The 55,819-nt window shown below is 61.4% G+C and carries 54 protein-coding genes and 1 pseudogene (1 of these 55 cut by a window edge); 27 read left to right on the top strand and 28 right to left on the bottom strand.

From position 1 onward, the window contains the following. Positions 1-638, top strand: a 638-nt coding sequence (locus UB23_RS25575; protein WP_045062035.1) for an MFS transporter, incomplete at its 5' end; no start/stop codon positions are given. Here UB23_RS25575 and UB23_RS25580 read toward each other — a convergent pair. The 5 genes from UB23_RS25580 to UB23_RS25600 all read right to left on the bottom strand — a co-directional run bounded on the left by UB23_RS25580 (position 635) and on the right by UB23_RS25600 (position 5,523). After that, positions 635-2,836, bottom strand: coding sequence for a xanthine dehydrogenase family protein molybdopterin-binding subunit (locus UB23_RS25580; RefSeq protein WP_045062036.1), 2,202 nt, complete (start codon positions 2,834-2,836; stop codon positions 635-637). The genes UB23_RS25575 and UB23_RS25580 overlap by 4 nt on opposite strands. Next, a complete protein-coding gene (locus UB23_RS25585; RefSeq protein ID WP_045062037.1) occupies positions 2,836-3,822 on the bottom strand; it encodes an FAD binding domain-containing protein in 987 nt (328 codons plus the stop codon). Before UB23_RS25585 ends, UB23_RS25580 begins: the two co-directional genes overlap by 1 nt. Beyond that, on the bottom strand, positions 3,819-4,352 hold the full coding sequence (locus tag UB23_RS25590) for a (2Fe-2S)-binding protein (RefSeq protein WP_045062038.1): 534 nt from the start codon (positions 4,350-4,352) through the stop codon (positions 3,819-3,821). Before UB23_RS25590 ends, UB23_RS25585 begins: the two co-directional genes overlap by 4 nt. A 106-nt stretch (positions 4,353-4,458) precedes the next feature. After that, positions 4,459-5,010 (bottom strand): DJ-1 family glyoxalase III, encoded by a 552-nt coding sequence (locus tag UB23_RS25595; RefSeq protein WP_045062039.1) that lies wholly within the window; start codon positions 5,008-5,010, stop codon positions 4,459-4,461. A gap of 66 nt (positions 5,011-5,076) precedes the next feature. Beyond that, positions 5,077-5,523 carry a DUF4879 domain-containing protein gene (locus UB23_RS25600; protein ID WP_045062099.1) on the bottom strand — a complete coding sequence of 149 codons (447 nt, stop codon included), beginning with the start codon at positions 5,521-5,523 and terminating at the stop codon, positions 5,077-5,079. Positions 5,524-5,745: 222 nt separating this feature from the next. Between UB23_RS25600 and UB23_RS25605 the strand changes: the two genes are divergently transcribed. Continuing rightward, the gene (locus tag UB23_RS25605; protein WP_045062040.1) at positions 5,746-7,041 is read left to right on the top strand and encodes an NCS2 family permease; all 1,296 of its coding nucleotides are present in this window, start codon (positions 5,746-5,748) and stop codon (positions 7,039-7,041) included. Further along, positions 7,038-8,117: a tRNA (uridine(54)-C5)-methyltransferase TrmA gene (gene trmA / locus UB23_RS25610; RefSeq protein WP_045062041.1), complete on the top strand. Its 1,080-nt coding sequence runs from the start codon at positions 7,038-7,040 to the stop codon at positions 8,115-8,117. Before UB23_RS25605 ends, trmA begins: the two co-directional genes overlap by 4 nt. A gap of 54 nt (positions 8,118-8,171) precedes the next feature. On the opposite strand, the gene UB23_RS25615 is transcribed toward trmA, so the two are convergent. Both UB23_RS25615 and UB23_RS30425 read right to left on the bottom strand, forming a co-directional pair. Then, a complete protein-coding gene (locus UB23_RS25615; RefSeq protein ID WP_045062042.1) occupies positions 8,172-8,618 on the bottom strand; it encodes a DUF2442 domain-containing protein in 447 nt (148 codons plus the stop codon). 2 nt (positions 8,619-8,620) lie between these two features. Continuing rightward, positions 8,621-8,728: pseudogene (locus UB23_RS30425) on the bottom strand (DUF4160 domain-containing protein); the annotation flags it as partial. A 218-nt stretch (positions 8,729-8,946) separates the two neighbouring features. Between UB23_RS30425 and UB23_RS25620 the strand changes: the two are divergent. From UB23_RS25620 to UB23_RS25630, 3 genes are all read left to right on the top strand, one after another. Then, positions 8,947-9,858, top strand: a complete 912-nt coding sequence (locus tag UB23_RS25620) for a LysR family transcriptional regulator (protein ID WP_045062043.1) — start codon at positions 8,947-8,949, stop codon at positions 9,856-9,858. A 133-nt stretch (positions 9,859-9,991) separates the two neighbouring features. Next, positions 9,992-10,432: a type II 3-dehydroquinate dehydratase gene (gene aroQ, locus UB23_RS25625; protein ID WP_045062044.1), complete on the top strand. Its 441-nt coding sequence runs from the start codon at positions 9,992-9,994 to the stop codon at positions 10,430-10,432. Between the two features lie 5 nt (positions 10,433-10,437). Further along, on the top strand, positions 10,438-11,292 hold the full coding sequence (locus UB23_RS25630; protein ID WP_045062045.1) for a shikimate dehydrogenase: 855 nt from the start codon (positions 10,438-10,440) through the stop codon (positions 11,290-11,292). A gap of 49 nt (positions 11,293-11,341) precedes the next feature. On the opposite strand, the gene UB23_RS25635 is transcribed toward UB23_RS25630, so the two are convergent. Continuing rightward, positions 11,342-12,019: a TetR/AcrR family transcriptional regulator gene (locus tag UB23_RS25635; RefSeq protein WP_045062046.1), complete on the bottom strand. Its 678-nt coding sequence runs from the start codon at positions 12,017-12,019 to the stop codon at positions 11,342-11,344. A gap of 101 nt (positions 12,020-12,120) precedes the next feature. Beyond that, positions 12,121-14,022, bottom strand: a complete 1,902-nt coding sequence (quiC, locus tag UB23_RS25640) for a 3-dehydroshikimate dehydratase QuiC (protein WP_045062047.1) — start codon at positions 14,020-14,022, stop codon at positions 12,121-12,123. Between the two features lie 418 nt (positions 14,023-14,440). Here quiC and UB23_RS25645 point away from each other — a divergent pair, with 418 nt between their 5' ends. Continuing rightward, a complete protein-coding gene (locus tag UB23_RS25645; protein ID WP_236695888.1) occupies positions 14,441-15,742 on the top strand; it encodes an MFS transporter in 1,302 nt (433 codons plus the stop codon). 42 nt (positions 15,743-15,784) lie between these two features. On the opposite strand, the gene UB23_RS25650 is transcribed toward UB23_RS25645, so the two are convergent. Together UB23_RS25650 and UB23_RS25655 are read right to left on the bottom strand one after the other, a co-directional pair. Beyond that, positions 15,785-16,669 carry a DMT family transporter gene (locus tag UB23_RS25650; protein ID WP_045062049.1) on the bottom strand — a complete coding sequence of 295 codons (885 nt, stop codon included), beginning with the start codon at positions 16,667-16,669 and terminating at the stop codon, positions 15,785-15,787. Positions 16,670-16,810: 141 nt separating this feature from the next. Then, on the bottom strand, positions 16,811-17,590 hold the full coding sequence (locus UB23_RS25655) for an IclR family transcriptional regulator (RefSeq protein WP_045062050.1): 780 nt from the start codon (positions 17,588-17,590) through the stop codon (positions 16,811-16,813). Positions 17,591-17,761: 171 nt separating this feature from the next. Here UB23_RS25655 and ypfJ point away from each other — a divergent pair, with 171 nt between their 5' ends. Both ypfJ and UB23_RS25665 read left to right on the top strand, forming a co-directional pair. Then, the gene (ypfJ, locus tag UB23_RS25660; RefSeq protein WP_045062051.1) at positions 17,762-18,655 is read left to right on the top strand and encodes a KPN_02809 family neutral zinc metallopeptidase; all 894 of its coding nucleotides are present in this window, start codon (positions 17,762-17,764) and stop codon (positions 18,653-18,655) included. Beyond that, positions 18,656-19,615, top strand: coding sequence for a lipoprotein (locus tag UB23_RS25665; protein WP_045062052.1), 960 nt, complete (start codon positions 18,656-18,658; stop codon positions 19,613-19,615). It abuts the gene before it with no gap. A 123-nt stretch (positions 19,616-19,738) separates the two neighbouring features. Here UB23_RS25665 and UB23_RS25670 read toward each other — a convergent pair whose 3' ends face one another. The 3 genes from UB23_RS25670 to UB23_RS25680 all read right to left on the bottom strand — a co-directional run bounded on the left by UB23_RS25670 (position 19,739) and on the right by UB23_RS25680 (position 21,874). Continuing rightward, positions 19,739-20,332, bottom strand: coding sequence for an HAD family hydrolase (locus tag UB23_RS25670; protein WP_045062053.1), 594 nt, complete (start codon positions 20,330-20,332; stop codon positions 19,739-19,741). Continuing rightward, a complete protein-coding gene (gene tesB, locus UB23_RS25675) occupies positions 20,329-21,198 on the bottom strand; it encodes an acyl-CoA thioesterase II (RefSeq protein WP_045062054.1) in 870 nt (289 codons plus the stop codon). Before tesB ends, UB23_RS25670 begins: the two co-directional genes overlap by 4 nt. Before the next feature lie 106 nt (positions 21,199-21,304). Beyond that, positions 21,305-21,874, bottom strand: a complete 570-nt coding sequence (locus tag UB23_RS25680) for a GNAT family N-acetyltransferase (RefSeq protein WP_045062055.1) — start codon at positions 21,872-21,874, stop codon at positions 21,305-21,307. Between the two features lie 83 nt (positions 21,875-21,957). On the opposite strand from UB23_RS25680, the gene UB23_RS25685 reads away from it, so the two are divergent. Both UB23_RS25685 and UB23_RS25690 read left to right on the top strand, forming a co-directional pair. Continuing rightward, positions 21,958-22,878 (top strand): histone deacetylase family protein, encoded by a 921-nt coding sequence (locus UB23_RS25685; RefSeq protein ID WP_045062056.1) that lies wholly within the window; start codon positions 21,958-21,960, stop codon positions 22,876-22,878. Positions 22,879-23,102: 224 nt separating this feature from the next. Beyond that, positions 23,103-24,344, top strand: coding sequence for a TIGR03862 family flavoprotein (locus tag UB23_RS25690; RefSeq protein ID WP_177328598.1), 1,242 nt, complete (start codon positions 23,103-23,105; stop codon positions 24,342-24,344). A gap of 61 nt (positions 24,345-24,405) precedes the next feature. Here UB23_RS25690 and UB23_RS25695 read toward each other — a convergent pair whose 3' ends face one another. The 5 genes from UB23_RS25695 to UB23_RS25715 all read right to left on the bottom strand — a co-directional run bounded on the left by UB23_RS25695 (position 24,406) and on the right by UB23_RS25715 (position 28,883). Then, complete coding sequence (locus tag UB23_RS25695) at positions 24,406-25,740, bottom strand: DEAD/DEAH box helicase (protein WP_045062058.1); 1,335 nt, start codon at positions 25,738-25,740, stop codon at positions 24,406-24,408. A gap of 65 nt (positions 25,741-25,805) precedes the next feature. After that, on the bottom strand, positions 25,806-26,732 hold the full coding sequence (gene yedA, locus UB23_RS25700; RefSeq protein WP_045062059.1) for a drug/metabolite exporter YedA: 927 nt from the start codon (positions 26,730-26,732) through the stop codon (positions 25,806-25,808). Positions 26,733-26,834: 102 nt separating this feature from the next. Beyond that, entirely contained in the window at positions 26,835-27,446 is a 612-nt protein-coding gene (locus UB23_RS25705; RefSeq protein WP_045062060.1) for a 3'-5' exonuclease, read from the bottom strand. 22 nt (positions 27,447-27,468) lie between these two features. Next, positions 27,469-27,948, bottom strand: coding sequence for a LabA-like NYN domain-containing protein (locus tag UB23_RS25710; RefSeq protein WP_007946629.1), 480 nt, complete (start codon positions 27,946-27,948; stop codon positions 27,469-27,471). 188 nt (positions 27,949-28,136) lie between these two features. Beyond that, complete coding sequence (locus UB23_RS25715; RefSeq protein WP_045062100.1) at positions 28,137-28,883, bottom strand: DUF2076 domain-containing protein; 747 nt, start codon at positions 28,881-28,883, stop codon at positions 28,137-28,139. Positions 28,884-29,061: 178 nt separating this feature from the next. Here UB23_RS25715 and UB23_RS25720 point away from each other — a divergent pair, with 178 nt between their 5' ends. The 3 genes from UB23_RS25720 (at position 29,062) to UB23_RS25730 (ending at position 32,159) form a co-directional block, all read left to right on the top strand. Then, positions 29,062-29,736: a YciC family protein gene (locus UB23_RS25720; RefSeq protein WP_045062101.1), complete on the top strand. Its 675-nt coding sequence runs from the start codon at positions 29,062-29,064 to the stop codon at positions 29,734-29,736. A gap of 78 nt (positions 29,737-29,814) precedes the next feature. Then, positions 29,815-30,891 (top strand): endonuclease/exonuclease/phosphatase family protein, encoded by a 1,077-nt coding sequence (locus UB23_RS25725; RefSeq protein WP_045062061.1) that lies wholly within the window; start codon positions 29,815-29,817, stop codon positions 30,889-30,891. Positions 30,892-31,244: 353 nt separating this feature from the next. Further along, positions 31,245-32,159: a LysR substrate-binding domain-containing protein gene (locus UB23_RS25730; RefSeq protein WP_045062102.1), complete on the top strand. Its 915-nt coding sequence runs from the start codon at positions 31,245-31,247 to the stop codon at positions 32,157-32,159. A gap of 77 nt (positions 32,160-32,236) precedes the next feature. Here the strand turns inward: UB23_RS25730 and hrpB are convergent, their stop codons facing one another. Beyond that, positions 32,237-34,756: an ATP-dependent helicase HrpB gene (hrpB, locus tag UB23_RS25735; protein ID WP_045062062.1), complete on the bottom strand. Its 2,520-nt coding sequence runs from the start codon at positions 34,754-34,756 to the stop codon at positions 32,237-32,239. Positions 34,757-34,866: 110 nt separating this feature from the next. On the opposite strand from hrpB, the gene UB23_RS25740 reads away from it, so the two are divergent. Then, positions 34,867-35,286, top strand: coding sequence for a hypothetical protein (locus tag UB23_RS25740; protein ID WP_045062063.1), 420 nt, complete (start codon positions 34,867-34,869; stop codon positions 35,284-35,286). 26 nt (positions 35,287-35,312) lie between these two features. Next, positions 35,313-36,218 carry a cation diffusion facilitator family transporter gene (locus UB23_RS25745; protein WP_045062064.1) on the top strand — a complete coding sequence of 302 codons (906 nt, stop codon included), beginning with the start codon at positions 35,313-35,315 and terminating at the stop codon, positions 36,216-36,218. Here UB23_RS25745 and UB23_RS25750 read toward each other — a convergent pair. Further along, positions 36,203-37,264 (bottom strand): DUF6515 family protein, encoded by a 1,062-nt coding sequence (locus UB23_RS25750; protein ID WP_045062065.1) that lies wholly within the window; start codon positions 37,262-37,264, stop codon positions 36,203-36,205. The two genes, UB23_RS25745 and UB23_RS25750, sit on opposite strands and share 16 nt — an antisense overlap. Before the next feature lie 415 nt (positions 37,265-37,679). Here UB23_RS25750 and UB23_RS25760 point away from each other — a divergent pair, with 415 nt between their 5' ends. Together UB23_RS25760 and UB23_RS25765 are read left to right on the top strand one after the other, a co-directional pair. Further along, positions 37,680-38,159 (top strand): Lrp/AsnC family transcriptional regulator, encoded by a 480-nt coding sequence (locus UB23_RS25760; protein WP_045062103.1) that lies wholly within the window; start codon positions 37,680-37,682, stop codon positions 38,157-38,159. A 216-nt stretch (positions 38,160-38,375) separates the two neighbouring features. Continuing rightward, positions 38,376-38,585 (top strand): DUF2788 domain-containing protein, encoded by a 210-nt coding sequence (locus tag UB23_RS25765; RefSeq protein ID WP_045062067.1) that lies wholly within the window; start codon positions 38,376-38,378, stop codon positions 38,583-38,585. On the opposite strand, the gene UB23_RS25770 is transcribed toward UB23_RS25765, so the two are convergent. From UB23_RS25770 to UB23_RS25785, 4 genes are all read right to left on the bottom strand, one after another. Further along, a complete protein-coding gene (locus UB23_RS25770) occupies positions 38,580-39,221 on the bottom strand; it encodes a pseudouridine synthase (RefSeq protein WP_045062068.1) in 642 nt (213 codons plus the stop codon). The genes UB23_RS25765 and UB23_RS25770 overlap by 6 nt on opposite strands. 71 nt (positions 39,222-39,292) lie before the next feature. Then, positions 39,293-40,792, bottom strand: coding sequence for an AMP nucleosidase (gene amn / locus UB23_RS25775; protein ID WP_177328595.1), 1,500 nt, complete (start codon positions 40,790-40,792; stop codon positions 39,293-39,295). Between the two features lie 131 nt (positions 40,793-40,923). Beyond that, positions 40,924-42,573 (bottom strand): acyl-CoA dehydrogenase family protein, encoded by a 1,650-nt coding sequence (locus tag UB23_RS25780; protein ID WP_045062069.1) that lies wholly within the window; start codon positions 42,571-42,573, stop codon positions 40,924-40,926. A gap of 75 nt (positions 42,574-42,648) precedes the next feature. Next, the gene (locus UB23_RS25785; protein WP_045062070.1) at positions 42,649-45,027 is read right to left on the bottom strand and encodes a hybrid sensor histidine kinase/response regulator; all 2,379 of its coding nucleotides are present in this window, start codon (positions 45,025-45,027) and stop codon (positions 42,649-42,651) included. A 283-nt stretch (positions 45,028-45,310) separates the two neighbouring features. Between UB23_RS25785 and UB23_RS25790 the strand changes: the two genes are divergently transcribed. From UB23_RS25790 to UB23_RS25805, 4 genes are all read left to right on the top strand, one after another. Further along, positions 45,311-46,108: a hydroxymethylpyrimidine/phosphomethylpyrimidine kinase gene (locus UB23_RS25790; protein ID WP_045062071.1), complete on the top strand. Its 798-nt coding sequence runs from the start codon at positions 45,311-45,313 to the stop codon at positions 46,106-46,108. A 32-nt stretch (positions 46,109-46,140) separates the two neighbouring features. Beyond that, positions 46,141-46,764 (top strand): thiamine phosphate synthase, encoded by a 624-nt coding sequence (gene thiE, locus UB23_RS25795; RefSeq protein WP_045062072.1) that lies wholly within the window; start codon positions 46,141-46,143, stop codon positions 46,762-46,764. Positions 46,765-46,795: 31 nt separating this feature from the next. Next, on the top strand, positions 46,796-48,079 hold the full coding sequence (hemL, locus tag UB23_RS25800) for a glutamate-1-semialdehyde 2,1-aminomutase (protein ID WP_045062073.1): 1,284 nt from the start codon (positions 46,796-46,798) through the stop codon (positions 48,077-48,079). A gap of 224 nt (positions 48,080-48,303) precedes the next feature. Continuing rightward, positions 48,304-48,852: a tetratricopeptide repeat protein gene (locus UB23_RS25805; RefSeq protein ID WP_045062074.1), complete on the top strand. Its 549-nt coding sequence runs from the start codon at positions 48,304-48,306 to the stop codon at positions 48,850-48,852. 67 nt (positions 48,853-48,919) lie between these two features. Here the strand turns inward: UB23_RS25805 and UB23_RS25810 are convergent, their stop codons facing one another. Continuing rightward, on the bottom strand, positions 48,920-49,249 hold the full coding sequence (locus UB23_RS25810) for a DUF1820 family protein (RefSeq protein WP_045062075.1): 330 nt from the start codon (positions 49,247-49,249) through the stop codon (positions 48,920-48,922). A 135-nt stretch (positions 49,250-49,384) separates the two neighbouring features. Between UB23_RS25810 and miaB the strand changes: the two genes are divergently transcribed. The 5 genes from miaB to lnt all read left to right on the top strand — a co-directional run bounded on the left by miaB (position 49,385) and on the right by lnt (position 54,810). Further along, positions 49,385-50,713, top strand: a complete 1,329-nt coding sequence (gene miaB / locus UB23_RS25815; protein WP_177328596.1) for a tRNA (N6-isopentenyl adenosine(37)-C2)-methylthiotransferase MiaB — start codon at positions 49,385-49,387, stop codon at positions 50,711-50,713. A 228-nt stretch (positions 50,714-50,941) separates the two neighbouring features. Further along, entirely contained in the window at positions 50,942-51,946 is a 1,005-nt protein-coding gene (locus UB23_RS25820; protein WP_045062077.1) for a PhoH family protein, read from the top strand. Beyond that, complete coding sequence (ybeY, locus tag UB23_RS25825) at positions 51,939-52,433, top strand: rRNA maturation RNase YbeY (protein ID WP_045062078.1); 495 nt, start codon at positions 51,939-51,941, stop codon at positions 52,431-52,433. Before UB23_RS25820 ends, ybeY begins: the two co-directional genes overlap by 8 nt. A 5-nt stretch (positions 52,434-52,438) precedes the next feature. Beyond that, a complete protein-coding gene (locus UB23_RS25830) occupies positions 52,439-53,278 on the top strand; it encodes an HlyC/CorC family transporter (RefSeq protein WP_045062079.1) in 840 nt (279 codons plus the stop codon). An 8-nt stretch (positions 53,279-53,286) separates the two neighbouring features. Then, positions 53,287-54,810, top strand: coding sequence for an apolipoprotein N-acyltransferase (lnt, locus tag UB23_RS25835; protein ID WP_045062080.1), 1,524 nt, complete (start codon positions 53,287-53,289; stop codon positions 54,808-54,810). Between the two features lie 85 nt (positions 54,811-54,895). On the opposite strand, the gene UB23_RS25840 is transcribed toward lnt, so the two are convergent. Together UB23_RS25840 and UB23_RS25845 are read right to left on the bottom strand one after the other, a co-directional pair. Continuing rightward, positions 54,896-55,657 (bottom strand): YdcF family protein, encoded by a 762-nt coding sequence (locus UB23_RS25840; protein ID WP_045062081.1) that lies wholly within the window; start codon positions 55,655-55,657, stop codon positions 54,896-54,898. A gap of 106 nt (positions 55,658-55,763) precedes the next feature. Next, positions 55,764-55,819, bottom strand: partial view of a hypothetical protein gene (locus tag UB23_RS25845; protein ID WP_045062082.1) — the 3' portion only. The gene runs 265 nt beyond the window's last position; only the last 56 of its 321 coding nucleotides appear in the window; its start codon lies off the right edge, out of view — the gene reads right to left on this strand; its stop codon occupies positions 55,764-55,766.

Here is a 55,819-nt window from a genome sequence, read left to right on the forward strand (position 1 = left end):
AGATGTGTATAAGAGACAGGTTATTGGCGGGTATTCGTTTCATTCGCAGTCGACCGGACATCCTCGGGGCGATTTCCCTGGATCTGTTTGCCGTGCTGCTTGGAGGTGCGACCGCCCTGCTACCGGTATTTGCCAAGGACATCCTGCTGACCGGGCCCTGGGGCCTGGGCCTGTTGCGCTCTGCGCCGGCGGTGGGCGCGCTGCTGATGTCGCTGTGGCTCGCACGGTTTTCCGTGGATCGCCAGGTTGGCCGGGTGATGTTCACGGCGGTGGGCGTGTTTGGCGTCGCCACCATAGCCTTCGGCCTGTCGACCTCATTCTGGTTTTCCCTGGCTGTACTGGTGGTGCTCGGCGCAGCGGACATGATCAGCATGGTCATCCGCGCTTCCTTCGTACAGCTTGAAACCCCTGACGAAATGCGCGGCCGGGTGAGCGCCGTGAACGGGTTGTTCATCGGCGCTTCGAATCAGTTGGGCGAGTTCGAATCCGGCCTCACAGCTCACTGGTTCGGCACCGTTCCCGCCGTGGTCATGGGCGGAATCGGTACGCTGGTGGTGACCGGGGTCTGGATCAAACTGTTCCCGACCCTGGCCCACCGCGACCGCATGCATGTACCGGCGCAAGAGGCCAGGGTTTAGAGCAGCTTGTCGAGGGTGATGGGGAAGTCGCGCACCCTTTTGCCCGTGGCATGGTAAATCGCGTTGGCCACCGCTGCCGCGACACCCACGATGCCGATTTCCCCCACGCCCTTGGAACCCAGGGCATTGACGATCTCGTCGTGCTCTTCGACGAACAGTACGTCGATGTCACCGATGTCGGCATTCACCGGAATGTGGTATTCGGCGAGGCTGTGGTTCATGTGCCGACCCAGTGCATGATCAGTCTGGGTTTCCTCGTGCAGCGCCATGCCGATCCCCCAGACCACGCCGCCGAGGATCTGGCTGCGGGCCATTTTCGGGTTCACCACCCGGCCGGCGGCGATGGCACTGACCACGCGATTGACCTTCACGGTGCCCAGGTCTTCATCGACCAATACTTCGACGAACACCGCCGAATGCGTGGCCGTGGCGTACGCTTCGCGCTTCTTGTCGGGCTCGGCATCCACCTGGACCTCCAGGGTCGCTTCGCCGCTGCTGCGCACCAGCTCGGCCAGGGAGGTGCGCGACTCCCCATAGCGCAACTGCCCGGCTTCGAACACGGCCTGTTCAGAAGTGACGGCGGCGAATGCCGGATGGGTCTGCCGGGCAACTGCCAGCAGTTTTTCCTGCAGTGCCGCGCACGCCTGCTGAACCGCTGTGCCGACCGAGGAAACGGTAAAGGAGCCGCCCTGCAGTGGCGCGGTGGGCAGTGAAGAGTCACCGAGCACAAAGGTGACGTCCTGCACCGCAACACCTGAGGCCTGGGCGGCGATCTGAGTCATGACGGTGTAGGTCCCGGTGCCGATGTCAGTGGTTGCGCTGCTGACGGTCAGCTTGCCGTTGTGGTCGATACTGGCCTTGGCGCTGGCTTTCTGTTGCATGGCTTCCCAGACACCCCCGGCCATGCCCCAGCCGACCAACTGCCGATCGTGACGCATGCTGCGCGGTTCGGGGTTGCGCTGGTTCCAGCCGAAGCGTTCGGCACCCTGCTCGTAGCAGGCACGCAGCTCCTTGCTCGAGTACGGCTTATCTTCGTTCTGGTTGCGCTCTGCATAGTTGATCAACCGCAGCTGCACCGGGTCGATCGCCAGGGCGCAGGCCAGCTCGTCCATGGCGCACTCCAGGCCGATCAGGCCGAGTGCCGCGCCTGGGGCGCGCATGTCCAGCGGCGTGAAGACATCCAGTGGCACCAGCTTGTAAGTCAGCTGCACGTTGTCGCAGTGATAAAGCATGCCGCTCCACTCCACCACGTGCTCGGTGAAGTCTTCAAAGCGCGAGGTCTGGCCGATTGCAGTGTGCCCCACGGCCAACAAACGGCCGTTAGCCGCAGCACCCAGTTGCAGGCGCTGCAAGGTGCGAGGCCGGTAGCCAAAGGTGAACATCTGCTGGCGAGTCAGGGTCACGCGTACCGAACGCTTGAGTTTGAGCGCGGCCATCACAGCGAGTGGCAATTGGTATTGCGGACGCAAGCCCGAACCAAAGGCACCACCGACAAAGGCGGCGAAAATCCGCACCTGCTCTTTTTCCAGGCCAAAGACTTTTTGCACATAGGACTGACAGTTCTGCGGCCCCTGGGTCTTGTCGTGAATGTGCAGGGTGCCATCGGCCTGATAGAGCACGGTACTGGCGTGCGGCTCCATCGGGTTGTGATGCTCTATCGGCGTGCTGTAGTGCAGGTCGAGACTCAGAGCCGCACCAGCGAACTCCGCCTGGAAATTCCCGCGGGGCTTGGGCAACTCGGCGGGCGCAGGATGAGCTTCACCCTGCATCGACAGGAGATCGGTTTGATGGCCCGCGCTTTCATATTCGATCCGCACCAGCGAACCGGCATGTCGCGCCAGTTCCAGATTGTCGGCTATCACCAGCGCGAGCGGCTGACCGCTGTAGAGGATTTGATCGTTGTAGAGTGGACGAAAAGGTGAGCCTTCGGCGGAGTCCGCGTCCTCATAATCCTTGTCATAGCTGGCTATGTGGGGGCGGTTCGTATGATCGATCACGGCAACGACGCCGGGCAATGCCAGGGCTGCCGAGGCATCAATCGTCAGCACGCGCCCGCAAGCGACAGGGCTCGAGACCACGCTCCCATGCAGCAGGCCCTGCTCGGGAAACTCCCCGGCATACCGTGCCTGGCCGGTGACCTTGAGGTGGCCATCGACCCGGTCCAGCGGCTGGCCCATCGGTTGAGTGAAAGTATTCATCAAGCTTGCCCTCCCAGCGCGGCGTCGCTCAGCGCACGGACAATCGCCCGGCGCGCCAGTTTGACTTTGAAAGCGTTGTGCTCAAGCGGTTCGGCGTTTCGCAGCAGCGTATCGGCGGCAGCGGTGAAGGTTTCGCGGCTGACGGTCTTGCCCACCAGGGCGTTTTCCACCGACTTGTCGCGCCACGGCTTGTGCGCCACGCCGCCCAGCACCAGGCGTGCCTGACGAATGACCGGCCCGTCCAGCTCCAGCGCAGCGGCCACCGAAACCAGGGCAAAAGCATAGGAGGCGCGGTCGCGAATCTTGAGGTAATGGCTGCAGTCGGCGAATCCGGTGGCAGGCAGTTCAATGCTCGTGATCAATTCATCGTCGGCCAGTTGATTGTCGCGCTCGGGCGCATCGCCTGGCAGGCGGTGGAAGTCGGCAAATTCGATCGTGCGCGGCCCGCCACGACCCTGCACATGCACCACGGCTTCCAGTGCCGCCAATGCCACGCACATATCCGACGGGTGAGTAGCGACGCACTGGGCGCTGGCACCGAAGATCGCATGGATACGGTTCAACCCGTCCCGCGCCGGACAGCCGCTGCCGGGTTCGCGCTTGTTGCACGGCACGCTGGCATCGTAGAAGTAATAACAGCGCGTGCGCTGCAGCAAGTTGCCACCCGTGCTGGCCATGTTGCGCAACTGCGGCGATGCCCCGGCCAGTATCGCCTGGGACAACAGAGGGTAACGTTGTTCGATCAACGGGTGCCAGGCCAGGTCGGCATTGCTGACCAGCGCGCCAATCATCAGCCCGCCTCCAGCCGTTTCGCGCACTTCGCGCAGTGGCAGGCCGGTGATGTCGATCAGGTGCTCGGGACGAGTGACGTCTTCCTTCATCAGGTCCAGCAGGTTGGTGCCGCCGGCAATGAAGCGGGATGCGGGACCGGCGAGATGCACCGCGTCCTGCACCGATTCAGGCTTGCTGTACTGGAAGGGATTCATTGGCCACCCCCTTGCCCGGCGTTGGCGCGGCAGACAGGAAGCGCCTCTTCGATGGCATCGCGAATATTACTGTAGGCGCCGCAGCGGCACAGGTTGCCGCTCATCAACTCCTTGATGTCTGCCTGGCTGTTGGCCCGTCCTTCGTTGGCCAGCCCGACGGCAGAGCAGATCTGCCCTGGCGTGCAATACCCGCACTGGAAGGCATCGTGCTTGATGAACGCCTGTTGCATCGGATGCAGCTGTTCACCCTCGGCAAGGCCTTCGATAGTGGTCAACTCGGCACCGTCGCACATCACCGCCAACGTCAGGCAGGCATTCACCCGCTTGCCGTTGAGCAATACGGTGCAGGCACCGCATTGGCCGTGGTCACAGCCTTTTTTCGTGCCGATCAGGTCCAGTTGTTCCCGCAGCAGGTCCAGCAAGGTGGTCCAGGGCAGGACCTCAAGCTGACGCGCCTGGCCATTGAGCGTCAAACCCAGTGGATGGCGGGCATATGACGCTGGCGTGGCGTCGTCATTGGTTGCGCTCATATACACCTCACGATTGGTCGTCTAGTCGCGGCGTTTTGGCAAACCGCCGTCATAAGGGGTACGACTTCGCGTGGCGAACAGCGTTCAAGGGGATTGATCTGCGGTGTCAAACCAGCAATTCTGCCGCCACCGCCGTGCGTGTCGCCTTGCCACAGAGCTGTTCCACCAGGGCCAGGGCAAATGCCAGCGCCGCGCCCGACCCTTGGGCGGTGATGCAGTTACCGTCGACCACCACCGGCTGATCGACAAAATTGCAGCCCGACAATTGATGGCTGGCTGAGGGCAGGCAGGTCATACGGCGCTGTCGCAACACCCCCGCATTTTGCAGCGCCAGCGCCGGAGACTCGGCAATAGCGGCGAACAGGCGACCGGCGGCCGCCTGATCCTTGATCAGTTGTTGCAGGGGCTGATGGGCTGCCAGATGCTGCGCGCCCACCGCGCCGCCGGGCAGTGCGATGAGGTCGAAGGGCTGCGCGAGCAAATCCACCAGCATGGCATCGGCGGTCAAGCGGGTACCACGGGCACAGGTCAGCATGCGCCGGCCCTCGATACTGGCCACCACCACTTCCACCTTGGCGCGGCGCAGCACATCGACCAACGTCACTGCTTGCAGATCATCGATGCCCTCGGCGAGGGTAATCAGGGTTCTAAAGGTCATGGGCGACATCCACTGAAAGATCTTTAGAGCGTAGTCAGCTTTCGCGCCTGCTGTCTGGGCGGGCGGTTACTTGATGTAAAGCTGCGTCGCCAGGGTATTGCCCGGCGCGTTGATTGAGGTGTTGCTGAAGGTGAACGTTCCCTCCTGCTTGCCCGCCAGATCGAAGACGTAGAGGTAGCCTACGGTTTTCCTGCCGACGGTGCATTCTGTCAGGTTGCCGTTATCAAAGGCGCAGACCGGCGTACGGGTACCGTTGAGATCAAACCCGTCCAGACCGACCCGCGCCGCGCGTCCGTAGCCGACTTCCAGCACATACACCTTGATGCTCGGCCCGCTGTGATTACAGCGGGTCTGTTCCTGGCCGGGTGCAATGTCTTCAAAGCCACAGGCCGGCGACTCGACCTTGACCACCTTGACCAGGCTCAGCGCCGGCGCCGAAGCAGCCCACACCGCCTGCCCCCCCGCCAAAGAGGCGATGACCATCGCGAATACCCCCGCCAGACGCCTGTTCATGCAAGTCCCATTGTCCCGAATGCCGGCGCGCAGTATGGCGCACTTGGCCTGAACGTAAAACATCGACGACGATCGCAGCCATAAGCAGCCACAGCCCCACACTGCTGGTATGATGCGCGGCTTTTTCCGACCCACAGAAAATTAACGGGCCCCTTTCACGGTCTGTGCTTTGCTGTTGAGGTCGATACATTCACGGCGCCCGGCGCGCCACGGGGAGCAGACATGCTGGAAAGGCTGTTTCAACTCAAGGCACACAACACCAACGTGCGGACCGAGATTCTTGCGGGTATCACGACCTTCCTGGCCATGGCCTACATCCTGTTCGTCAACCCGAGCATTCTCGGCGAGACCGGCATGGACAAGGGCGCGGTGTTCGTCGCGACCTGCCTGGCAGCAGCCATCGGCTCCACCGTGATGGGCCTGATCGCCAACTATCCGATCGCGCTGGCACCGGGCATGGGCCTGAATGCCTTCTTCACCTATACCGTCGTGCTGCACATGGGCCACACCTGGCAAGTGGCGTTGGGCGCGGTATTCATCTCGGCGGTGCTGTTCTTCCTGCTGTCGATCTTCCGGATCCGCGAATGGATCATCAACAGCATCCCGTTGCCACTGCGTTCAGCCATTGCCGCCGGCATCGGCCTGTTCCTGGCGTTGATTGCCCTGCATAACGCCGGCATCGTGGTCAGTAACCCGGCGACCATGGTCGGCCTTGGCGACCTGAAGCAGCCGGCACCGATTCTCGCGACCCTGGGCTTTGCCCTGATCGTCGCCCTCGAAGCCCTGAAAATCCGTGGCGCGGTGCTGATCGGCATCCTGGTGGTCACCATCGCCTCCATCGCCTTGGGGTTCACGCCCTTTGGTGGCGTGATGTCGATGCCGCCATCCCTGGCGCCAACCTTCCTGCAACTGGATATCAAGGGCGCACTGGACATCGGTCTGGTCAGCGTTATTTTCGCCTTCCTGTTCGTCGATCTATTCGACAACTCCGGCACCCTGATCGGCGTCGCCAAGCGCGCCGGCCTGATGGGCAAGGACGGCCACATGCCGAAGATGGGCCGTGCGCTCATCGCCGACAGCACCGCGGCCATGGCCGGTTCGCTGCTGGGCACCTCGACGACCACCAGCTACATCGAATCCGCAGCCGGTGTGAGTGCTGGTGGCCGTACTGGCCTGACGGCCGTGGTGGTGGCGATCCTGTTCCTGCTGGCGCTGTTCTTCTCGCCACTGGCCGCCAGCGTTCCGGCGTTCGCAACCGCTCCGGCACTGCTGTTCGTCGCAGTGCTGATGACATCCGGCCTGGCCGAAATAGACTGGGACGACATCACCGTAGCGGCACCGGTCGTGGTGACCACCCTGGCCATGCCGTTCACTTATTCCATCGCCAACGGCATCGCCTTCGGTTTCATCTCCTGGACCGCGATCAAGTTGCTGTCCGGCCGCGCCCGTGAGCTCAATCCGGCGCTGGTGATTCTGTCGATTCTGTTCGTGATCAAGTTGGGTTGGTTCAACGCATGACTTTTGATTCCCAGGCCTACGCTGCTCAGCTCGAAGACAAGGTCACACGCCTGCGTGACCTGCTGGCCCCGTTCGATGCACCTGAACCGACCGTGTTCGACTCGCCGCTGCAGAACTTCCGGCTGCGTGCCGAGTTTCGCTTGTGGCGCGAAGCCGGCGAACGTCATTACGCCATGTTTTCCCCGGAAGACAAACGCACGCCGATCCTGATCGAAGCCTTTCCGATCGCCAGCCTGCGCATCAATCAACTGATGCCGCAACTTAAAGCCGCCTGGCAAGCCAGCGCGCCCTTGAGTAACAAGTTGTTCCAGGTGGAGTTTTTGACCACCCTGGCCGGCGACGCGATGATCACTCTGTGTTACCACCGTCCGCTGGACGAGCACTGGCAAGCCGCCGCGTCGAAATTGGCAGCTGACCTGAATGTGAGTGTGATTGGCCGCTCAAAGGGTAAGCGCGAAGTCATCGGTCGCGATTACGTGGTGGAAAAGCTCGAAGTGGGCGGCCGCACCTTCAGCTACCGCCAGCCCGAAGGCGCATTCACCCAGCCCAACGGCACCGTGAACCAGAAGATGCTCAACTGGGCGTATGAATCCCTGGGCGATCGCCCGGACGATTTGCTCGAACTGTATTGCGGCAACGGCAACTTCACCCTGCCCCTCGCGACCCGCGTGCGCAAGGCACTGGCGACCGAAATCAGCAAGTCTTCAGTCAATGCGGCACTGAGCAATCTCAGCGAAAACGCGGTGGATAACGTCACCCTGGTGCGCCTGTCTGCCGAAGAACTGACCGAAGCCTTGAACGAAGTGCGGCCATTCCGTCGCCTGCAAGGCATCGACCTCAAGAGTTACGAATTTGGCAGTGTCTTCGTCGACCCGCCGCGCGCCGGCATGGACCCGGACACCTGCGAACTGACTCGGCGTTTCGACAACATTCTGTACATTTCCTGCAACCCGGAAACCCTGGCAGCCAACATCGCCCAGTTGCACGACACGCACCGCATCACCCGTTGCGCAATGTTCGACCAGTTCCCATGGACCCATCACATGGAATCCGGCGTCATGCTGACCCGGCGCTGAGTTCAACAGCCAACATCAAACAAGCCGTCGTCCTGACGGCTTTTTTGTGCGCGCCTAAAGCACCGCATCCACTTTGCGCGGGCGCCCGCCTTTCTTGCCATTGGCCCGAGCTGCAGCAGACTTCGCGGCGCTGCTTTGCCGGCCATTGCGCGAAGCGGCGACGGAAGCGGCCATGGCCATCAACGGTTTGCTGGCAGAGATCATCCCGGCAATCGACACCTGCAGGTCCTTGCCCTCATGACACAGGGCGGTCCCCGAAAACCCGACAGTCAAAGCTGAAAAGTCCTCGGCGCAGAAATCATCGAACTCAGCGTAGAGCTTCACGGGCAGCAACACGCCGCTACCGTCTTCGAAACTCACGGTCAGACGCGATGCCTCGTGGGTGACCGCAATTGCCTGAAGGCCGTTTTGTTGCCTCAACTGCCCACGCTCGATCGCCTCGTCCAGTGCTGCCTCGGTCACTGGCTGATCCACCAGTGTTTTTGCTTTTATCGTTTTCAAAGTTCGATCTCCACGCTCCAGATCCCGGCATTCACATGTGCATGCGGAGGGCAGTGTTCATCGCGCAGCATAATCACCAGTGAAAGTCCCTTGTAGCGACATACATTCATACTAACCCATCCGTTAGGTTATTGGATCAATATCCTGATCCTATCCTCGTAAAATTCGACGATCGGCGCGGCGAGCCGAATCGAAATCCTACCCCTCAGGCTAGCGCCTGAGCTCGCCGCAAGCCTGGGGAAAGGCACGCTAATAAGTAAGCAATCCTTTCACCTCCCAGCATGATCGGTACAGAATCAGCTTCACTTGATCCACGGTGTAATTAACCATGCAGCGACTCTTTGACGATCTCCAGTTGGGCAGCATTGAGCTGTTTTGCCTGGCTGCCGAGGCTGGCAGTTTTACCGCGGCGGCGCTGGTGGCGGGGGTGACGCCGGCGGCGGTGAGTCGCTCGGTGTCGCGCATGGAAGAGCGCCTTGGGGTGCGGTTGTTCGCGCGTACCACTCGTAGCGTCAAGCTCACCGACAGCGGCCGGCGCTACTACGAAGAATGTCGCCAGGCGCTGGCACAGCTTGTTGAGGCGCAGCGCGAGGTCATGGGCCAGCAGCAGCAACCTTCAGGCACGTTGCGCATCAGCATTCCCACCACGTATGGCCATCACCGCATCCTGCCGCTACTGCCAGCCTTCAGGGCGCGCTTTCCCGATGTGAAGGTGCAAGTGCACATCAGTAACCGCAATATCGATTTCGTAGGAGAAGGTTATGACATGGCGATTCGCGTGCGGGCCATCCCGGACTCCGGCCTGATCGCCCGACCACTTGAAGATGCCGCCCTGGTGATGATTGCCAGCCCCGACTACCTCAAGCAGGCGGGCGTGCCGCAGACCCTGGACGACCTGTCACGGCACGAATGCATTCAGTACGAATTACCCAGCAGCGGCCGGCGCATTGCCTGGTTGTTCAATGACGGTGGCACGCCTGTCGAGCTTCTGGCCCAAGGCAATCTCAGTTGCTCCGACGACGTGCTGGGCGGCGTGACCCTGGCAAAACACGGCGCGGGGTTGTTTCAGACTTATCGCTTTATCGTTGAAAAGGAGTTGGCCGACGGCTCGCTGGTGGAAGTGCTCAAACCCTACGGTGGACGTTCAAGGCCGTTTACCCTGCTCTATCCCCAGAGCCGCCATGTACCACTGCGGCTGCGGGCGTTCATCGATTTCCTGGTGGAGCAGCTGCCGCGATGAAAAGTCGTCCGATCACCGCACACAAATGCTAACGGGCGCACCTCGTCAATTGACCAAATTAACCATCTAGTACATTTTATCTCCACAGGCTGAGACCATCGGCCAACGCCAACAATAATAAGTGGAGATACCCATGGACCCTATCGTCCTGGTGCTTAACGGCCCAAACCTGAATCTGCTAGGCACCCGCGAACCGGCCACCTATGGCCATGAGACCCTGGCGGACATTTCCGCGCTGTGCGGTCGCGCCGCAGAAGAATTCGGACTGCGAGTGGAATTCCGCCAGACCAATCATGAAGGTGAACTGCTGGACTGGATTCACGCCGCCCGCGGGCGCTGCGCAGGCATCGTGATCAATCCAGCAGCCTGGACCCATACCTCGGTCGCGATCCGTGATGCCCTGGTAGCCAGTGAATTGCCAGTGATCGAGGTTCATCTGTCCAACGTTCATGCCCGTGAACCCTTTCGTCACCACTCGTTCGTCTCTGCGGTGGCCATGGCGGTGATGGCCGGTTTCGGCAGCCATGGTTATCGCCTGGCACTGGAGCACTTTCGCCAGCAGTTGAAAGGGTGAGCACCATGGACCCGCATAACGTGGTACTGGCCGGCCTGATCGGCGCTGGCATCCAGGCGTCGCGCACTCCGGCGCTGCACGAACAGGAGGGCGATGCCCAGGGCTTGCGCTACCTCTATCGCCTGATCGATCTCGACCAGTTGCAACTCGACAGCGGCGCCCTGCCCGACCTGCTGCTGGCCGCCGAGCGCATGAACTTCACGGGGCTGAACATTACCTTCCCCTGCAAGCAAACCATCATTCCCCTGCTTGACGAACTGTCGCCGGAAGCCCGGGGAATTGGCGCGGTAAACACCGTAGTGCTGAAGGAAGGTAAACGCATCGGCCATAACACCGACTGCCTGGGATTTGCCGAAGGTTTTCGCCGCGGCTTGCCGGACGTTGGCGTGGCACGCGTGGTGCAGATGGGTGCTGGCGGAGCCGGTGCGGCGGTGGCCCACGCGCTGCTGAGCGAAGGCGCACAGCTGCTGAGCATTTTTGATGTGGAGATCCGTCGCGCCCAAGCGCTGGCAGATAATCTCAACCAGCATTTCGGTGCTGGCCGCGCGGTTGCCGGGCAAGATTTACCTGGCGCCCTCGCCTTGGCCGACGGCCTGGTGAACACCACGCCCATGGGCATGAAAAAACTGCCGGGCACGCCGGTGCCGGTGGAATTGCTGCGCCGGGAATTGTGGGTGGCGGAGATCGTCTACTTCCCGCTGGAGACTGAACTGCTGCGCCAGGCCCGCGCCCTGGGATGCCGGACCCTGGACGGCGGCAACATGGCGGTGTTTCAGGCGGTGAAGGCGTTTGAGCTGTTCAGTGGCGTGGCGCCCGATGCGCAGCGGATGCTGGCGCATTTCCAGGGGATGGTCGGGTAAACACAGGAAGAACAGATCGCAGCGTTCGGCAGAGGCTGCGATCCTGGGTTCATGCCTTGAGGTAGCGCAGGACCGACTCGCAGATCATTTCCCGATGGCGCTGCTTGATGCCTTCATCCGGCAGGTCGATCTGGAAAATCTCGCCGAAAGTATGGCGGTTCGACACTCGGTAGAAGCAGAACGAACTCATCAGCAGATGCACGTCCAGCGGGTCGAGACCCGCACGGAACACGCCCTCCTCGGCACCACGGCGCAGAATGACGCCCAGTGAATCGAGCACCGTGTTGTTCATGGTCTTGATCGCATCGGAGCGCTTCACGTATTCGGCGTTGTGAATGTTCTCGATGCTCACGATGCGCACGAAATCGACGTTGCGGTCATGGTGGTCGAACGTGAACTCCACCAGGCGCCGGATCGCTTCCACCGGGGGCAGTTCGGTCAGGTGCAGGCGGTTTTCAGTGCTGCGGATGTCGCCGTACAACTTTTCCAGCACCTCGACGTAGAGCTGTTCCTTACTCCCGAAGTAGTAATAGATCATGCGCTTGGAGGTGTGGATGCGCTCGGCGATCGCATCGACCCGCGCGCCGGAAAGCCCCTGCTGCACGAACTCGACAATGGCCTCTTGAAGAATGTTCTCGCGGGTCTTTTCCGGGTTGTTCTTTCGGCTCTTGCGCGGCTCGGCAAGGGATTTGTCAGGCGCTGCGGAGAGTTCTGAAGTTATTGTCATCGCGGGCTCACGGCCATCACTGCACAGGCGGCGATTATGGGCCGCGCCGCACGGCGAAGGAAGCCGCACGGCATGGGTTTGCACTGGGGCTTACCAATTTCCTACAACTTTGCCTGACGCACGGCCCCGCTGCGCGACTTGGCCATGGCAGCCAAACGCACGGCGACGTTGGCCGCGCCGTATCCGGCATAGCCGTTCTTGCGCTGGATGATCTCGAAGAAAAATCGCCCTTCAAACGGCTCGGTGTACACGTGAAACAGCTCGCCACCCTGGGCATCACGGTCGTACAGCACGTTGAAGTACGCCAGTTCGCTGAGGAATTCGTCGTCGAAATCGAAGCGCGCAGCCAGGTCATCGTAATAGTTGAGCGGAATATCCAGCAGCGGCACCCCGGCCTCTTTCGCACGACTGACCTCAGCAAAAATATCATCGCAGTCAAACGCGATGTGATGCACACCGGAACCGCGATAACTCGACAAAGCGTGGGAGATCGCGGTGTTGCGGTTCTCGGAGATATTGAGCGGCAGACGGATCGAGCTGTCGCGGCTGCGCAATGCCCGGCTTTTCACCAGGCCATAAGGATCGGGCAGCACCACTTCGTCGTCCGCTTCAAAATCCAGCAGGCTCTTGTAGAACAGCACCCAGCTGTCGAGGCTGTCAGCCGGCAGCGCCATGGCCATATGGTCGATACGCTTGAGCCCGCCGCTCGCCTGGGCGACCGGTTGCAGGTGGAAGTCGGTGCCATAGACGTCGGCATGCTGGTCGACCAGATAGATCAGGCTGCCATCCGGCGCGCGCACTGCGGCCAGTTCAAGCTCGTTGGGGCCTACCAGCCCACGATAGGGCTGGCCCTTGTAGGCGACCGCGCGAGCCAGGGCACTGCCGCTGTCTTTCACCCGCACGGCGGTGGCGCACAGCGAAGGGCCGTGGGCTTCGAAAAAACTGTGGGCGAAGGAGTAAGGCTCGGAGTTGAGGATCAGGTTGATGTCGCCTTGACGCAACAGGCTCACGCTCTTGGAGCGATGCTGCCCGGCCTTGACGAAGCCCAGCCGCTCCAGCCAATGGGAAAGCTTGGCGCCAAGGCTTTCGTCCACCGCGAATTCGAGAAATTCGATGCCGTTGTACTCGCTGGCCTTGGGCGTTTCGAACAAAATTTCAGGGCTGGCCACCGGCTTGGCCTCCTGCGCGAGGCGCTCGCGGGTTTTCTCTTCAAGATACAGCAGCGAGCGCAGGCCATCGGCGGCGTTGGCCCGAGGTGGCGCGGCGCGGAAGCCGTCGTTGAAAATTTCCAGCGAAAGTGGCCCGGTGTAACCGCTCTTGATGATCGGTGCGAGGAAGCCGGGAAGATCGAATTCACCCTGGCCTGGGAAGCAACGGAAGTGCCGGCTCCATTCCAGCACATCCATGGCCAGGATCGGCGCGTCGGCCATCTGCACAAAGAAGATCTTGTCGCCGGGAATCTGCGCGATCGCCGCAGGATCACCCTTGAGTGACAAGGTGTGGAAGCTGTCAAGCAGCACGCCGAGACTCGGATGATCGGCCTGACGCACAATGTTCCAGACCTGCTGCCAGGTGTTGACGTGCCGTCCCCAGGCGAGCGCTTCGTAGCCGATGCGCAGGCCTCGGGCACCTGCGCGCTCGGCCAGCAGGCGCAAGTCGTCGACCAGAATCTGTTCATCACCCAGGGAGTCGGCCGAGGCGTTGCTGCACACCAGCACCAGGTCGGTACCCAGTTCCTGCATCAGGTCGAACTTGCGCTCGGCACGCTCCAGGTTACGCGGCAGGCGGTCGCGGCGGCATCCTTCGAAGTCGCGAAAAGGCTGGAACAGTGTGATGGCGATGCCGAGATCGGCACACATCTGTTTAATTTCCCGCGGACTGCCGTCGTAGTAGAGAAGGTCGTTCTCGAAAATCTCCACCCCGTCAAAGCCGGCGGCGGCAATGGCTTCGAGTTTTTCCGGCAGGGTACCGCTCAAGGACACGGTGGCAATGGAACGCTGCATCTTTCGACTCCCGGTGGTGGAGATCTTATTGGGGGTATTGCATGCTCCCAGCGTAGGAGCTGTCGAGTGAAACGAGGCTGCGATCTTTTGATCTGGCGATCAAAACAAAGTCAAAAGATCGCAGCCTCGTTTCACTCGGCAGCTCCTACAGGGAGACCGTACATTTCTGTTGAGGGGAATTATTAGGCTGGCAGTCTCGCACAGCAATTCAAAGTGTACTATCCGGTTAGTTTTATGTGCGATTATCGAACAAAATGCCGCTTGGCGAATTGACGATTTTTCGTCCACTGCCCAACATCGACTCCACATTGGGTGCGGTCACAGGTCGGCCCGATGAACATAGATTCAAAACACCACATAAAAATAATCGGTGGCTTAAATGACTCCTTCTCAAAGCTCTTCCGTGGAGCGTTCCTCCATGATTCCTGCCACCGGTGGCATTGGCGACAAGGTTCGAGGCGCCATGGCAGTCGGCAAGACCCGCTGGGGCATGCTGGCACTGGTGTTTTTCGCTACAACGCTGAACTATATCGACCGCGCCGCACTGGGCGTCATGCAGCCGATCCTGGCCAAGGAGATGAGCTGGACGGCGATGGATTACGCCAACATCAACTTCTGGTTCCAGGTCGGCTACGCCATCGGCTTTGTCCTGCAGGGCCGGTTGATTGATCGGGTCGGCGTAAAACGGGTGTTCTTCTGCGCCGTCCTGTTGTGGAGCCTGGCGACCGGCGCGCATGGCCTGGCCACTTCGGCGGTCGGCTTCATGGTCTGCAGGTTCATCCTCGGGCTAACCGAAGCCGCCAACTATCCGGCCTGCGTCAAGACCACCCGGCTGTGGTTTCCCGCCGGCGAACGCGCCGTGGCCACCGGGATCTTCAATGCCGGGACCAACGTCGGCGCGATGTTCACCCCTATGCTGCTGCCGCTGATTCTGCACGTGTGGGGCTGGCAGGCCGCATTCCTGTGCATGTCGGCACTGGGCGGGATCTGGTTGTTGTTCTGGGGTTTGAAGTACTTCAACCCGGAAGATCATCCAGGCGTCAGACAATCGGAACTGGACTACATCCAGCAGGAGGTCGAGCCGGAACAAACCCGCGTGCCCTTCTCGAAAATCCTGCGCATGCGCGGCACATGGGCCTTCGCCCTCGCTTACTCGATGACTGCGCCGGTGTTCTGGTTCTACCTGTACTGGCTGCCACCGTTCCTTAACCAGCAATACAACCTGGGGATCAACGTGACCCAGATGGGCATCCCGCTGATCATCATCTATGTGACGGCTGACTTCGGTAGCGTCGGCGGCGGGATCCTGTCTTCGTTCCTGATTGGCCGCGGGATCAATCCGATCAAGGCGCGACTGATGTCCATGTTCCTGTTTGCCTGCTGCATCGTCGGCGTGGTCATGGCGGCAGGTTCCAGCAGTTTGTGGGTTGCCGTAGCCGCGATCTCGCTGGCCATCGGCGCGCACCAGGCCTGGACGGCGAATATCTGGAGCCTGGTGATGGACTACACGCCCAAGCACATGATGAGTACCGTGTTCGGTTTCGGCGGCATGTGCGCCGCGATTGGCGGGATGTTCATGACCCAGCTGGTTGGCCATATCCTGACCATCACCAACAACAACTACACCGTACTGTTCACCATGATTCCGGCGATGTACTTCATCGCGCTGATCTGGATGTACTTCATGGCGCCGCGCAAGATCCCTTCCGTTATCGACTGAAATCTCCCGCGGCAGGCCTGATTCCAGGCCTGCCCACGCTCTCTAGCGGCGACTCTGTTGCCACACCGCTGCCAACCCGCTGCAACAGATCACCGCAATCCCGATGATCGTGGTCAGGGTCGGTGTGTGGGAGAACAGCAGCCAGCCCAGCAACCCGGCGAAGACGATCTGGCAATAACCGAAAGGCGCCAGCAACGCCGGGGCCGCGTAGCGGAATGCCTGGGTCAGGAACAAGTGCGCGGTCATCCCGCAAGCCCCCAGCGCCACCATGAGCAACCCGTGACCCAGGGTCGGTACCTGCCAGAAAAACGGTACCAGCGCGCTCATCACCAGGGTGTTGCACAAACCGGCGAAGAAGTTGCTGGTGGTCGGGCTGTCGATCTCGCTGAGCTTGCGGGTCAACAACTGGTAAAAACAGAAAAACAGCGCCGAGCACAAGGGCAGCAGCACCGCCGGCGTGAACAGCTCACCACCCGGGTGAACGATGATCAACACGCCGATGAATCCGCAGATCACCGCGATCCACTGGCCGCGGGTCACGTGCTCGCGCAGCAGTGGCACCGACAGTGCCGTGACCAGCACCGGGGCCAGAAAGTTGACTGCCGTAGCTTCCGCCAGGGGGATGTACTGCAGGCCGGTGGTAAAAAACAGACTGGTGCCGAGCAGGCACAAGGCCCTGACCAGCTGCAGCAGCGGGCGTTTGGTACGCAGCACGCGCAAGCCCGACTGCGGCAGGAAGATCCCCGCCATCAACAAGGTGTGCACCATATAACGGGCCCACACCACCATGACGATTGGATAGAAACCCGACAGGTATTTTGACAACGCGTCGTGACTGGAAAACAGGAAGGTCGCGACAACGATCAGCAAGATGCCCTTGAAGGGTTGGTTGACGCCGGAGAGCGGAGTGCTGATACGTGACGTCAAGGCGATGCTCTCTGAAAGGAATAACAAGCCAATGGATCAATATTCTAGAACCTTGTTCCATTTTTTCAAACTAACAGGCCGAGAAAGCGTGCGAACAGCGTACAGTTTTTCCATTACGGCCATTGCGCTCGCCTGGAACAATCAACCGTTGAAAAACTCCGACGCCTGGCTGGCCGCCGACAGCTCTTCGGTGAACTGCAACAGCAGCGGCGCCAGATCGTGCAACCGCGCACCTGGCAACCGAGCGCTGGGGCCGGCAAGACTCAGCACGCCTATCACCCGCGCATCCAGCGGATGGCGCACCACTGCGGCAATGGCCGAGGTCCCCACCCCCGAACTCTCCTCTACCCAGGCATAACCCTGTTCGCGTCCCTGGCGCAGACGCTCCAGCAGTTCAATGTTCGAACGCGGCGCGTTCGGCCCGGGTGCTGGCAATGTGTCGCCGCCCTGGCGCTCGACCAGCGCCAGGGCTTCGGCATCGGACAGGCTCGCCAGCCACGCATGCCCCGAGGCGGTATAGAACAGTGGGGCATCGCGCCCCATGTCGGGGTCATAACGCAAGCCGGAACGAGCGCCCTGGGATTTGGCGATCCAGGTCAGTCGCTCCCCCGAGATCACACCCAGGCGAACCAGTTCGCCCGTTTCCTCGGCCAGTCGATCGAGTACCGGCTGGACGATATCGCCGCCGCTGCGAGACAGGTAGCGAAAGCCCATGGCGACCAGCCTGGTCGATAAGTGATAGCGCAGGTTATCCGGATTCTGCCGCACATAACCCAGGCGGATCAGCTCGGTCAGCAAACGGTGGGTGGCACTCTTGGGAATTCCCAGCTGTTCGGCCAATACCTGCATCGGTACGCCCTTGGGTTCACCGGTAAGGGTTTCCAGCACGCTGAAAACGCGTTCGATCTGACTGCCGGCCATGAGAGGTTCCACGAGAAAGGTTTTATCGATTCTAAAAGACAATGCTGCGAATGCGAAATCTGGAACCGGTTCTGCCCGGAGCTGTCAGACGACCGGACTGGCGCGGCTCCTGCACACCAGCAACACTCATCACCACGCATCTTCATCAGATTAAGGAAAGAGGGCTCACCCATGCTATGGAAAAAAGGCCGGCGCAGCGACAATGTGGTCGACGCCCGTGGAGATGACGTGGGCGGTGGTGGCGGTGGGATGCGCTTCGGTGGCGGCAAAGGGCTGAGCCTGACGGCGATCATCCTGATTGTCGGCATAGGCTGGATCACCGGCCAGGACCCACTGCAGATTCTCGGGCAATTGACCGGGCAGATGAGCGAACAGTCGGCACCCGCCACCAACCAGAGCCGCAAGGCGCCACCGGCCAATGACGAAGGCGCCGAATTTGTACGCTCGATTCTCGGCGATACCGAAGACACCTGGGGCCAGATTTTTCAGCAGGCCGGCCGGCAGTACAAGGATCCGACCCTGGTGATGTTCAGCGGCAGGGTCAACTCTGCCTGCGGGATGGCCACCTCGGCCACCGGGCCGTTCTATTGCCCGGCGGATCAGAAGGTCTACCTGGACACCAGCTTCTTCCAGGAAATGTCGCAGCGTTTTTCCGCAGCCGGTGACTTTGCGCAGGCCTATGTGATCGCTCACGAAGTTGGCCACCATGTGCAGACCCTGCTCGGCGTCTCGGCAAAAATACAGGCTGCTCGCCAGCAAGGGCGGCAAATGGAAGGCGATGGCGGTTTGCTGGTACGCCAGGAACTTCAGGCCGATTGCCTGGCCGGCGTGTGGGCCAATAATGCCCAGCAAAGGCTGAACTGGCTCGAACCCGGCGACATCGAAGAAGCCTTGAATGCGGCCAACGCCATTGGCGACGACCGCCTGCAACAGCGCGGCCAGGGTCGCGTGGTTCCGGACTCGTTCACCCATGGCACTTCGGCGCAACGGGTACGCTGGTTCAAAACCGGGTTCGCCCAGGGCCAGATCAGCCAGTGCGACACCTTCGCCGCGAAAAACCTGTAGATGAACAAGTGGTGGCTGGTCCTGTTGATCACCTGCACCAGTTCCCAGGCTGCCGACCACGGTGTGCGAGACATCAGCCCCGGTCGCCTGTTGTTGAAGGAAGGCGAAATGGCAGTCGGTATCGGCCCGGCACCGGCGACCATCGAGCGCGTGCTGATCATCGTCCATGGCCGGCTACGCAACGCCGAAACTTACCGCAAAACCGCTGAACACGCGGCCGAGCAAGCGGGACAGGCGTCGACCACGTTGGTGATCGCCCCGCAATTTCTCAATGAATCCGACGTCGCGCTACATCCATTGGCCGACACGGTTTTGCGTTGGCAAGGCAATGAATGGATGGCCGGTGGATTGTCCACGGCGCCTTTTGCCCTCAGTTCGTACGGGGCAATGGACCAGATCATTGGCCGGTTCGCTGACCGGCAACAGTTTCCGGCGCTCAAGGAAGTGGTGATCGCCGGACACTCTGGCGGGGCTCAGGTGGTCCAGCGTTATGCGCTGCTGGGTCATGATCAGCCGGAACTCGACGCCGCCGGAGTTCGGGTGCGTTATGTGATTGCCAACCCGTCTTCCTACGCCTATTTCGATGAACGTCGTCCGGTGGCGTTCAGCCACGCCGGCTGTGCGGATTACAATCGCTGGAAATACGGGCTGGCGGATCTGCCCGCGTATGCCGAGGGCCAGACGCCCGCGACGCTAAAGGCCAGTTACGTCAAACGCGATGTCATTTACTTGCTGGGCCAGCAGGATATCGATCCGAATCATCCAGCCCTGGATAAAAGCTGCGAAGCCAAAGCCCAGGGTGCGAATCGTTTGGCGCGCGGGCGCAGTTATTTTGAGTATTTGAAGCGCGACCATCCCCAGGGTTTGAATCAGCAACTGATCGAAGTGCCCGGCGTCGGGCATGATGGGGATGGGATGTTTACCTCGCCTGAGGGGCGCAAAGCGCTCTTTGGTCAGTAGCATTTGCAGTGCGGCGAATGCAGCCATCGCGGGCAAGCGTTGCTCCCACAGATTTCGCGTATCCCCCTTTCAATGGCGGCACCGCTCACTCTGTGGGAGCAAGGCTTGCCCGCGATGGGCACCTCAAGCCGAAAGCATTTCGCGCAACGCCACACAATCCACCGCATGCCAATCGGTCAACTCCGGCCACGGATTATCCGGCAAGTTCACCAGCACCGTGCGCGCTCCGGCCGCTCTCCCACAATCCAGGTCAAACCGGTAATCGCCAACCATCACCATCTCGCTTGTCGGGACCTTCCACGCATCGGCTAATTTGAGCAGGCCTCCTGGATGAGGTTTCGGCGGCGCTTCGTCGCGCCCCAGCACATCCTCGACCGCAAAGCAGTCGGCCAGGCCGATCGCCTCCAGCGTGACGTGCGCCAGCTCGCGGGCATTGCGCGTCAGGATACCCAGGCGATAGCCGCGTCCGGCCAACTCGCGCACCAGTTCCACGGCACCCGGTGCCGGTTTCGAACCCAGGGCCAGGTCGCGCTCGTGCTCCAGCAACCACGCGTGCTTGGCGGCGGCTTCCTGCGCCGGCAGCGCCGCGAGATGAGTCAGGATGTCGTCCTCGGCGGGGATGGCCAATGCCACGCGGATAGCCGCGAAGTCATGCACGGCCACCGTCAGGGTGCCGTCCATGTCGAACACCCAGTGCCGCACCGCCGCCAGGCTCATGCCCAGTCCTTGCGGTGACGGATCAGGCCTTCCTGGGTCACCGAGGCCACCAGTTGCCCGGCGCGATTGAACACGCTGCCCCGGGAGAAACCGCGGGAATTGCCCGCCCAAGGGCTGTCCATCGCGTACAGCAGCCAGTCATCGGCACGCAGATCGGCGTGGAACCACAGCGCGTGATCAAGGCTGGCCACCTGCATGTCCTGATGCCACACCGACTTGCCATGGGGCTGCGTCGAGGTGGTCAACAAGCCGAAATCCGAGGCGTAGGCCATCAGATATTTATGCAGCGCCGGGGTGTCGGCCAAGGCGCCGTCGGCGCGAAACCAGACGTACTTGACGGGATCTGAGGGTTGCGGGTTGTAGGGGTCTTCCTCGGTCACCGGACGAAATTCGATGGGCTTGGGGCACAGCAGCTTTTCGCGCATGTGTTCCGGAATCAGGTGAGCACGCTGCTGGGTGAGTTCGAGCTCCGACGGCAGGTTTTCCGGGCCGACCACCACCGGCATCTGTGCCTGGTGCTCGAAGCCCTTTTCGTCGTACTGGAACGAGGCGCTGCAGGTGAAAATCGGGTTGCCCTTCTGGATTGCCGTCACCCGGCGGGTGCTGAAACTGCCGCCATCACGCACTCGATCGACCTGATACACCACCGGCAGCGCAGAGTCCCCCGGACGCAGGAAGTAACCGTGCATCGAGTGCACATGGCGCGCCTCTTCCACTGTCTGACTGGCTGCCGAAAGGGACTGCCCGATGACCTGGCCGCCGAACAACTGGCGAAAACCCAAATCCTGGCTGCGGCCGCGAAACAGGTTTTCTTCGATTGATTCCAGGGTCAACAGGTCGACCAGATCATCCAACACTTGGCTCATTCAGACTCTCCTAACACAACACAATGCCGCGCAGTCTTGGCTGCGACGAACAATTCAATTTCTGGCCAGCGCCATCATGGGAGCCATTGTAAACGTCCGCGCCGGCTTAGCCATGCAGGGTTTGCAGCCATTGTTCACGGCTGATGCGATACAACACATGGTGCTCCAGTGGATGTCCGGCGGCGAGCTTGGGATGATCGAAGTCATCGGCTGAATCATGGTGCATTCCGATGGCTTGCATGACTTTCTCCGACGGCAGATTGGCTTGCGCGGTAAACGCCACCACCTCGTTCAGCCCGAGGCGGTCAAAGCCGCAGCGCAGAGCGGTCCAGGCCGCTTCGCTGGCGTAACCCAGCCCCCAATGTTCACGCGCCAGCCGCCAGCCTATCTCGACCGCCGGGGTAAATGGCGCATCGAAACCCACCACGCCCAGGCCGGTAAAGCCGATAAACGCACCGGTGTCCTTGCGCTCCAGCGCCCACAGGCCGAACCCGTGCTCGGCAAAGTGGCCACGAATGCGCCCGATCAGCGACGCACTTTCCAGACGGCTCAACGGCGCCGGAAAATAGCGCATCACCTGCGGATCGGCGCACATGGCCGCAAACTCAGGCAAATCCGCATCGCTCCATTGTCGCAACAACAGTCGCGCGCTCTCGAGTTCCAGTATCGGCTCCATCGTGCTCCCGTTTCCATGTCGCAAGTCTAGATCGCTGGTAGGATCCCTGATTCTTTCCTGCGTTCCTTCCAGATAAAACCGCCATGCCGCTGCCGTTGATCTACCACGAAGACTACAGTCCCGACTTCCCGGCGGACCACCGCTTCCCCATGGACAAGTTCCGCTTGCTGCGTGACCACCTGGTGGACAGCGGCCTGACCCGGGACGCCGACCTGCTGCGCCCGCAACTGTGCCCGTCGCAAATTCTCGCCCTGGCACATGACCCCGGATACATCGCGCGCTACATGGAAGGCGAGTTGTCCCGCGAAGACCAGCGCCGCCTTGGCCTGCCCTGGAGCGAAGCCCTGGCCCGGCGCACCGTGCGGGCAGTCGGCGGCTCGCTGCTGGCAGCGGAGCAGGCGCTGAAACACGGGCTCGCCTGCCACCTGGCCGGTGGCACCCACCATGCGCACTACGATTATCCAGCCGGATTCTGCATTTTTAACGATCTGGCGGTTATCAGCCGCTATTTGCTGGAAAGTGGCCGGGTGAATCGGGTGCTGATCTTCGATTGCGACGTGCACCAGGGCGATGGGACTGCACGCATCCTGCACAACACCCCGGACGCGGTCACTGTTTCCCTGCACTGCGAAAAGAATTTTCCTGCACGCAAAGCCGAAAGTGACTGGGACATTCCATTACCGATGGGCATGGGCGATGCCGCTTACCTGAAGGTCGTGGACGATGCGCTCAATTATCTGCTGCCGCTCTACCAGCCGGACCTGGTGCTGTATGACGCCGGGGTCGACGTGCACAAGGACGACGCCCTTGGCTACCTGAAGCTGACGGACGAAGGCGTCGCCGCCCGCGACGAAAGCGTGATGCGCCATTGCCTGGGCCGGGACATTCCCGTGGTCGGAGTCATTGGTGGGGGCTACAGCAAAGACCGCAAGGCCCTGGCGCGGCGCCATGGGATTCTGCATCACAGCGCCCAGCGGGTCTGGCAGTCATCAGGTTGTCACTGAGGTGTGGCTGGTTACCCACAATGCCTGTGGAACTGCCTGTGGATAACCTGAGTGAAAGGCGCTGCAAGCCATACTGGCTATGGCGTGCAAAGCACTGGTTGTTTTTTGACCACTCTCGAACACACAATTAATCGCCCGTGCAAGCGGGCTTGGCCCGGGCCCACAAGAGCGTGTGTCGGGCTGGTAGAATGCCCGCCCTATTCCGCCACTGCGCAGCGTTGAAGATGACCCAACCCTCGACCACCCTCCCCCCGCAAGTCGCCATCATCGGCGGGGGCCCCGCCGGCTTGATGGCCGCCGAAATGTTGAGCCGGGCCGGTTGCAAGGTCGACCTGTACGACGGCATGCCGTCGGTGGGGCGCAAATTCCTGTTGGCCGGGGTCGGGGGCATGAACATCACCCATTCCGAAGCCTATCCGGCCTTTCTGTCGCGCTATGCCGAACGCGCTCCGCAAATCGCACCACTGCTGCGCGCATTTGGCGCCGACGCGCTGTGCCAATGGATACATGACCTGGGCATTGAGACCTTTGTCGGCAGCTCCGGCCGAGTATTTCCCACAGACATGAAAGCCGCCCCGCTGCTGCGCGCCTGGCTCAAACGTCTGCGCGAAGCCGGCGTAGTTATCCACACCCGCCACCGCTGGCTCGGCTGGGATGCGCAGGGTGGATCGCGCATCGACAGCCCCGAGGGCGAAAAAACCATTACGCCAGACGCTACGCTGCTCGCCATGGGCGGTGGCAGCTGGGCGCGACTCGGCTCGGATGGCGCCTGGATGCTGCCCCTGGAACAGTGCGGGGTGCAGCTGGCACCGTTGCAACCGAGCAATTGCGGCTTCGAGGTGCAGGCCTGGAGCGATTTGATGGTCAGTAAATTCGCTGGCGCGCCGCTGAAAAACATCGCCATTGGCCTGGATGACGACGTGCCGCGCCTGGGCGAATGCGTGATCACGGCGACCGGAATTGAAGGCAGCCTGATCTACGCCCTGTCAGCGCCGATTCGCCAAGCCATCAATCGGGATGGCGCGGCCACTGTGCATATTGATCTGCTGCCGGGACGGCCTGTGGATAAAATCCAGGCAGCACTGGATAAACCCCGCGGCTCGCGCTCCATGTCCAAGCACCTGCACAGTCAGCTGGGGATCGATGGGGTGAAAGCGGCATTGCTGCGAGAGCAGGTTGCCGCTGTGGATTTTGCCGACACTGCGCGGTTGGCCCAGGCCATCAAGGCGCTGCCCCTGACCCTGGTGAAAACCCGTCCGCTGGACGAGGCGATCAGCAGCGCCGGTGGCGTGCGGTTCGAAGCGATGGATGAGCGACTGATGCTCAAGCAACTCCCCGGAGTGTTTTGCGCCGGTGAGATGCTGGACTGGGAGGCGCCGACTGGCGGCTACCTGCTGACCGCGTGCTTCGCCAGTGGTCGGGCGGCGGGGCTGGGAATGCTGGAGTGGTTGCAGCGCAAGGATTGAAGGCCGAGGCGCGTCCATCGCGAGCCTGCTCGCGATGGCGGCCTGACTAACACCGCACCCGTTAAGGTTTCTTCTTGCGCGGCCCGGTATTAAACACCGGCACCTTGCGCACAGGCTTGATCGAAGGCTCTGGCGTCGATGCTTCTCCGCTCTCGACCCACTTGCCCAGATTGCGTTTGCCGCCGCCGGAAGTCTTGGGCTTCTTCGGCTTTTTCGGCTTCTTGACCACCTGGCCGCTGGCATCGGTGTCCGGCACGCGATGCTCAGGTTCGAAATCATGCTCCATCTGCCGTGGCAGCGTCTGACGCGTCAACGTCTCGATGGCCGACAGCAAATTCACTTCATCGGCGCAGACCAGGGAAATGGCCTGCCCGGTCGCACCCGCACGGCCGGTGCGACCGATGCGGTGAATATAGTCTTCAGCAACGATGGGCAGGTCGAAGTTGACCACCAGCGGCAAATCTTCGATGTCCAGGCCACGGGCCGCGACGTCAGTAGCCACCAGGATCTGCACTTCGCTGGCCTTGAACCGGTCCAGCGCACGCTGACGGGTCGCTTGCGGCTTGTCGCCGTGGATACCGTCGGCGTTGACGCCCAGGCCCTGGAGTTTTTCCACCAGCGCGTCAACACCGTTACGGGTCTTGGCGAACACCAGCACCTGTTTCCACTTGCCCTTGCGCAGCAAATGAATGAACAGCTCCGGCTTGCGCTTCTTGTCGACCGTCACCACCCATTGCTTGACCGTGTTGGCCGCCACGTTGCGCGGGCTGACTTCGATGAGCAGCGGGTCGTTGAGCATTTGCCCGGCCAGTGTGCGAATTGCATCCGAGAAGGTCGCGGAGAACAGCAGCGTCTGGCGCTTCTTCGGCAACGCTTTGTAGATGTTGCCCAGCTCCTCGGAAAAGCCGAGGTCGAGCATGCGATCGGCTTCGTCCAGCACCAGGGTTTGCAGCTGGTTGAACTTGAGCGCGTTCTGGCGGAACAGGTCCAGCAAACGGCCCGGTGTTGCGACCAACAGGTCCACGCCTTTGCGCAGCTTCATCATCTGCGGGTTGATACTGACGCCGCCGTACACGGCATACGTACTCAACGGCAGGTTTTCGGCGTACTGACGCACGGCCTCGTGAACCTGCTCGGCCAGTTCGCGAGTCGGCACCAGGATCAGCGCGCGTACCGAGTTGGCCGTGACTTTCGGCCCTTCCATGGCCAGCAGTTGCAGGAGCGGCAGGGCAAAACCGGCCGTTTTGCCAGTACCGGTCTGGGCCGCAGCCATCAGGTCGCGACCGGCCAGCACCGCCGGGATGGCTTGCGCCTGAACCGGCGTAGGAGTCTGGTAGCCGAGCGTCTCTAGAGAGCGCAGCAAGGGTTCGATCAGGCCAAGGGAGGCGAAAGTCATGGGATTACCGTAGGAAAATTCAGCGCGGTTGTGCAAAACGAGTGTGCAATGCCGCGCAGTTTACCCTAATTCACTCGGGATTCTGTCGGCACCACTGAAGCGGGTTTGACTGGCGGGCGGCGCCACTGCGGCAAGCCGATCAATACCACCGCACTGATGATCACAGCCATCGCCAGCGCCTCCTCTATTCCGATGGTCTCGCCCACAAACACGATGCCCAGCAACACCGCGACGGCCGGGTTGACATAGGCATAACTGGTCGCAGCAGCGGGACGGACATTTTTCAACAGGTACATGTAGGCGTTAAAAGCGATGATCGAGCCGAAGAGCGTCAGGTAGGCCAGCGCGGCCCAGCCTTCGATCGGTGGCAGGCTGTCCAGGTGTTCACCGCTGAGTGCACTGGCGATTAACAACGCCACGCCGCCGACCAGCATTTCCACGGCGCTGGCCATCGCGCCCTGGGGCAGCGGCAGATGCTTGCTCCACACCGAGCCGAAGGCCCAGGCCGCTGCCGCGAAGATCAGCAGTGCGGCGCCCAGCGGGCTCGATTGCAGGTTGGAACCCAGATTCAACATGGCGATGCCGATCAACCCGAGCACGATCCCGGCCCATTCAAGACGCGTGTTACGCGCGCCCCAGAAATAGCCGCAGAGCAAGGTAAACAACGGCACCGTCGCCACCGCCAGGGCCGCCACGCCCGAGGCGACCCCGGTGTGCTCGGCGACACTGACTGCGCCGTTACCGCAGGTCAGCAGCAAAATCCCGATGATTCCCGCCGCCTTCCAGTGTGCCCACGTCGGCGCCGGGGCCCCGCGCCAGCGTAGAAAGGCGTACATCAATGAACCCGCGATGACGAAGCGGATCCCGGCGAGCAGAAGCGGTGGCCAGTATTCCACGCCGATGCGAATCACCAGGTACGTCGAGCCCCAAATCACGTACAACGCAAAAAAAGCGGCGATCAACGGTAAGGGAAAGCGACGTGGGGCAGACATTGGGAAGCTCGCGGGCAGGGCAGGAGAACAGGCATTCTAGGAAAGCGAGCGGGTAAAAATAAGTTACAAAAGCGATTTTTAGCGCCGGTACACTTTCTGTTCCTAGAACCCGCGATGACGCTTGAGATGCTCATTGATCTTCGCCGCCGGCACTTTCTGCAAGCTCACCAGCAAATCATGGGTCAACTCTCGCAACCCATGCTTTTGCCGCAACTCCTGCGCCAGGTGCGCCGTCAGGTTGGCGGCCATTTCGGCGTCGGCCATGGCCCGGTGAGCCTGGCCGGTGTGGGGCAGTTGGGCGAAGGTGGTCAGCGTGCCCAGCTTATGATTCGGCGCAGCGGGCATCAGGCGGCGGGCCAGCAGCAGCGAGCAGGCGAAGTTCTGCAGGCGGGTGCGCTTGATGCGCCCCAGCTCGAAGTCCCAGAACTTCTGGTCGAACGCGGCGTTGTGCGCCAGCAACGGCGTGATGCCAACGAACTCGTTGACCTCGTTCATCACTTTTTCCGCCGAGGGTGCAGTGCGCAACATGGCGTTGCTGATACCGGTCAGTTGTTCGATGAAGGGCGGCACTCGTACGCCGGCATTCATCAGGCTCTGGTAACGCTCGACGATGCGCCCCTGTTCAAGGATCACCACGGCAATTTCCGTGGCCCGGCAGCTGCTGCTCGGGGAGATCCCGGTGGTTTCAAAGTCGATGACTGCTATGCGTTCCAAACCTGTTTCAACTCCGTAAAAATCAATTCTTGAGCAGCAACGCGCCTTCGATCGGCACGTAGCGGCTGGCGGCGCGGATCAGCGAGTTGGCGGTCAGTCCCGGTACGCCGTAAGCCACCGCTTGTACCCCATGTTTGCTGATGATGCGCTCCAGCAACATGTCGAAATCCCCGTCCCCGGACGCCAGCACCACCTCGTCGACATGATCGGCAGCGTCCATGATGTCCAGCGTGATCCCCACGTCCCAGTCGCCCTTGGCCGAGCCATCGCTGCGCTGGATGTAAGGCTTGAGTTTCACGGTGAAGCCCAGGTTGCGCAGGATCTGCTGGAACTGCTGCTGCTTGCTGTCGCCACGATCGATGGCGTAGGCGTAGGCTTCGACGATCTCGCCCTGCTTGCTGATATCAGCCCACAACGCGGCGTAGTTGAAATGGCAACCATAGGCCTGACGCACGGTGTAGTAGAGGTTCTGGACATCGGCGAACACTGCGATTTTTTTCACCGGGCATCCTCGTTCGCGCACAAGGGCGCGGGCTGGATCGGGCCGCAGGCCCGAAAAGTGGCCCAGTATGCCAGCCCGCAGGCGTATTCCGCGAATAATCGGCCATGTGGCGCGGGCGCAGGGTCGCGCTCGGGCTGGCTTGGGGGACGGCTGTGCAGTCCAGCGCGAGCCGGCCCCTCGCCGCAGGGTCAGACGAAGGAGTCGTCGTCGCCGAAGAACGACGAGCTGTCGTCACTGTAGTCGGCGTCGCTGAAGCCGCCCTGGTCATTGTTGTCAGCCACCCGCTGTTCATCGCCCCAGCCATTGCCGCTATCGCCCTGATCGTTGACCTGGGCCGGTTCTTCCTTGATCACTTCAACCACTTCAGGCTGCTGGTTGTGATGAAACAGGCTGCTGATACCCTGCGCCAGCATGACACCGCCCGCCACTCCCGCAGCCGTTTTCAGGGCGCCGCCGAGAAAACTGTTGCCGGCAGGCTGCTGCGCGCCATAGTTCTGCTGGGGCGGGGCTGCACCGAAGTTCTGCTGTGACGGTTGCGCGTTGAACGACGGCCGGGCGGGCTCGCGCCAGCCGCCACCGCTGGAGGCAGGCGCCGATGATGCCGGCAGCGGATCACGGGAACCGCCGCCAAAGATGCTCGACAAAAAGCCACCGCTGGCCGGCGCCGGAGCCTGAGCCTGCGCTTTGGCCGACTGCAGTTCAGCCTGCAATTGCTGCACTTGCCGGGTCAGCTCCTTGTTCTGCTGGTCGAGGCTTTTGATCGCAGCCTCCTGCACCAGAATCGACTGTGCCATGTAATAACCCGCCGCAGGCTGGCGAACCAGGTGCTCATTGATGCGCGCCTCGGCCTGGGCATCACGCGGGGCAGATTGCGCCTGGGCCTCTTGCAGCCGGGAAAACAGGCCATCGATCAGGGTTTGTTCTTCGTTGTTCATGGCGACCTCGTAGATTGCCGGGAATTTCATCGTCCTCATCCGCCGTGGATGGGGTGCCTGACGGTAATGGAGGCTGATGCAGGATGTTTCAATGACCTTTACCGAACGTTTACGTTTGCGCCGCAAAGCGCATCATCGGTTAAAGTGGGCCACTGCTTCCAACCTGCGATACCGACTGATGAATTCGTTCGATGTACTGCGTGACTCCCTGTACTTCTTCAAACGCAATCTGGGCCAGATCGTGCAGCTGTGCCTGCCCCTGGTGATTTTCGAGGCGCTGCTGCAGCAAGTGGTCGACCACTCCACCGAGCCGGACAGTTTCCCGGGCATCAGCGTGGTTGTCGGCCTGTTGATCTACCCGCTCTACACCGCGGCCCTGATCCTGTTTCTGGACGCGCGCAGCCGGGGTGAATCACCCCGCACCCGCGACCTGCTGGCCATGTCGGCCACCTTGTGGCCGCGCTTTGCGTTGCTCACCGCACTAAACACCCTGTTGATCCTGCTCGGCCTGTCGCTGTATTTCCTGCCGGGCATCTGGCTGATGGTGACCCTGGCGTTTGGCGAGTACCTGCTGGTGCTGCGCGGTCTGGCGCCGCTGGCCGCGATGAAGGAAAGCCTGCGCCTGACCCGCGGCAATTTCCTGCGCATCCTGGTGTGCATCCTGTGTGTGATGGGCCCGTTGTGGATCCTCAAGGGCGTGACCCTGGCGGTTTATCCCGAGCCGCAGAACCCGGTGATCTCACTGCTGATCGACAGTGCCCACAGCTTCCTGCAACTGTTCACCAGCGTGGTGCTGTTCCGCTTGTTCATGCTGATCAGCGATGCCCCCGAAAAAATCGATGGGCCGCTTTGACGGTCGCGGGCCTTGGGATTACCTGCTGCGCTCGGTTATGCTCGGGCTCAACTTATGTAACGCGATAAAAGCCGAGCCATGACCCGTCTACTGCGCTACACCCTGCTGGGCCTGCTGCTGTTGATCGGCCTGGCCGCCCTGATTGCCAACCTGACCTGGCGCCCCGATGCCAAGGAAGTGTTGCCGGTCAGCTGCAATGCCCAGGCCCCCACGCTGGTGCCCGGTCAGGCGCTGAAGGTGATGACGTGGAACGTGCAGTACCTGGCAGGTAAACGCTACGTGTTCTGGAACGACCTGGCCCAGGGCGAGGACGAAGGCCCGACGCCGGAAGACATGGCCTTCAGCCTGGACGAGGTGGCCCGGGTAATCCGCGACGAGCTCCCGGATGTGGTGCTGCTGCAAGAGCTGGACGATGGCGCCAAAGCCAGCGACTACCAGAACCAGCTCAAACTGTTGCAGGAACGACTTACCGATTTGTACCCCTGCAGCGCCCACGCCTTCGACTGGAAAGCCGAATTTGTTCCCGACCCGCATATTTACGGCAGCGTTGGCCGCCAACTCGCGACCCTCAGCCGTTATCAGATCGAGCACGCCGAACGCTTGCAACTGCCCATCGCGCCAGCCAATTTCATCAGCCGCCAGTTCGAGCCGAAAAACGCCCTGCTGGTGACTTATCTGCCGCTGAGCGACGGTGGTCAGATCGCCCTGTTCAACACGCACCTGGACCGCGCCAGCCAGCCTGACGAAACCCTGCAGAATCAAGTCAGCGCCGTGGGCAAGGTGCTCGACCGCTACGAAAGCCGAGGCACGCCGTGGCTGTTGGGCGGTGATTTCAACCTGCTGCCGCTGGGTCAATTCCAGCGCCTGCCCAACGAGCAACGCACCCCCTACTCAGCCGACAGCGCGCTGCACGTGCTGTGGGACAGGTACCCGATGATCCCGACCAACAATGAAGCCAGTGGAGCCGACCGGGCGCTCTGGCTGACCCACTACCCGAATGATCCGGGCCTGAACGGGCCGGACCGCACGGTTGATTACCTGTTCTACAGCCCGCGAATCAAGCGGGTCGAAGCGATGGTGAGGCAGGACGACACGTTGCGCATCTCCGATCACTTGCCGGTGATTGCGCGGTTTCTGCTGCCCGCATCGCCTTAATCCAACCTGGATACAGAATCTGGTAGTGAGCCTCTGCTCGCGATAGCGTTCGCAGGACCTGCCTGCGGTATCAGAGCACGTCGTACTGCTGGGCAGTCCGTTTTCTCATGAGCGGCTGTGTGGAGCAGGTTCAGATGCTCCATGGGCTTTCCAGTGCTTTGGATGGTGGCCCAGGCCCGTGTCGAGCCAAAATAGTAAAAATGTCTTCGCAGACCATGAAAAAACTGGGCAACCCATCTCCCCGGTGACGCCCTATGTGGTTATTGTTCGGGCACAACAACACCGTCGTCAGAACGGAAGCAGTCGGCGCAAAAATTGCCTGGATGTCGTACCCATCCAATCCGAGGTTTGCCGTGGCTGCGTACAATCTGCGTCAACTGAAATACTTCATCACCACCGTCGAATGCGGCAGCGTCGCCGAGGCTTCACGCAAGCTGTATATCGCCCAGCCCGCGATTTCCACGGCGATCAAAGGCCTGGAAGACAGCTTCGGCGTGCAGTTGCTGATTCGTCATCACGCTCAGGGCGTGTCATTGACGCCCAGCGGTGGCCGCTTCTATCGCAAGGCCCAGGAACTGCTGCGCATGGCCAAGGAGTTCGAACAGAACGCCCTGGCCGATAACGACGTGGTGGCCGGGCAAATCGATATCGGCTGCTTTGAAACAGTTGCACCGCTGTACCTGCCGCAGTTGATCGCCGGCTTCTCTGCGCTATACCCCGGTGTGAAAATCCGCATTCGCGACGGCGAGCAGCAAGAGCTGGTGCAGGGTCTGACCTCAGGCGCTTTCGACCTGGCGATCCTGTACGAACACGACCTGGATGCGACCATCGAAACCGAACCGCTGATGCCGGCGCAGCGGCCTTATGCATTGCTGCCAGAGGATCATCGTTTCGCCCGGCTCAAGCTGGTGTCGCTGCGGGACCTGTGCCTGGAGCCGATGATTCTGCTGGACGTGCAGCCCAGTCGAACTTACTTCGTCAGCCTGTTCGAAGAGCTCGAACTGACACCGCACATCGCTTTCAGCTCGCCGTCGATCGAGATGGTCCGGGGCATGGTCGGGCAAGGATTCGGCTTCTCGATCCTGGTAACCCGGCCGCACTCGGAATGCACTTATGACGGCAAGAAGGTGGTGTGCGTGGACATCGCCGAGGCAGTCACAGGCTCCGGGCTGGTGGCGGCGTGGTTGAAGCGCGGGCAGTTGACCAAGCCGGCGCAGTTGTTTGCCGATTACTGCCGGGAGCAGCTGACGGCCAAGGCGGCCTCTTGAACGTCAAAAGATCGCAGGCTCCCGCATCGGAATGCCCGCCAACACAGGAACTGGCGCAGCCTGCGGACTTTTGATCCTCAGCCTTTGCGCGGTTTTATGCGCGCCGTCGCCTCCGCCACCAACGGATCATCCGGCCAGTAATGCTTGGGGTATCGTCCTTTCAAGTCCTTCTTCACCTCGACGTAGGTACTGCGCCAGAAGTTCGCCAGGTCCTGGGTCACTTGCACCGGCCGGCGCGCCGGGGATAGCAGGTGCAGTTTCACCACCTGCCTGCCGCCGGCGATGCGCGGGGTGTCCGACAGACCGAACAATTCCTGCAAGCGTACCGCCAGGATCGGTGGCTGCTCGCTGTAATCCAGGCGGATCGACGAGCCCGACGGCACGTTCAGGTGATGCGGCGCCTGCTCGTCCAGGCGTTGCGGCAGCGGCCAGGGCAACAGGTTGTGGACGATGCTCGACAGGTCCAGGTTGCTGAAATGGCTCAGCCGCGAAACCTTGCCCAGATACGGCATCAGCCAGTGTTCAAGGCTTTTTAGCAATGCGGCGTCGCTGACGTCCGGCCATTCGCTCTCGCCCTTCCCCGCCAGATCCAGCTGGCGCAGCAGCGCCACTCGCGCTTGCCACTGGCGCAGCTCCGGGGTCCACGGCAATAGCTCCAGGCCCTTGCGCCGCACCAGGTTGACCAGCGCCTGACTCCGGGCGCTTTCATCCAGGCCGGTCAACGGCTCGCGGCTGAGGATCAGTTCCCCAACCTTGCGTTGGCGCTCGGCGCGCAACACGCCCTCGCGCTCATCCCAGTCAAGCTGGTCGACCACGCGCACTTGCTCGCACAGCACGGAGTCGAACAGCGCCGGATCAAAATCCGTCGCCAGGTAAATCCGTTCCTCTCGCTGGCCCTGGCGACTGCCCAGGTCGGCAATTACCAGCCACGCTTGCTTCATCAGGCTGTCCGCTTCGGCGAACAGCGCCGCCCGGCCGTTGGCCAGGCGATACTCGGCGCCGCCGGCACGGCGTTGCTGCGCCACGCGGTCGGGATAGGCCAGCGCTAACAACGCGCCCAGCCAGCGTGGATGTTCGGGATCACTGACCGCCTGCGTCGCCTTGCCCCGCAGGTAGCCGCGATACTGCCGTGCCAGTTGCCGCGCACGCTGGACGCCGCCCTGGGCGCCACGCGCGGCGCGTTCTGCGCCGGACAACAGCACCAACCGGCTATGCAGATCGGCACCGGCGCCGCGTAGGATATCGCGCTCCCCCAGCAGAGCAGCGACGTCGCAGGCCATGTCAGCCAACCCCAGGTCCTGGCCGCGCAACAGTAAATGACCAATACGTGGATGCGCCGGCAGCTCGGCCATGGCCTGGCCGTGGCGGGTCAGCGTCTCGCCATCCAGAGCGCCCAGGCGTTGCAGCAGATCCTGCGCCTGCGCATAGGCGGCGGCCGGCGGGATGTCGAGCCAGACCAGTTGCCCGGGCGTTACGCCCCAGCGACCGAGTTGCAAGGCCAGGCTGGCAAGGTCAGCCGAGAGGATTTCCGCACTGGCATAGGCCGCCAGCTGTTCGTGCTGATCCTGGGACCACAGGCGATAACACACCCCCGGCTCCAGGCGCCCGGCCCGGCCCGCACGCTGGGTGGCACTGGCACGGGAAATTCGCTGGGTGTCGAGGCGGGTCATGCCACTGCCGGGATCGAAGCGCGGCACCCGCGCCAGCCCGGCATCGATCACCACACGCACACCGTCGATGGTCAGGCTGGTCTCGGCGATGTTGGTGGCCAGCACTACTTTGCGCTTGCCCGCAGGAGCCGGCTCAATAGCCGCGCGCTGGGCGCCAAGGTCCAGCTCGCCGTGCAGCGGGCAGAGCAAAACCTGGGAACTGTCGCCCAGCGCATCGGCCAGCTGTTGATGCACCCGCCGAATTTCCGCCTGCCCGGGCAGGAACACCAGGACGCTGCCGGCTTCATCGTTCAAGGCTTCAAGTATTGTCTGCACCAGCCGCGGTTCGATGAATTCACCCGCCTGGAACGGCCTGCCCCAGCGCATCGCCACCGGGTACATGCGCCCCTCGCTGCGCAGTATCGGCGCATCATCGAGCAAGCCGGCCAGGCGCTCGCCTTCGAGGGTGGCCGACATCAGCAGGATTTTCAGCGGCTGGTCTTCCCGGAACAGCTCCCGGCCGTTGAGGCTCAGGGCCAAGGCCAGGTCGGCATCCAGGCTGCGCTCGTGGAATTCGTCGAAGATCAACAGGCCCACGCCTTCCAGGGCCGGGTCATCCTGCAGGCGTCGGGTGAGGATACCTTCGGTTACCACTTCGATACGGGTATTGGGCCCCACCCGGCTGTCCAGGCGAATCCGATAGCCCACGGTTTCCCCGACCTTCTCGCCCAACTCACTGGCCAGGCGCTCCGCCGCCGCTCGCGCGGCCAGACGCCGTGGTTCGAGCATGAGGATGGTCTGACCGGCCAGCCAGGGCTCGTCGAGCAAGGCCAGTGGCACCCGAGTGGTCTTGCCCGCGCCGGGCGGTGCTTCGAGCACCGCTTCATGACGTGCGGCCAGAGCTTCACGCAGGGCGGGTAAAACTTCATCGATCGGTAAAGAAATCATGCTGGCTCCCAAACAGAGGCGCGAGTATAACGGCGAACTGCCTGGCGTTTCTCACGGTCCTAATTCATACCGACGACGCTTCGTTTTCCAGATGACTCAAGGAGATTCATATGCGTGCTCCCTTTCGCCTGATTGGTGGTGTTCTAGTTGCGACCCTGCTGACTCAAGTGACCGCCTGCGGATCGATCTTCTACCCTGATCGCCGCGGTCAGATCGATGGCAAGATCGATCCGGCCATTGCCGTGCTCGATGCCGTGGGCCTGCTGTTCTACATCGTCCCGGGCCTGATCGCCTTCGCCGTGGACTTCGCCACTGGCGCGATCTACTTCGAACCGGGGAAGACCGCCCAGGTCGCTCCGGAAAAGCTCCAGGAAGCGATTGGCGCCGACGGCAAGGTCGACAACCGCAAGTTGCAGACCATCCTGGAAACCGAACTGGGCCGCAGCTTCCCGCTGGATGATCCACGCCTGATCCAGCACAAGGGCAGCACCCAGCAGTTGGCCATGTTCGGCCTGCAACCCGCTGCATAAACCTGTTGCAAGGAACCGCCGCACCTATGATCTCAAGCTCCGAACACGCCCGCCTGCTGCGGCTGGCGACCCGTGCCTCGGTGGCGGTGGCCTGTACGCTGATCGTCGCCAAAGCCATTGCCTGGTGGTTGAGCGGCTCGGTCAGCATGCTCGCCGGGCTTACCGATTCGACGCTGGACGGCGTCACTTCGATGCTCAACCTGCTGGCGGTGCATTACGCCCTGCGCCCGGCCGATGACGATCACCGCTACGGCCATGGCAAGGCCGAGTCGCTGGCCGGTATGGCCCAGGCGTTGTTCATTGGCGGGAGTGCGGTGCTGATCGCCCTGCAGGCGTGTGACAGGCTGCAGCACCCCGAACCGATAGGCGCAGCCTGGATCAGCATCGGGGTGATCCTGTTCTCCCTGGCACTGACCCTGGCGCTGCTGATGCTGCAGCATCGCGTGGTCAAGGCCACCGGCTCCAATGCAGTGCGCGCCGACTCGCTGCACTATCGCTCGGACATACTGCTCAACGGCAGCATCCTGGTGGCACTGGTGCTGGCGGCGTTCGGCTGGCATCAGCTGGATGCGTGGTTCGGGCTGGGCATCGCCGCCTACATCTTGTGGAGCGCCATCCAGATCGCCCGGGAGAGTTTTACCGTGCTGATGGATGAAGAACTACCACTGGATGTCAGCCAGCACATGCTTGAACTGGCCTGCAGTGTACCGGGCGTGCTGGGTGCGCATGACTTGCGCACCCGGGTCTCGGGCAACCAGTGGTTCGTGCAGTTACACCTGGAGCTGCCCGGCGACCTGACCCTGTCAGTGGCCCACGGCATCAGCGACCAGGCCGCTGATGCCATCCACGCCGCCTACCCACGGGCCGAGGTGTTGGTGCACGCCGACCCGCAGGAAGTGGTGCAAGCGGCCCGCGCTCAGAATTTGACCTGATAACCGCGACTGCCCAGGCAGTTGCCCTGGGCCTGACGGTAGATCTGCACCACCGAGGGGTCCGGCTGATAAGTATCGGCACGTGGATCGAAACCACTCTGCTCGACTGCATAGCGGTAGCAGTCGTAGCCGTCCTGATTGACCTGCTCCGGCGACTGTCCATTGGCCGGATAAGCTTCAACGTCGTAACCGTTGCTGGCCGACTGCGGCAGCGGTTGTCCCGGTGGCTCGACCACCACGTAATCCCGGGTGCTTTCCTGATAGGCGTAGTACGAACCGGCCGCCAGGAACAGCAGCGAACCGCCGATCCACACCTCGCGTGCGTAATCGGGCAGGTAGCCCACGCGAATCCCGCGCGGCGGTTGCACCACCACATAACGTGGCCCCTGTGGACGGTACCAGTAGCCGCCCGAGTAGAAGTAATCGCGGCCACCGTAGGGCACACGATAATCACGGTCCGGGAAGCGGTCGATCACGTGCCCTGGACGATACTGCGGCCCTGGCCCCCAGCCATTACCGTGCCCAGGCGGGCGACCGGGCCAGCGATTGTCATCACGATGGTCATCGGGACGCGCCCCCGGCCCGCCGACTTGCCACTGCGGGTTACCGTCGTTGCGCCGTGGCACATCCTGATAATAGCCCCGCTGAGGTTGCTGGGTCTGGCGCACGCTGTCGGGGCGACCCTGGATCGGCAGGTCATTGGCGGGTAACTGGGGTGGAGGCGGCGGTGGCCGCACCGGGCTGTTGTAATCCGGTGGCGGGCGGCTTTGCCCGTTGCGATTGTGTCCGTTCTGCTCGAACTGTCGGCTATTGTCGCCACGAATGATGTCGTTGCCTTGCCCGCGGGGCTGATTATTCTGCTGAGGCGCATTCTGCGGGCGCTGCGCATGATCGTTGCCACCGCGCCCCGGATTGTTACCCTGGTGACCCTCACCTTGCTGTACACCGTCAGGCCCCCGATTGTGCGGCTCGTCAGCCAGCGCCTGGGTGGTGACACTGATGCACAGCAAACCAACACCGGCCAAACGCCAGATGCGCGACTTCATGCTTTTCCTCACAGTAGCTCAGGGCTTGTACGTAAGACTGGGAAAGCACAGGCCGGTTCTGCAACAGGTTATCAGTCGCGCAGTATTTTTCGCAGGCATTAAAAAAGGGAGACCCGTCGGCCTCCCCTTGAGAACTTCGTCCGTGCTCGACGCTTATGACGTCGGCTCACCTCACGCCGTCTTCTGGACAGTGTGCAGCTCGGAGGCCGGCACATCCCCGGTGGGGGTGGCGGCCGCAGCTGGCCTGATTGGGCGAGCTGCAGTGGACTGTTTGTCCGAGCAGTGATTCTGGTAATAAGAATAGGCTTGAGGCTGCGGCAGAGGATTGCGAAGATTGCTGAATTAAACATCACTTGCGCAATTTTTAACCCTGGATAGATAATCCGCCGCAATAGTTATGATAAAGGCCTGAATGATGAGCAAACTCGACCGATACGACTTGAGCATTTTGGCGGAATTGCAGCGTGATGCGCGCATCTCCAATCAGGAGCTGGCCGAACGCATAGGGCTGTCGCCTTCCCCTTGCTCACGTCGGGTCAAGCAGTTGGAGGACGACGGCTACATCACCCGCCAGGTGGCCCTGCTGGATCGCAAGATGCTCGGCCTGAGCCTGACCGCGTACGTGCTGATCGGCATGGACCGGCACACGCCGGAACGCTTCGAGAACTTCGAAGCGGCGATCCGCACTTTGCCCCAGGTGCTCGAATGCAGCCTGGTGACGGGGATGGACGCCGACTATCAGCTCAAGGTAGTGGTGCCGGATATGGATCACTACCAGAAGCTGCTGCTGGGGCACTTGACCCGGATTGACGGGGTGACGAGTGTGCGCTCGAGTTTTGTGTTGAACCAGGTTTTGAACAGTACCGAACTGCCTTTGACGCATCTGCGCAGTTGAAGACGCCATCGCGGGCAAGCCACGCTCCCACAGGTTTTGTGTTGAACTCACGATTGTGAGCGAGCACAAACCCTGTGGGAGCTGGCTTGCCAGCGATAGGGCCGGCGAAGGCGACCAATGACTGCGGCACACCGACGCAGGTCAATGCTGCGCGAACCTTGCGTGGCGTATACTCGCCCCCCGCAATTTTAGCCGCGTCCACGCCGGAGAGTTTCGATGGATCCTGCCGTATTCGAAGAGTGGATGATGACCGGACTGGTCACCATCCTGATCATATTCATGGGTTTCATCGTCTGGGATCTGGCGAAGAAATCCAAGGCCGGCCGCTTCGGTTCAATGATTCTGTTCTTCGTGCTGGGCCTGGGTGTGGCCGCGTTCGTCATCAAGAGTGTGGTGATCGGCCTGATCGAATCCGGCGCCTTATAAACGCGCCGGCACTTCCTTCCACTGGCCTTGATCGAGCCCTTCGATCGACCAGTCGCCAATTCTGACGCGCACCAGACGCAAGGTCGGCAAACCCACGGCAGCCGTCATGCGCCGCACCTGGCGGTTGCGGCCCTCGCGAATCACCAGTTCCAGCCAACTGGTGGGCACACTCTTGCGAAAACGCACGGGTGGGTTGCGCGGCCAAAGCTGCGGCTCGTCCAGCTGCCGCGCCTCGGCGGGCAAGGTCATGCCGTCATTGAGCTCGACGCCATCGCGCAAGCGCTGCAGCTGCACAGCGTTCGGCTCGCCTTCCACTTGCACCCAGTAGGTCTTGGCCAGCTTGTGTTTCGGGTCGGCGATGCGCGCCTGCAGCTGTCCGTCATTGGTCAGCAACAGCAAGCCTTCGCTGTCGCGATCCAGACGTCCGGCCGGGTATATGCCGGGTATCTCGATGTAATCCTTGAGCGTCGCCCGCCCTTCGCCGTCGCTGAATTGAGTCAGCACATCGAATGGCTTGTTGAACAGGATCAGCCGGGGTTCGGCAGGCGGCGCTTTGGCGACCCGGCGCGGGGCCGAAGCCGATGGCGCAAGGTTCGCACCGGGGCGGCGGGAAGCAGGACGTGGGGGACGAGACATGGCGAAGAGAACATCTAACGGTCAGGGCTGCTAATGCTAGTGCCCTGACCGCCAAATGACCATGAGAACAATCAGCGGAACGGCGGCTCGTCGAAGCTGCGCAGTTTGCGCGAGTGCAGCGAGTTGAGTTCGGTGCGCAACAGGTCCACCGCTTCGATGCCAATCTTCAAGTGCTGGCTGACCGCACGCTCGTAGAACGCGTTCGCCGAGCCCGGCAGCTTGATTTCACTGTGCAGCGGCTTGTCCGAAACGCACAGCAACGTGCCATACGGCACCCGCAAGCGATAGCCCTGGGCGGCAATGGTGCCGCTTTCCATGTCCACCGCCACGGCGCGGGACAGGTTGATCAGCGGACGCTCCTGGGCCCAGCGCAATTCCCAGTTACGGTCGTCGTAGGTCAGTACGGTGCCGGTGCGCAGACGCTTCTTCAGCTCGTCGCCCTTCTCGCCAGTGATGTTCGCCGCCGCCTGCTGCAAGGCCATCTGCACTTCTGCCAGCGCCGGAATCGGGATATTTGGTGGCACCACCCGGTCGAGAATGCCGTCGCGCCGCATGTAGGCGTGAGCCAGCACATAGTCGCCGATGGTCTGGGACTGACGCAGGCCGCCACAGTGGCCGATCATCAGCCAGCAATGCGGGCGCAGTACCGCCAGGTGATCGGTGATGTTCTTGGCGTTGGAGGGACCGACGCCGATATTCACCAGGGTCACGCCATGACCATCGCTGGCGATCAGGTGATAGGCCGGCATCTGGTAGCGATGCCACACCACGCCTGCGGCAATGGCCGATGCCTCGCCGTGGTCCATGCTTTTTTCAATGATCACGTTGCCCGGCAGTACCATGCGCACGAAACGCGGGTCGCTGCGCAACTGCTCAAGGCCATGCACGATGAACTGGTCGACGTAGCGGTGGTAGTTGGTCAGCAGGATCCACGGCTGCACATGGCGCCAGTCGCTGCCGGTGTAGTGCACCAGGCGACGCAGGGAGAAATCCACCCGTGCGGCGTCGAACAGGGCCAGTGGCAGCGGGTCGGTGTTTTCCCAGTCGTACAGGCCGTCGGCAATGCCATCGGTGGCGGCGGACAGGTCGGTACTGGGGAACACGCGTGCCAGGACGGCAGCCGTTACCCCGGACCCCGCCAGCTCGTCGCCTTGCTCGACCACGTAAGGATAAGGAATGTTCTGCTGGCTGATCCCGACTTCCACGGTCACGGTGAAGTCATGCATCAGCGGCACCAGCTGTTCGAGCAGGTATTTGCGAAACGCCGCAGGGTGAGTGACGGTGACGCTGTAAGTGCCCGGCAGTTGAACCTTGGCGTAGGCGCGGGTGGTCTGCGGCACTTCGCCCTGGCAGTGATAGGTCAGACGCAGTTCGGGATAACGAAACATCGCACGCTGTTCGGCGTCCGGTTCTATACGATCCTTGAGGTAACGCTTGAGCGCCTGATTCAGCGCAGTGGTTGCACGTTCGTGCAAGAGCGCAAGCCGATCCACGGCTTGCTCGGCGGTTTGAACGACAATAAAAGCTTCGGTCACGATCAGCATCCTGTGTTCTGACTTGCAGAGCTTCATCTTGCCTGCATCGTCGTCAGACGGGAACAGTGAAAAAAAGATCGCAGCCTTCGGCAGCCCCTACAGAAGAATCGCGAATCCCCGCAGGAGCTGCCGAAGGCTCGGGCCGCGTTCGGACGATCTTTTGCCCTTCAAGACATCTGCGGGGTTGATCGGGCGACGATCGCTTCAACCTCCAGGCCGCGTGGCAGCGCACCATACACGCGGCCGTTCGAGCCGAGTCGGCTGGCGATGAACGCATCACTGACGGCAGCATTACCCGCCTCCAGCAACAACCTGGCCTGCAAACCCAGGGCGATGTCCTCGGTGAGCTGGCGGGCTCGGTACTGGATATCGCCCGTGTCCTTGAATGCTGCGTGCAGCCGCTGGATATGCGCCGCCAGGCGCTTGTCGCCATGGCCATCGCCCAGTTCATTGAACAGCACATCGAGCACGCCGGGCTCTTTCGACAACGCCCGCAGCACGTCGAGGCACTGCACGTTGCCGGAGCCTTCCCACGTTGAGTTCACCGGCGCCTCGCGGTACAGGCGCGGCAGGATGCTGTCCTCGACATACCCCGCACCGCCCATGCATTCGGCGGCTTCGTTGATCATGGCCGGTGCACGTTTGCAGATCCAGTACTTGCCCACGGCGGTCACCAGCCGGGCGAATTTTGCTTCATGATCGTCAGCCAAATGATCCAGGGCGCGGCCCATGCGCAGGCTCAAGGCCAGGGCCGCTTCGCTTTCCAGGGCCAGGTCCGCCAGCACATTCTGCATCAGCGGTTGCTCATTCAGCAGCCTGCCCCCGACGCTGCGATGCGCGCAGTGATGGCTCGCCTGGGTCAAGGCCTGGCGCATCAGCGAACTGGAACCGACCATGCAATCAAAGCGAGTCATGGCCACCATCTCGATGATGGTCGGCACCCCGCGCCCTTCCTCGCCGACCATCCACGCCAGCGCGCCGCGAAACTCTACTTCGCTGGAGGCATTGGAGCAGTTGCCGAGCTTGTTTTTGAGGCGCTGGATGTAGAACTGGTTGCGAGTGTCGTCCGGGCGATGGCGCGGCAACAGGAAGCAGGTCAAGCCTTTGTCGGTCTGGGCCAGCGTCAGGAACGCATCGCACATCGGCGCCGAGCAGAACCACTTGTGACCCACCAGTTCGTACGCCTGGCCCGGCCCACTGGCGCCAACCGGATAAGCCTTGGTGGTGTTGGCCCGAACATCGGTGCCGCCCTGTTTCTCGGTCATGGCCATGCCGATGGTGACGCCCGCCTTGTGCGCCATGCCGATGTTGCGTGGATCGTATTCGGTGGCGAGGATTTTCGGCAGCCAGATGTCAGCCAGATTTGGCTGCAGGCGCAGGGCCGGCACGCTGGCAAACGTCATGGTCAGCGGGCAACCGCTACCGGCTTCGGCCTGGCTATGCAGATAGGTCATGGCAGCGCGGGCAACGTGCGCTCCCGGCTGCGGCTGCGCCCAGGGCAACGACGTCAGGCCATGCTCGACCGCCGTGCGCATCAACTCATGATAGGCCGGGTGAAATTCCACCAGGTCGATGCGATGGCCGTATCGGTCGTGGCTGGAAAATACCGGCTTGTTCTCGTTGGCCAGGAACCCGGCTGCCATCAGCGGCCCACCGGCCAACGCACCGTAGGCATCAATGCGCGATTCGGCCCAGCCGGCGCCAAAATGCCGCGACCATTGCTGCAGCGGCAAATCCACGCGGTACAGGTTGGCGCCATCCAGCGACGGTGGCTGGTTGGTGACTTCGTGGGTTTCGGCGAACTGATGCAGGTTCATGACGGGGCTCCTTTGGTCGGCCAAGGGGTTTTCAGTTAAGCACTGCCCCCTGACCGTTCAAAGTGTCATACCTGCCTAATTGGCGGCGCTTTCGCCCTGCTCAAAACCCAGCACCCGGCGTTGCAGTGCTGCCTGCAAATCCTCGAACTTCACCGGCTTGCTCAAGTAGTCGATGAAACTGGCGCCGGTGCAGTGCTCGCGATCAATGCTCAAGGCAATCATGAAGACCGAAAGCTCGGCGCAGCCCGCCAGCGTACGGATCTGGCTACTGACAGACATGCCGTTCAATGGCGGCAATTGGCAGTCGAGCAATACCGCATCAAACGCCTCCCGCTGCAGGTAATCGAGTGCCGCGGACCCGCTGTCGGCCGTGCGCACCTGGTACCCGAGCTTGAGCAGCATGCCGCGGATAACCAATTGGTTGACGGTGTTCTCATCCACCAGCAGCACCTTGCAATCTCGCGGCTGGCGCAGGCGCGAGTAATGCTGTGAGGTGCGAGGCGGGGATTGCGTTATTGACAGTTCAAATTCGACATCCAGCTGGAACCGACTGCCGCGACCGGGCTCGGAACGGTGCGTCAGTCGACCCCCAAGCAACTCGACCAGCTGCCGACAAATGGCCAGACCCACGCCCAGCCCGCCATACTCGCGGGTCATTGAGCCATCGAGCTGGAAGAAGCGCTGATACATGGTCGCCTCCCCCAGGTCGGTAAAACCGATACCGGTATCAATCACCGCAAAACACAGCGCCATTCTTCCAGGTTGCGCGGGTTTGCCTGTGACGCGCAGCGCCAGCCCGCCGACCCGGGTGAACTTGATCGCATTGTCCAGCAGGCATTCCAGGCATTGCGTCAGCTTGGCGCTATCACCGTGCAGGCGGTCCGGAAGGCCGGGTGTCACATCGACCTTGAAGTCCAGCAACTTGCTCAGGGCATTGCCCTCGAACTGCACGCGCAAGGCTTCGATCACGCTGCGCAAACTGAACGACGCCGCGCTGGCCGAAAGCCTGCCGGCCTGCAACTCGGTCAACGTGAGGATGCCGTTGACCATGCGCATCATGTCCCGGGCAGATCCCGCCGCTGTTTGCTGGTACTGCTCCAGCTCCGGATCCATCTCGACGGTTTGCATCAGCTCCAGCGAACCGATGACCCCGTTCATGGGCGTGCGCAACTCGTGGGTCAGGGTGGCGAGGAATTCGTCTTTGAGCCGGTTGCTGTGGGCCAGTTGCTGGTTCAGCACTTCGAGCTTCTGCCCGGCATCAAACAGGGTCTGCGCCTGCTGCTCGCGCATGGCATTGATGCGGTCGGCCAGCGCCAGGGACAGAAGTGCCACTTCGATGGCCGAACCGATCTGACTGGAATACATGGTCAGGAACACGTTTGGCAGGTAACCCAGGACCATCAGTGTGTTGATGATGCCGCCGAGCAAAAAGGCCGACCAGGCAATGATGAAATACCGCGCCACGCGCAAACCGCGCAGCCAGGCGAAGATCCCTGCGGCAAAAATCACCACGGTGAAAGTCAGCGCCAGGGCCGTGGCCAGGCGCAGGGCCAGGGCGTAGCTGGTCATGAGGGACAAACCAATGACCACTGCGCCAAACACAACCAGCGCCAGCAACAAGCGATCGAGCCAGCGACTGTGGGTGGCCGTCTGCAAGAAGCTGCGGGCGAACTGACTGCCAAACAACCCGGAACAGCCGATGAAGAACGGCGTGGCGGCATTGGCCCACCATGGACTGTCCGGCCAGAAATATTGCACGGCCGCACCGTTCACCGACAGTTGGTACAAGCCGAACGAGGCAATATAGAAGATGTAATAGAGGTAGCTGGTGTCCCGCACGCTCAGGTAGATGAACAGGTTGTAGACCAGCATCCCCAGCAACACACCGTAGATCAGGCCCAGCACGTACAGGCGCAGCGGTTGCTCTTCGAGGAACGCGGTACTGGACCACAAGGTCACCGGCGCCTGGATCGACCCCTCGCTTTGCAGGCGCAGGTACAGGGTTTGCGCCTGGTCGGGGGTGAAATCGAGATCGAACAGGTAATTGTTCTGGCGAATTTCGCGGGTGGAGAAAGGCAAGGCATCGCCGGTCTGGCGCACCAGTCGGTATTCGCCAGCAGCGTCGGGTAAATACAGATCCAGATGATCGAGGGGCGGGTAGGCCAGTTCCAGCAGCCAGGTTCTTTGCGCCGCTGGATTCTTCGGACGATAGTGCAAGTCGATTTTCAGCCAGAACGCTGAACGCGAATAGCCGGCGTTGAGGGTGGCATTATCGTGCGGCTTGAACCGTCCTGCGGCATCCTCGGCGCGGACGTCGGCAATGGTCGCTTGCCCGCCCGCGTCTTCGAACACTTGCAGGGTTCGGCCCAATGGCAGGCTTTGAGTGTTCTCGTCGAATTCGACTGCGCTCGCCAAAAGGGGCAAGCAGAGCAGCAACATCAGCAAATAGCGCATCTAAGCCCCAGCGTGGCCGGTCCGGTTATCTCAGGAAGCCCCTCATTCCCTTTGAGTAGACGTAAAACCGGTATTACCTGTTATTGATTTGGATCCACTCTAGCATAGCCGTTAGTGGCCAATGAACACCATTGAAAAATATACTCGAAAGGCTCTAGTACGGGCTTTGCAGCGCTATCTATTGAGCTAGAGCGGTTGCCCCCTCATGCCGACTGTGGGAGCGGCCCTGCTGCTACAGAGTCCACTGTCATGAGTCGAGTGACTGGTGGTAAGCTCGCGCACCATGAATATCTACAGCTCCCGCCCCGTTGTCCTCTGTCTCTCCGGCCACGACCCAAGTGGTGGCGCCGGCTTGCAGGCAGATATCGAAGCCCTGCTCGCCCAGGGTTGTCATGCGGCTCCGGCCGTCACCGCGCTGACTGTGCAAGACACGGTCAACGTCACTGATTTCCGCGTACTCGACCGAGCGTGGGTACTGGCCCAGGCCAACGCCGTGCTTAACGATTCCGAAGTCGCCGCCGTCAAGCTGGGCATGCTCGGTTCGCTGGAAATGGTCGACACCGTGGTCGAGCTGCTGCAGGCGCATCCGCACTTGCCGATGGTTTGCGACCCGGTACTGCGTGCGGGCGGCGGCGGACGCCTGGGCAAGGACGAAGTCGGCTACGCGATGCGCGAACGCCTGCTCCCACTGGCGATCATTGCCACCCCCAACCTGCCCGAAGCGCGCATCCTCGCCGAGCTCCCCGAAGGCACGGCAGACCAATGCGCGGAAAAACTGCTGCCCTACGTCAAGCATCTGCTGATCACCGGCGGTCACGGCGACGAGCAGGAAATTCACAACCGCCTGTACACACGCGACGGTCGCCGCGAAACCTTCACCTGCCAGCGTTTGCCCGGCAGTTACCACGGTTCCGGCTGCACCCTGGCCAGCGCCCTGGCCGGTCGTCTGGCGCAGGGTGAAAACCTCGTCAGTGCTGTGCAGACCGCGCTTAACTACACATGGCGCACCCTGCGTGATGCCGAGCAGCTGGGTAAAGGTCAATTTGTGCCACGCCGCCTGCCGCTGGATTTCTGTTCGTAACTTCCCATTAGTCATGCGGTGAGGCTTGTCCGATGAAACTACGTGGCCTTTACGCCATCACCGACAGCCAGTTGCTGGCCGGTAAATTCCTCTCGTACGTGGAGGCGGCGCTGGAAGGTGGCGTCACCCTGCTGCAGTACCGCGACAAGAGTACGGACGAAGCGCGGCGCCTGCGCGAGGCCGAAACCCTGCGGGATCTGTGCGACCGCTACAAGACCCGGCTGATCATCAATGACGATGCCGAGCTGGCTGCGCGCCTGAACGTTGGCGTACACCTCGGCCAGACCGACGGCCCGCTGACCCCGGCCCGCGCATTGCTGGGCCGCCAGGCGATCATCGGTTCGACCTGCCACGCGCAGATCAACCTTGCCGAGCAGGCCGCCAAAGAAGGCGCCAGTTACGTTGCCTTCGGTCGCTTCTTCAATTCCAGCACCAAACCCGGCGCGCCGACCTGCAGCCTCGAACTGCTGGATCAGGCTCGCAGCACATTGCATTTGCCGATCTGCGCAATCGGTGGCATCACCCTGGAAAACGCGGAGCCGCTGGTGGCCCACGGGGTCGATCTGCTGGCGGTGGTCCACGGCCTGTTTGGCGCCCAAAGCACGGCTGAAGTCACACGCCGCGCCCGCGCATTCAACGAACTGCTTTCCATTTAAGTCGCTTAAAATCTGATTTGAGAGTCCGATCATGTCTCGTTCCGAAACGCTATTTGCCAATGCCCAGAAACACATCCCCGGCGGTGTGAACTCGCCAGTGCGCGCGTTCAAGAGCGTTGGCGGTACGCCGCTGTTTTTCAAACACGCTGAAGGGGCCTACGTCACCGACGAAGACAATAAGCGCTACGTTGATTACGTCGGCTCGTGGGGCCCGATGATCCTCGGCCACAGCCACCCGGACGTTCTGGACGCCGTGCGCAAGCAGCTTGAGCACGGCCTGTCCTATGGCGCACCGACCGAGATGGAAACCCAGATGGCGGATCTGGTGTGCTCGCTCGTGCCTTCAATGGAAATGGTGCGCATGGTCAGCTCCGGCACCGAAGCGACCATGAGTGCCATTCGCCTGGCCCGCGGCTTTACCGGTCGCGACAGCATCATCAAGTTCGAAGGCTGCTATCACGGTCACTCCGACAGCCTGCTGGTCAAGGCCGGTTCCGGCGCCCTGACCCAAGGCGTGCCGAGTTCGGCAGGTGTACCGGCGGCATTTGCCAAACACACGCTGACTTTGCCCTTCAACGACATCGACGCCGTCGAAACCATGCTGGCTGAAGTGGGCCAGGACGTCGCGTGCATCATCGTCGAGCCGGTGGCCGGCAACATGAACTGCGTTCCTCCGGCACCGGGCTTTCTCGAAGGCCTGCGGACCCTGTGCGACAAGCACGGCGTGGTGCTGATTTTCGACGAAGTGATGACCGGTTTCCGCGTGGCACTGGGCGGTGCACAAGCGCATTACGGCGTGAACCCGGACCTGACCACCTTCGGCAAGATCATTGGTGGTGGCATGCCGGTTGGCTGCTTCGGCGGCAAGCGTGAAATCATGTCGCACATTGCACCACTGGGGCCTGTTTACCAGGCCGGTACGCTGTCGGGTAACCCGCTGGCAATGGCGGCGGGCCTGACCACCTTGCGCCTGATCAGCCGTCCTGGCTTCCATGCCGAGTTGACCGACTACACCAGTCGCCTGCTCGATGGCCTGCAACAACGCGCCGATGCAGCCGGTATCCCGTTCGTGACCACCCAGGCCGGCGGCATGTTCGGCCTGTACTTCAGTGGTGCCGATGACATCGTGACCTTCGACGACGTAATGGCCAGCGATGCCAAACTGTTCGGGCGTTTCTTCCACCTGATGCTCGAAGGCGGCGTGTACCTGGCGCCAAGCGCATTCGAAGCCGGTTTCACCTCCATCGCCCATGGCGAAGCCGAGTTGAAACTGACGCTGGATGCCGCTGAACGTGCATTCGCTGCCTTGAAGTAATGCCGTGCCGCTGACGTTGGCGATTGCCAGCGTCAGTATTCCCTGCATCCGCGCCCCTTTTCCTGCTCATCTGCCAGGTTTTTCCCGCAAAGTGGGTTATATATTTCCCTCGCAGCAGAAAAACGAGTAAAGACTTTGTAAGGATGGCCCTGCTTATTTCATAATGCGCGCTTATTGGATCCCCTCGATGGGTCCGCGCGCCCTTCAGAGGTAAGTCGATTCCCATGAACCGCACCGGCCGCGCCCTTGCACTGGGCTGCCTGTTGCTCCTTCAGCCCTTGCTTGTACAAGCAGGCGGCAACTCGTTGTTAATCCCAGCGATGGGTCGCTGCACCCTCAATACTCAGCCGCAGGACTTGGCCCAGGCGCTTGCTGCCTGCCAGAAAGCCTCGGATGAAGGGGATGCACAGGCGCAATACGAGTTGGGTGAGTTCTACTACGACGGCAAAAATGCGCCGCGCGACCTCAATCAAGCCCTGAGCTACTTCGAAAAAGCCTCACTGCAAGGCCACGCCCAGGCGCAATTCAAGCTCGGCACCATGTTCTTCCACGGCGAAGGTGTGCCGGCCAACAATGTCCAGGCGTATATCGTGCTGAAGATGGCGGCGGTCAATGGCGCGGAGGATGCGCTGGACACTGCCGACGAGGTGGCCGAGAAGATGCCGCGTGAAGAGCTTGAGGTGGCCACTCAGGTGCTCGGGCAGATTTTCCGCAAGTACTTGATGGAATTGCAAAGCGCGGATGGGCGAACGCCGTTTTCGCCACTTCCCTGATTTTTGCTTCTATCTGACGACCCCATCGCTGGCTTGCCAGCGATAAGGTCGACGCGGTCTCGAAGGCTTACTTGTCCGGCATCGGCATCGGAAACGGCATCACATTGCCGACCGCGCCACGGGCTTCGCTGATTTTTGGCGTACCCAGGCGCTCGACTTCATCGATGCGCACAATCGAATGCATCGGCACAAAACTGCGTACCACACCCTCGAACTGAGCCTTGAGCTTCTCTTCGCTCGGATCGACGACCACTTGCGTGCGCTCGCCAAAGACGAATTCTTCCACTTCCAGGAAACCCCACAGATCACTTTGGTAGATCTGTTTGGCATACATTTCGTACACCTGGCCCTGGTTGAGGAAAATCACCTTGTAGATTGGAGCTTCACGTTTGGTCATGGTGGGCGAGCAACACATCGGGGGATAAAAATGAGGGCGCGAACTATAGCATAGCCGCCGGACGCACAGCGGTAGGAACATGGGACCATGTTCCCTATAATGCGCGGTTCTTTGAATCACGTGATGACTCTGTCCATGGCCAAGAAGCTTTACATCGAAACCCACGGTTGCCAGATGAACGAGTACGACAGCTCGCGCATGGTCGACTTACTGGGTGAACACCAGGCCCTGGAAGTCACCGCTCGCGCTGAAGATGCCGACGTGATCCTGCTCAATACCTGCTCGATCCGCGAACGTGCCCAGGACCGGGTGTACTCCCAGCTCGGCCGCTGGCGCGAATTGAAACTGGCCAACCCGGACATGGTGATCGCCGTGGGCGGTTGCGTGGCGAGCCAGGAAGGTGCGGCCATTCGCGACCGCGCGCCCTATGTCGACGTAGTGTTCGGACCACAGACATTGCACCGCCTGCCAGAAATGATCGACGCCGCGCGTGCCACCAAGTTGCCGCAAGTCGACGTCTCCTTTCCGGAAATCGAAAAATTCGACCACCTGCCCGAGCCGCGCATCGACGGCCCAAGCGCCTACGTGTCGGTGATGGAAGGGTGCAGCAAGTACTGCACTTTCTGCGTGGTGCCTTACACCCGCGGCGAAGAAGTCAGCCGCCCGTTCGACGACGTGATCGCCGAGATCATCCACCTGGCCGAAAATGGCGTGCGTGAGGTGACCCTGCTGGGCCAGAACGTCAACGGCTATCGTGGCGCCACTCACGACGGACGCCTGGCCGACCTGGCCGAGCTGATCCGAGTAGTTGCGGCTGTCGATGGCATCGACCGCATCCGCTACACCACTTCACACCCGCTGGAGTTCTCCGACAGCCTGATCCAGGCCCACGCCGAAGTACCGCAACTGGTCAAACACCTGCATTTGCCGGTTCAGTCGGGTTCCGATCGGATTCTCTCGGCGATGAAGCGCAACCACACGGCGCTGGAGTACAAATCCAAGCTGCGCAAATTGCGTGCAGCCGTTCCGGGAATTTGCATCAGTTCGGACTTTATCGTCGGTTTTCCGGGCGAAACCGAAAAAGATTTCGAGCAGACCATGAAGCTGATCGAGGACGTCGGTTTCGACTTCTCCTACTCGTTCGTCTATAGCCAGCGCCCGGGCACGCCGGCAGCCGACCTGGCGGACGAGACGCCGGAAGCGTTGAAAAAAGAGCGCCTGAACGCTTTGCAACATCGCCTGAACCAGCAAGGTTTCGAAATCAGCCGACAAATGGTCGGTTCGATCCAGCGGATCCTGGTCACCGATTATTCGAAAAAGGACCCTGGCGAACTGCAAGGCCGCACCGAGAATAATCGTATCGTCAACTTCCGTTGCGACAATCCAACCCTGATTGGCCAGTTTGCCGACGTGCACATCGATGCCGCACAGCCGCACTCACTGCGGGGCTCGTTGATCCAGTAGCAAGTATCCGAGGCATTGAAGACTTTGTGGGAGCTGGCTTGCCAGCGATAGCGGCGTAACTGGCAACATCTTCGCTGGACTTGATGGCCTCATCGCTGGCAAGCCAGCTCCCACAGTGGACCGAGTTGATCATAAGAATGAGCTCATCCATTTAAGAGCTTTCGCACCCAGCCCACTGGCGTTATCCTTGATTTCATCCTAATTGCCCCAGGGCGGCTAAATACGACCTTGAACGCACCTATCGAACCACATCGCTTTATCCTCGAGCCCTTTGAGGCTCGCCGCTTCGCCAATCTGTGCGGGCAATTCGACGAGCATCTGCGCTTGATCGAACAGCGCCTGACAATCGAGATCCGCAACCGCGGGAACCAGTTCGAGCTGATCGGCGACCCTAAACACACCACCTCCGCGGAAAACCTGCTGCGCCGCCTGTACCGGGAAACCAAGGGTACCGAGCTGTCGCCAGACATGGTCCACCTGTTCCTGCAGGAATCGGCCGTCACAGAGCTGGATAACGTGTCCCCGTCCGAACCGTCCGTCGCCCTGCGCACCAAAAAAGGCATGATTCGCCCTCGCGGCTTGAATCAGTTGCGCTACGTGAAGGAAATCCTCGGCAACGACATCAACTTCGGCATCGGCCCCGCCGGTACCGGCAAGACTTACCTGGCCGTTGCTTGCGCAGTAGATGCGCTGGAACGGGAGCAAATCCGCCGCATCCTGCTGGTTCGTCCGGCGGTTGAAGCGGGCGAAAAGCTCGGTTTCCTGCCCGGCGACCTGTCGCAGAAGATCGACCCTTACCTGCGCCCGCTGTACGACGCGCTGTACGAAATGCTCGGCTTCGAATACGTGGCCAAGCTGATCGAACGCCAGGTAATCGAAGTCGCACCGCTGGCCTACATGCGTGGCCGCACGCTCAATAACAGCTTCATCATCCTCGACGAAAGCCAGAACACCACCGTCGAGCAGATGAAGATGTTCCTGACCCGGATCGGCTTCGGCTCCACGGCAGTCATCACCGGTGACATCACCCAGGTCGACCTGCCAAAGGGCACCAAATCCGGGCTGCACCACGTGATCGAGGTGCTCAAGGACGTGCCAGGCATCAGTTTTACCCATTTCATGCCCAAGGACGTCGTGCGCCATCCGCTGGTGCAACGCATCGTCGAAGCCTACGAGCGCTTTGAAAACCGTGTGGCCGACGAAGCACCGAAGGACAGCCGCCGCGATGCTTGAGCTTGATCTGCAACTGGCTACCCAGGCGCCTGTTCCCAGCGAAGCCGAGTTCCGCCAATGGTGCGAGCTGGCCCTGCGCCAACGCACTGCCGATTCCGAAATGACCATTCGCCTGGTTGACCAGGAAGAGGCGCGCGAGCTGAACCACACCTGGCGGCAGAAAGACTATGCCACCAACGTGCTGTCGTTTCCGGCTGACGTGCCTGACGAGTTCCTCGATATACCGCTGCTGGGCGATCTGGTGATCTGCGTGGCGGTGGTCGAGCGCGAGGCCGCTGAACAAGGCAAGGAACTAAAGGCCCACTGGGCGCATCTGGTGATTCATGGCTGCTTGCATCTGTTGGGTTACGACCATATAGATGACGACGAAGCCGAAGAAATGGAAGCGCTGGAACGAACGTTGCTTGCCGAGTTGGGTCATCCGGACCCGTACGCGGACGACGAAACACAAACATCCCCTATCGTTACAACAAAGGATTCAGAGTAATCGCTATGAGCGAAGATCGATCGAGCAACGGGCAGAAGTCATGGCTGGGTAAGCTCACCCAGGCTTTTGCCCACGAGCCGAAAAACCGCCAGGAGCTCCTCGAGCTTTTGCGTGATGCCCACCAGAACAAGTTGCTGGACAGCGAAGCGCTGGCCATTGTCGAAGGCGCCATCCAGGTCGCTGACCTGCAGGTACGCGACATCATGGTCCCGCGATCGCAGATGATCAGCATCAAGGCGACCCAGACACCCCGCGAGTTCCTGCCTGCCGTGGTCGATTCGGCCCACTCCCGCTACCCGGTGATCGGCGAAAGCCACGATGACGTGATGGGCGTGTTGCTGGCCAAGGACCTGCTGCCGTTGATCCTCAAGGAGAACGGCGACAGCTTCAACATCAAGGATCTGCTGCGCCCGGCCACTTTCGTGCCGGAGTCCAAGCGCCTTAATGTGCTGCTGCGCGAATTCCGCGCCAACCACAATCACATGGCCATCGTGATCGACGAATACGGCGGTGTCGCGGGCCTGGTGACCATCGAAGACGTGCTGGAACAGATCGTTGGCGACATCGAAGACGAGCACGACGTCGAAGAAGACAGCTACATCAAGCCACTGCCCAGCGGTGACTTCCTGATCAAGGCCCTGACGCCGATCGAGAACTTCAACGAGTTCTTCGACAGCGAGTTCTCCGATGACGAGTTCGACACCGTCGGCGGCCTGGTGATGAGCGCGTTCGGGCACTTGCCAAAACGCAACGAAATCACTGAAATCGGCCCTTACCGCTTCCGCATCCTGAACGCCGACAGCCGTCGAATTCACTTGCTGCGCCTGACACCCATTGCTCGCTAAGGATTGAAATGCGCCGTCTGACCGCCCCCGGCTGGCCCGGTAACCTGCTGGCCGTGGCGGCCGGTGCACTCACCACCCTGGCCCTGGCGCCGTTCGATATCTGGCCGCTGGCATTGCTGGCGGTCGGCTTTTTCTACGCCGGCTTACGCCAACTGACTCCACGCCAGACCTTGGGCCGTGGCTGGTGCTTCGGTTTTGGCCTGTTCGGTGCCGGTACCAGCTGGATCTATTACAGCATCCACCACTTCGGTGGCGCCTCGGTGCTGCTGGCCGGGTTCCTGATGCTGATCTTCACGGCGGCGATCGCCTGGTTCTTCGCGCTGCCCGCGTGGATCTGGGCGCGCTGGCTGCGCCGTAATGAGGCGCCGCTGGCTGACGCCCTGGCATTCGCCGCGTTGTGGGTCGCCCAGGAAGCCTTCCGGGGCTGGTTCCTCACCGGTTTCCCGTGGCTCTACTCCGGTTACAGCCAGCTCGACGGGCCTCTGGCCGGGCTCGCGCCTGTGGGCGGGATGTGGCTGATCTCCTTTGCCCTGGCCCTCACGGCGGCGCTTATCTGTAACGGCCTGCGCCTGGTCCGCACTGGACACAAATGTTTCATGGCGGTGGGCGTATTACTGCTGGCTGGCCCGTGGGTGGCAGGCATTGCACTGAAGGAACACGCCTGGACCAGCCCCTCGGGCGCGCCGCTGAGTGTTGCCGCGATCCAGGGCAACGTCGAACAGAGCATGAAGTGGGACCCGGCGCAGCTGAACGCTCAGCTTGCCCTGTATCGCGACATGAGCCTCAGCTCCAAGCGGGTCGACCTGCTGATCTGGCCGGAAACCGCGGTTCCGGTACTCAAGGAATCCGCCGAAGGCTACCTGAACATGATGGGCAAGTTCGCGGCCGAGCGTGATTCTGCGCTGATTACCGGCGTGCCGATCCGTCAGGAAGTTCACCACCAGAAACGCTTTTACAACGGCATTACCGTGGCCGGTGAAGGCGACGGGACCTACCTCAAGCAGAAACTCGTCCCGTTCGGTGAATACGTGCCGCTGCAGGACATCCTGCGCGGGTTGATCGCGTTCTTCGACCTGCCGATGTCCGACTTCGCACGCGGCCCGGCCGATCAGCCACTGCTGCAAGCCAAGGGTTATCAGATTGCGCCGTTCATTTGCTACGAAGTGGTGTATCCAGACTTCGCCGCCGACCTGTCGGCTCGCAGCGACCTGCTGCTGACGATCAGCAACGACACCTGGTTTGGTACGTCCATCGGCCCGCTGCAACACTTGCAGATGGCGCAGATGCGCGCACTGGAGGCCGGTCGCTGGATGATTCGCGCGACCAACAATGGCGTCACCGGACTGATCAACCCATTCGGCCAGATCACCGCACAGATTCCGCAGTTCGAGCGCGGCATCCTGTATGGCGAAGTGGTGCCGATGCATAACCTGACGCCTTACCTGCAATGGCGTTCGTGGCCCTTGATCGTGGTGTGTGTGTTGTTGTTTGGCTGGGCGCTGGTGGCGAACCGGATGGCCAAGACCGTTTAATTTAATTGTGATGCCTTAAAAGATCGCAGCCTCGTTTCACTCGACAGCTCCTACCGGGTGACACGCCGCTGCGATCTTTTGATCTTCAACGGTAAAACAACGAATACCCCACCTGTCCTACCGCCTCGTTCACCAACTGCCCGCTCTGCCAGATCGACTTGAACTCCGGCATCCAGCCGCCCAGCGGTCGCGCGTTATCCCCACCGAGAAACCCCACCGGCGCAGGCACCACCTCGAATCCGGCTTTCTGGAAACTCCAGACCGCCCGCGGCATGTGGGCCGCCTGGGTTACCAGCACCACGCGCTTGATCCCCTGGGGCAGCAACATGCTGGCGCTCATCTGCGCGTTCTCCCAGGTCGTGCGGCTGAGTCCTTCCTGCCAGCGTACGGTCACCCCGAAATCGTCCAGCATCGAATCCGCCATCAACCTGGCTTCGGAAGGTGGGGTGCCGTAATGCAAGCCGCCACTGGTGAGCACCGGCAACCCCGACGCCTTGGCCAGGCGCGCGGCATAACGTTGCCGCTCCAGCCCGATACCTGTCGGCTGATCGGCGCCCCATGCCGGGTCACCACGCTCGCGCCCTGAACCCAGAACCACGATGGCATCGGCACGCTGGCCAAGTGTCGCCCACTCTTCACATGTCAGCGGCGGCACGCGCTCCAGGGCATTGGCACTCCACTGCACGACAATCGGCAGGCTCATCAGCCAGAAGCCCCCCAGGCCCAACGCAAAGCACAGGCCAGCCAGTCGTGGCCGGGTGCGGCGCAGCCACCAGCCAAGGGCCAGCAAAAGCAACAGGATGCCGGGCGGCAAGAGAAGTTGTTTCACGAAATAACGAAAAGGCATCGAGCATCTCCAGAGATGCCCGAAGCCTAAGAGGGTTGACGCAATGCGACAACTAAATCGAAAGGACTAGACTGCTTCATTGCCTGAAATACGGCCGGAGCCTTATTTATTTGAATTGCAGCGACCGAACCTTTACCGCGTCCCTGCCAGGTACCTTGTCCT

Origin of the sequence: Pseudomonas sp. ES3-33 (assembly GCF_000952175.1) — a bacterium.
Classification (GTDB): domain Bacteria; phylum Pseudomonadota; class Gammaproteobacteria; order Pseudomonadales; family Pseudomonadaceae; genus Aquipseudomonas; species Aquipseudomonas gregormendelii.

Excerpts from the sequence above, each read along its gene's own strand:
- UB23_RS25680 (WP_045062055.1), bottom strand. The coding sequence starts at position 21,874 with ATGGAGCCGATACTGGAACTCGAGAGCGCGCGACTGTTGTTGCGACAA.
- UB23_RS25750 (WP_045062065.1), bottom strand. The coding sequence starts at position 37,264 with ATGAAGTCGCGCATCTGGCGTTTGGCCGGTGTTGGTTTGCTGTGCATC.
- UB23_RS25635 (WP_045062046.1), bottom strand. The coding sequence starts at position 12,019 with ATGACAATAACTTCAGAACTCTCCGCAGCGCCTGACAAATCCCTTGCC.
- miaB (WP_177328596.1), top strand. The coding sequence starts at position 49,385 with ATGGCCAAGAAGCTTTACATCGAAACCCACGGTTGCCAGATGAACGAG.
- UB23_RS25590 (WP_045062038.1), bottom strand. The coding sequence starts at position 4,352 with ATGAGCGCAACCAATGACGACGCCACGCCAGCGTCATATGCCCGCCAT.
- UB23_RS25805 (WP_045062074.1), top strand. The coding sequence starts at position 48,304 with ATGAACCGCACCGGCCGCGCCCTTGCACTGGGCTGCCTGTTGCTCCTT.
- UB23_RS25830 (WP_045062079.1), top strand. The coding sequence starts at position 52,439 with ATGAGCGAAGATCGATCGAGCAACGGGCAGAAGTCATGGCTGGGTAAG.
- UB23_RS25605 (WP_045062040.1), top strand. The coding sequence starts at position 5,746 with ATGCTGGAAAGGCTGTTTCAACTCAAGGCACACAACACCAACGTGCGG.
- UB23_RS25630 (WP_045062045.1), top strand. The coding sequence starts at position 10,438 with ATGGACCCGCATAACGTGGTACTGGCCGGCCTGATCGGCGCTGGCATC.
- UB23_RS25665 (WP_045062052.1), top strand. The coding sequence starts at position 18,656 with ATGAACAAGTGGTGGCTGGTCCTGTTGATCACCTGCACCAGTTCCCAG.
- UB23_RS25785 (WP_045062070.1), bottom strand. The coding sequence starts at position 45,027 with ATGCGCTATTTGCTGATGTTGCTGCTCTGCTTGCCCCTTTTGGCGAGC.
- ypfJ (WP_045062051.1), top strand. The coding sequence starts at position 17,762 with ATGCTATGGAAAAAAGGCCGGCGCAGCGACAATGTGGTCGACGCCCGT.
- UB23_RS25685 (WP_045062056.1), top strand. The coding sequence starts at position 21,958 with ATGCCGCTGCCGTTGATCTACCACGAAGACTACAGTCCCGACTTCCCG.
- UB23_RS25725 (WP_045062061.1), top strand. The coding sequence starts at position 29,815 with ATGACCCGTCTACTGCGCTACACCCTGCTGGGCCTGCTGCTGTTGATC.
- tesB (WP_045062054.1), bottom strand. The coding sequence starts at position 21,198 with ATGAGCCAAGTGTTGGATGATCTGGTCGACCTGTTGACCCTGGAATCA.
- UB23_RS25780 (WP_045062069.1), bottom strand. The coding sequence starts at position 42,573 with ATGAACCTGCATCAGTTCGCCGAAACCCACGAAGTCACCAACCAGCCA.
- UB23_RS25840 (WP_045062081.1), bottom strand. The coding sequence starts at position 55,657 with ATGCCTTTTCGTTATTTCGTGAAACAACTTCTCTTGCCGCCCGGCATC.
- UB23_RS25580 (WP_045062036.1), bottom strand. The coding sequence starts at position 2,836 with ATGAATACTTTCACTCAACCGATGGGCCAGCCGCTGGACCGGGTCGAT.
- UB23_RS25655 (WP_045062050.1), bottom strand. The coding sequence starts at position 17,590 with ATGGCCGGCAGTCAGATCGAACGCGTTTTCAGCGTGCTGGAAACCCTT.
- UB23_RS25790 (WP_045062071.1), top strand. The coding sequence starts at position 45,311 with ATGAATATCTACAGCTCCCGCCCCGTTGTCCTCTGTCTCTCCGGCCAC.
- UB23_RS25600 (WP_045062099.1), bottom strand. The coding sequence starts at position 5,523 with ATGAACAGGCGTCTGGCGGGGGTATTCGCGATGGTCATCGCCTCTTTG.
- lnt (WP_045062080.1), top strand. The coding sequence starts at position 53,287 with ATGCGCCGTCTGACCGCCCCCGGCTGGCCCGGTAACCTGCTGGCCGTG.
- UB23_RS25810 (WP_045062075.1), bottom strand. The coding sequence starts at position 49,249 with ATGACCAAACGTGAAGCTCCAATCTACAAGGTGATTTTCCTCAACCAG.
- aroQ (WP_045062044.1), top strand. The coding sequence starts at position 9,992 with ATGGACCCTATCGTCCTGGTGCTTAACGGCCCAAACCTGAATCTGCTA.
- UB23_RS25715 (WP_045062100.1), bottom strand. The coding sequence starts at position 28,883 with ATGAACAACGAAGAACAAACCCTGATCGATGGCCTGTTTTCCCGGCTG.
- amn (WP_177328595.1), bottom strand. The coding sequence starts at position 40,792 with ATGAAGCTCTGCAAGTCAGAACACAGGATGCTGATCGTGACCGAAGCT.
- ybeY (WP_045062078.1), top strand. The coding sequence starts at position 51,939 with ATGCTTGAGCTTGATCTGCAACTGGCTACCCAGGCGCCTGTTCCCAGC.
- UB23_RS25670 (WP_045062053.1), bottom strand. The coding sequence starts at position 20,332 with ATGAGCCTGGCGGCGGTGCGGCACTGGGTGTTCGACATGGACGGCACC.
- UB23_RS25585 (WP_045062037.1), bottom strand. The coding sequence starts at position 3,822 with ATGAATCCCTTCCAGTACAGCAAGCCTGAATCGGTGCAGGACGCGGTG.
- UB23_RS25595 (WP_045062039.1), bottom strand. The coding sequence starts at position 5,010 with ATGACCTTTAGAACCCTGATTACCCTCGCCGAGGGCATCGATGATCTG.
- UB23_RS25690 (WP_177328598.1), top strand. The coding sequence starts at position 23,103 with ATGACCCAACCCTCGACCACCCTCCCCCCGCAAGTCGCCATCATCGGC.
- UB23_RS25745 (WP_045062064.1), top strand. The coding sequence starts at position 35,313 with ATGATCTCAAGCTCCGAACACGCCCGCCTGCTGCGGCTGGCGACCCGT.
- UB23_RS25620 (WP_045062043.1), top strand. The coding sequence starts at position 8,947 with ATGCAGCGACTCTTTGACGATCTCCAGTTGGGCAGCATTGAGCTGTTT.
- UB23_RS25695 (WP_045062058.1), bottom strand. The coding sequence starts at position 25,740 with ATGACTTTCGCCTCCCTTGGCCTGATCGAACCCTTGCTGCGCTCTCTA.
- UB23_RS25720 (WP_045062101.1), top strand. The coding sequence starts at position 29,062 with ATGAATTCGTTCGATGTACTGCGTGACTCCCTGTACTTCTTCAAACGC.
- hemL (WP_045062073.1), top strand. The coding sequence starts at position 46,796 with ATGTCTCGTTCCGAAACGCTATTTGCCAATGCCCAGAAACACATCCCC.
- UB23_RS25645 (WP_236695888.1), top strand. The coding sequence starts at position 14,441 with ATGATTCCTGCCACCGGTGGCATTGGCGACAAGGTTCGAGGCGCCATG.
- trmA (WP_045062041.1), top strand. The coding sequence starts at position 7,038 with ATGACTTTTGATTCCCAGGCCTACGCTGCTCAGCTCGAAGACAAGGTC.
- quiC (WP_045062047.1), bottom strand. The coding sequence starts at position 14,022 with ATGCAGCGTTCCATTGCCACCGTGTCCTTGAGCGGTACCCTGCCGGAA.
- UB23_RS25760 (WP_045062103.1), top strand. The coding sequence starts at position 37,680 with ATGAGCAAACTCGACCGATACGACTTGAGCATTTTGGCGGAATTGCAG.
- yedA (WP_045062059.1), bottom strand. The coding sequence starts at position 26,732 with ATGTCTGCCCCACGTCGCTTTCCCTTACCGTTGATCGCCGCTTTTTTT.
- thiE (WP_045062072.1), top strand. The coding sequence starts at position 46,141 with ATGAAACTACGTGGCCTTTACGCCATCACCGACAGCCAGTTGCTGGCC.
- hrpB (WP_045062062.1), bottom strand. The coding sequence starts at position 34,756 with ATGATTTCTTTACCGATCGATGAAGTTTTACCCGCCCTGCGTGAAGCT.
- UB23_RS25740 (WP_045062063.1), top strand. The coding sequence starts at position 34,867 with ATGCGTGCTCCCTTTCGCCTGATTGGTGGTGTTCTAGTTGCGACCCTG.
- UB23_RS25770 (WP_045062068.1), bottom strand. The coding sequence starts at position 39,221 with ATGTCTCGTCCCCCACGTCCTGCTTCCCGCCGCCCCGGTGCGAACCTT.
- UB23_RS25765 (WP_045062067.1), top strand. The coding sequence starts at position 38,376 with ATGGATCCTGCCGTATTCGAAGAGTGGATGATGACCGGACTGGTCACC.